The 52,972-nt window shown below is 71.8% G+C and carries 40 protein-coding genes; 25 read left to right on the top strand and 15 right to left on the bottom strand.

Annotation, left to right across the window (positions count from 1 at the left end; all coding sequences use genetic code 11):
- Positions 1 to 155: 155 nt before the first annotated feature.
- From ACZ4Z1_RS25140 to ACZ4Z1_RS25130, 3 genes are read right to left on the bottom strand one after another with little or no spacing between them, the layout of a single operon-like run.
- Positions 156 to 767, bottom strand: coding sequence for a TetR/AcrR family transcriptional regulator (locus ACZ4Z1_RS25140; protein ID WP_468488872.1), 612 nt, complete (start codon positions 765 to 767; stop codon positions 156 to 158).
- Between the two features lie 35 nt (positions 768 to 802).
- The gene (locus ACZ4Z1_RS25135; protein WP_468488871.1) at positions 803 to 3,010 is read right to left on the bottom strand and encodes a YhgE/Pip family protein; all 2,208 of its coding nucleotides are present in this window, start codon (positions 3,008 to 3,010) and stop codon (positions 803 to 805) included.
- A complete protein-coding gene (locus tag ACZ4Z1_RS25130) occupies positions 2,982 to 3,809 on the bottom strand; it encodes an ATP-binding cassette domain-containing protein (RefSeq protein WP_468488870.1) in 828 nt (275 codons plus the stop codon). Before ACZ4Z1_RS25130 ends, ACZ4Z1_RS25135 begins: the two co-directional genes overlap by 29 nt.
- 236 nt (positions 3,810 to 4,045) lie before the next feature.
- Here ACZ4Z1_RS25130 and ACZ4Z1_RS25125 point away from each other — a divergent pair, with 236 nt between their 5' ends.
- From ACZ4Z1_RS25125 to ACZ4Z1_RS25115, 3 genes are all read left to right on the top strand, one after another.
- Positions 4,046 to 4,531 (top strand): SAV_6107 family HEPN domain-containing protein, encoded by a 486-nt coding sequence (locus ACZ4Z1_RS25125; protein WP_468488869.1) that lies wholly within the window; start codon positions 4,046 to 4,048, stop codon positions 4,529 to 4,531.
- A 174-nt stretch (positions 4,532 to 4,705) separates the two neighbouring features.
- Positions 4,706 to 5,461, top strand: a complete 756-nt coding sequence (locus ACZ4Z1_RS25120) for a methyltransferase (RefSeq protein WP_468488868.1) — start codon at positions 4,706 to 4,708, stop codon at positions 5,459 to 5,461.
- Between the two features lie 257 nt (positions 5,462 to 5,718).
- Positions 5,719 to 6,132 carry a DUF3040 domain-containing protein gene (locus ACZ4Z1_RS25115; protein ID WP_468488867.1) on the top strand — a complete coding sequence of 138 codons (414 nt, stop codon included), beginning with the start codon at positions 5,719 to 5,721 and terminating at the stop codon, positions 6,130 to 6,132.
- A gap of 420 nt (positions 6,133 to 6,552) precedes the next feature.
- On the opposite strand, the gene ACZ4Z1_RS25110 is transcribed toward ACZ4Z1_RS25115, so the two are convergent.
- The 4 genes from ACZ4Z1_RS25110 to ACZ4Z1_RS25095 all read right to left on the bottom strand — a co-directional run bounded on the left by ACZ4Z1_RS25110 (position 6,553) and on the right by ACZ4Z1_RS25095 (position 12,408).
- A complete protein-coding gene (locus ACZ4Z1_RS25110) occupies positions 6,553 to 9,087 on the bottom strand; it encodes a transglutaminase TgpA family protein (RefSeq protein ID WP_468488866.1) in 2,535 nt (844 codons plus the stop codon).
- The gene (locus ACZ4Z1_RS25105; protein WP_468488865.1) at positions 9,084 to 10,520 is read right to left on the bottom strand and encodes a DUF58 domain-containing protein; all 1,437 of its coding nucleotides are present in this window, start codon (positions 10,518 to 10,520) and stop codon (positions 9,084 to 9,086) included. Before ACZ4Z1_RS25105 ends, ACZ4Z1_RS25110 begins: the two co-directional genes overlap by 4 nt.
- Entirely contained in the window at positions 10,520 to 11,578 is a 1,059-nt protein-coding gene (locus tag ACZ4Z1_RS25100) for an AAA family ATPase (protein WP_468488864.1), read from the bottom strand. Before ACZ4Z1_RS25100 ends, ACZ4Z1_RS25105 begins: the two co-directional genes overlap by 1 nt.
- Positions 11,579 to 11,850: 272 nt before the next feature.
- Entirely contained in the window at positions 11,851 to 12,408 is a 558-nt protein-coding gene (locus ACZ4Z1_RS25095) for a beta-class carbonic anhydrase (protein WP_468488863.1), read from the bottom strand.
- Between the two features lie 493 nt (positions 12,409 to 12,901).
- On the opposite strand from ACZ4Z1_RS25095, the gene rsmH reads away from it, so the two are divergent.
- The 16 genes from rsmH (at position 12,902) to ACZ4Z1_RS25015 (ending at position 31,519) form a co-directional block, all read left to right on the top strand.
- Positions 12,902 to 13,861 carry a 16S rRNA (cytosine(1402)-N(4))-methyltransferase RsmH gene (rsmH, locus tag ACZ4Z1_RS25090; RefSeq protein ID WP_468488862.1) on the top strand — a complete coding sequence of 320 codons (960 nt, stop codon included), beginning with the start codon at positions 12,902 to 12,904 and terminating at the stop codon, positions 13,859 to 13,861.
- Positions 13,862 to 13,959: 98 nt separating this feature from the next.
- Entirely contained in the window at positions 13,960 to 14,535 is a 576-nt protein-coding gene (gene ftsL / locus ACZ4Z1_RS25085; protein ID WP_468488861.1) for a cell division protein FtsL, read from the top strand.
- A 136-nt stretch (positions 14,536 to 14,671) separates the two neighbouring features.
- On the top strand, positions 14,672 to 17,035 hold the full coding sequence (locus tag ACZ4Z1_RS25080) for a peptidoglycan D,D-transpeptidase FtsI family protein (protein WP_468488860.1): 2,364 nt from the start codon (positions 14,672 to 14,674) through the stop codon (positions 17,033 to 17,035).
- 18 nt (positions 17,036 to 17,053) lie between these two features.
- Complete coding sequence (locus ACZ4Z1_RS25075) at positions 17,054 to 18,817, top strand: Mur ligase family protein (protein ID WP_468488859.1); 1,764 nt, start codon at positions 17,054 to 17,056, stop codon at positions 18,815 to 18,817.
- Positions 18,818 to 18,879: 62 nt separating this feature from the next.
- Complete coding sequence (locus ACZ4Z1_RS25070) at positions 18,880 to 20,313, top strand: UDP-N-acetylmuramoyl-tripeptide--D-alanyl-D-alanine ligase (protein WP_468488858.1); 1,434 nt, start codon at positions 18,880 to 18,882, stop codon at positions 20,311 to 20,313.
- Positions 20,310 to 21,374, top strand: a complete 1,065-nt coding sequence (mraY, locus tag ACZ4Z1_RS25065) for a phospho-N-acetylmuramoyl-pentapeptide-transferase (RefSeq protein WP_030024670.1) — start codon at positions 20,310 to 20,312, stop codon at positions 21,372 to 21,374. Before ACZ4Z1_RS25070 ends, mraY begins: the two co-directional genes overlap by 4 nt.
- On the top strand, positions 21,371 to 22,789 hold the full coding sequence (murD, locus tag ACZ4Z1_RS25060) for a UDP-N-acetylmuramoyl-L-alanine--D-glutamate ligase (RefSeq protein ID WP_468488857.1): 1,419 nt from the start codon (positions 21,371 to 21,373) through the stop codon (positions 22,787 to 22,789). The genes mraY and murD overlap by 4 nt, the downstream gene beginning before the upstream one ends.
- Positions 22,790 to 22,850: 61 nt before the next feature.
- Positions 22,851 to 24,191 (top strand): putative lipid II flippase FtsW, encoded by a 1,341-nt coding sequence (ftsW, locus tag ACZ4Z1_RS25055; RefSeq protein ID WP_468488856.1) that lies wholly within the window; start codon positions 22,851 to 22,853, stop codon positions 24,189 to 24,191.
- Between the two features lie 6 nt (positions 24,192 to 24,197).
- A complete protein-coding gene (murG, locus tag ACZ4Z1_RS25050) occupies positions 24,198 to 25,283 on the top strand; it encodes an undecaprenyldiphospho-muramoylpentapeptide beta-N-acetylglucosaminyltransferase (protein WP_468488855.1) in 1,086 nt (361 codons plus the stop codon).
- Between the two features lie 63 nt (positions 25,284 to 25,346).
- A complete protein-coding gene (locus tag ACZ4Z1_RS25045; protein ID WP_468488854.1) occupies positions 25,347 to 26,231 on the top strand; it encodes a cell division protein FtsQ/DivIB in 885 nt (294 codons plus the stop codon).
- 274 nt (positions 26,232 to 26,505) lie between these two features.
- On the top strand, positions 26,506 to 27,735 hold the full coding sequence (ftsZ, locus tag ACZ4Z1_RS25040) for a cell division protein FtsZ (protein WP_398345109.1): 1,230 nt from the start codon (positions 26,506 to 26,508) through the stop codon (positions 27,733 to 27,735).
- Positions 27,736 to 27,748: 13 nt separating this feature from the next.
- On the top strand, positions 27,749 to 28,498 hold the full coding sequence (pgeF, locus tag ACZ4Z1_RS25035; RefSeq protein WP_468488853.1) for a peptidoglycan editing factor PgeF: 750 nt from the start codon (positions 27,749 to 27,751) through the stop codon (positions 28,496 to 28,498).
- Positions 28,499 to 28,501: 3 nt separating this feature from the next.
- Entirely contained in the window at positions 28,502 to 29,233 is a 732-nt protein-coding gene (locus ACZ4Z1_RS25030) for a YggS family pyridoxal phosphate-dependent enzyme (protein ID WP_468488852.1), read from the top strand.
- 124 nt (positions 29,234 to 29,357) lie between these two features.
- Entirely contained in the window at positions 29,358 to 29,978 is a 621-nt protein-coding gene (locus ACZ4Z1_RS25025; protein WP_468488851.1) for a cell division protein SepF, read from the top strand.
- 70 nt (positions 29,979 to 30,048) lie between these two features.
- Positions 30,049 to 30,342: a YggT family protein gene (locus ACZ4Z1_RS25020; RefSeq protein WP_030676138.1), complete on the top strand. Its 294-nt coding sequence runs from the start codon at positions 30,049 to 30,051 to the stop codon at positions 30,340 to 30,342.
- Positions 30,343 to 30,391: 49 nt separating this feature from the next.
- Positions 30,392 to 31,519 carry a DivIVA domain-containing protein gene (locus tag ACZ4Z1_RS25015; RefSeq protein WP_468488850.1) on the top strand — a complete coding sequence of 376 codons (1,128 nt, stop codon included), beginning with the start codon at positions 30,392 to 30,394 and terminating at the stop codon, positions 31,517 to 31,519.
- A gap of 347 nt (positions 31,520 to 31,866) precedes the next feature.
- Here the strand turns inward: ACZ4Z1_RS25015 and ileS are convergent, their stop codons facing one another.
- Positions 31,867 to 35,007, bottom strand: coding sequence for an isoleucine--tRNA ligase (gene ileS, locus ACZ4Z1_RS25010; protein ID WP_468488849.1), 3,141 nt, complete (start codon positions 35,005 to 35,007; stop codon positions 31,867 to 31,869).
- 615 nt (positions 35,008 to 35,622) lie between these two features.
- Between ileS and ACZ4Z1_RS25005 the strand changes: the two genes are divergently transcribed.
- The 4 genes from ACZ4Z1_RS25005 to ACZ4Z1_RS24990 all read left to right on the top strand — a co-directional run bounded on the left by ACZ4Z1_RS25005 (position 35,623) and on the right by ACZ4Z1_RS24990 (position 40,341).
- On the top strand, positions 35,623 to 36,459 hold the full coding sequence (locus ACZ4Z1_RS25005; RefSeq protein WP_468488848.1) for a TraR/DksA family transcriptional regulator: 837 nt from the start codon (positions 35,623 to 35,625) through the stop codon (positions 36,457 to 36,459).
- 404 nt (positions 36,460 to 36,863) lie between these two features.
- Positions 36,864 to 37,553: a signal peptidase II gene (gene lspA / locus ACZ4Z1_RS25000; RefSeq protein ID WP_468488847.1), complete on the top strand. Its 690-nt coding sequence runs from the start codon at positions 36,864 to 36,866 to the stop codon at positions 37,551 to 37,553.
- 95 nt (positions 37,554 to 37,648) lie between these two features.
- Entirely contained in the window at positions 37,649 to 38,590 is a 942-nt protein-coding gene (locus ACZ4Z1_RS24995; RefSeq protein WP_468488846.1) for an RluA family pseudouridine synthase, read from the top strand.
- 149 nt (positions 38,591 to 38,739) lie between these two features.
- Entirely contained in the window at positions 38,740 to 40,341 is a 1,602-nt protein-coding gene (locus tag ACZ4Z1_RS24990; RefSeq protein ID WP_468488845.1) for a Na+/H+ antiporter, read from the top strand.
- 101 nt (positions 40,342 to 40,442) lie between these two features.
- Here the strand turns inward: ACZ4Z1_RS24990 and ACZ4Z1_RS24985 are convergent, their stop codons facing one another.
- A complete protein-coding gene (locus tag ACZ4Z1_RS24985; protein WP_468488844.1) occupies positions 40,443 to 41,564 on the bottom strand; it encodes a mechanosensitive ion channel family protein in 1,122 nt (373 codons plus the stop codon).
- A 105-nt stretch (positions 41,565 to 41,669) separates the two neighbouring features.
- Between ACZ4Z1_RS24985 and ACZ4Z1_RS24980 the strand changes: the two genes are divergently transcribed.
- Positions 41,670 to 42,284, top strand: a complete 615-nt coding sequence (locus ACZ4Z1_RS24980; RefSeq protein WP_468488843.1) for a dienelactone hydrolase family protein — start codon at positions 41,670 to 41,672, stop codon at positions 42,282 to 42,284.
- 16 nt (positions 42,285 to 42,300) lie between these two features.
- Here the strand turns inward: ACZ4Z1_RS24980 and ACZ4Z1_RS24975 are convergent, their stop codons facing one another.
- From ACZ4Z1_RS24975 to ACZ4Z1_RS24950, 6 genes are all read right to left on the bottom strand, one after another.
- Positions 42,301 to 43,944 (bottom strand): alkaline phosphatase D family protein, encoded by a 1,644-nt coding sequence (locus tag ACZ4Z1_RS24975; RefSeq protein WP_468488842.1) that lies wholly within the window; start codon positions 43,942 to 43,944, stop codon positions 42,301 to 42,303.
- 104 nt (positions 43,945 to 44,048) lie between these two features.
- Positions 44,049 to 44,894: a thioredoxin domain-containing protein gene (locus tag ACZ4Z1_RS24970; RefSeq protein ID WP_468488841.1), complete on the bottom strand. Its 846-nt coding sequence runs from the start codon at positions 44,892 to 44,894 to the stop codon at positions 44,049 to 44,051.
- Between the two features lie 128 nt (positions 44,895 to 45,022).
- Complete coding sequence (locus ACZ4Z1_RS24965; protein WP_468488840.1) at positions 45,023 to 45,766, bottom strand: hypothetical protein; 744 nt, start codon at positions 45,764 to 45,766, stop codon at positions 45,023 to 45,025.
- Positions 45,767 to 45,887: 121 nt separating this feature from the next.
- Positions 45,888 to 46,715 carry a thioredoxin domain-containing protein gene (locus ACZ4Z1_RS24960; RefSeq protein ID WP_468488839.1) on the bottom strand — a complete coding sequence of 276 codons (828 nt, stop codon included), beginning with the start codon at positions 46,713 to 46,715 and terminating at the stop codon, positions 45,888 to 45,890.
- 61 nt (positions 46,716 to 46,776) lie between these two features.
- Positions 46,777 to 47,436 (bottom strand): hypothetical protein, encoded by a 660-nt coding sequence (locus ACZ4Z1_RS24955; RefSeq protein WP_468488838.1) that lies wholly within the window; start codon positions 47,434 to 47,436, stop codon positions 46,777 to 46,779.
- Between the two features lie 90 nt (positions 47,437 to 47,526).
- Positions 47,527 to 48,870 (bottom strand): DUF2252 domain-containing protein, encoded by a 1,344-nt coding sequence (locus ACZ4Z1_RS24950; RefSeq protein WP_468488837.1) that lies wholly within the window; start codon positions 48,868 to 48,870, stop codon positions 47,527 to 47,529.
- 416 nt (positions 48,871 to 49,286) lie between these two features.
- On the opposite strand from ACZ4Z1_RS24950, the gene dnaE reads away from it, so the two are divergent.
- On the top strand, positions 49,287 to 52,829 hold the full coding sequence (gene dnaE, locus ACZ4Z1_RS24945) for a DNA polymerase III subunit alpha (protein ID WP_468488836.1): 3,543 nt from the start codon (positions 49,287 to 49,289) through the stop codon (positions 52,827 to 52,829).
- Positions 52,830 to 52,972 lie beyond the last annotated feature (143 nt).

Here is a 52,972-nt window from a genome sequence, read left to right as displayed (position 1 = left end):
TCCCCCGCCCCCCGCTTCTCCTCCCCCCCCCTCCCTCCGTCCCCCCCCCCCCCCCCCCCCCCCCCCCCCCCCCCCCCCCCCCCCCCCCCCCCCCCCCCCCCCTCTCCCCGCGCCCCGGGGCGCACGTACGGGCACGCGCGGGGTGGCGGGCCCCTCTACGGGTGCCCGCTCACCCGGCCCTGAAGGAGCCGCGACAGGGACGCGTGCACGTCGTCGATCGACCGGTGCGGCTGGTAAGACTGCCAGTCCAACGCCGCCACCAGCACCATCCCGAACAGCGCGGACGCCGTCAGCGGGATGTCGATGTCCTCGCTCAGCTCGCCGTTCGCCACCGCCTCCCGCAGCACGCCTTCCACGACCGTGATCGCCCGTTCCCGCACCACCATCAGCGTCGACTGCCAGGCCCGGTTCGTGCGCCACAGCTCGGCGACGTACAGCTGGGTCAGCGCCGGATAGCGGGCGATGAAGTCCAGTCCGGCCCGGATCATCGCGTCCAGCGCGTCCACCCGGGTGCCGCCGCGGTCCGCCGAGGCGTCAGCGGCCTCCTGGAGGGAGGTGGCCAGCAGTTCGATGCCGTGCCGCAGCAACTCCTCGAAGAGTTCGTTCTTGCTCGCGAAGTTGTAGTACACGGTGCCCTTCGCGACACCCGCGCGCTCGGCGATCTCATCCACCGTCGTCGAGGAGAAGCCCTGTTCGGCGATGAGCGTGACGGCGGCCTCGAAGAGCTTGCGCCGGGTGGTCTGCCGGCGCGTGCTGGAGCTGTCCATGGGGGAGATTGTGCCGCCCCCGGCGGCCCGCGCGCTCACAGGCTCAGCTCCGGGTGGAGGTCCTTCATCCGGAGGACCTGCTTCCCGCGCGCCGCCCACGTGGTCAGCGCGAGCGCGGCCGCGGTGAAGGCGAGCAGGACGGCACCGCCCTGCCATACGGGTGCGAGGTCGCCGCCCGTGATGAGCCGCCGCAGCCCCTCGACGATGTAACTCATCGGCAGGTACGGGTGGATGGCGTTGAAGAAGCCGGGACTGGTCTGCACCGGGTACGTACCGCCCGCCGACGTCAGCTGGAGCATCAGCAGCGCCAGCACCAGGATGCGTCCCGCCGGTCCGAAGCGGGCGTTCAGCCACTGCACGATCGCCGCGAAGCAGGCCGTGGCCAGCAGCAGGAACCCGATCGTGCCGGCCGGCCGCTCCATCCGGAGGCCGAGCCCGTAGTGCAGGACGGACATCAGCGCCGCCGTCTGGAGCATTCCGAGGGCGAACACCGGCAGCCACCCGGAGACCGCGATCCGCCAGGCGGCCGCGCCCATGGCGAGCGCGCGCCGGTTGAGCGGCGGGATCAGCATGTAGGCGACCATCGCGCCGACCCACAGGGAGAGCGGGATGAAGTACGGGGCGAAGCCGGTGCCGTAGTTGGGCGCGCGGTGCGCCGCGTGAGAGGCGAGCTGTACCGGATCGGACATCACCCGTGTACGGGCGTCCCGGTCCTCCTTGCCGTAATCGGGGATCTGCCGCACGCCGTCGTGCAGCCCGCCCGCCAGCTTCTGGGAACCGTCGGAGAGCTTGAACATGCCGCCGTACAGGGTCTGCGCACCGTCCTTCAGTTCACCGACACCCTGGTCCAGGTCGTCCGCTCCGGACGCGGCGCGGCCGGCGCCCTCGTGCAGCTCGCGGGCCCCGTCGGCCGCCTGTCCCGCACCGTCCGCCAGCTTCCCGGTCCCGGCGGCCAGCTTGCCGGCGCCCGCGGAGACCTGGTGGGCGCCCGCGTTGAGCTGGTTGATCTTCGCGACCGCGGCGTCCATGTCGGCCCCGAGGGTCGGGCCACGCCGCGCCAGGTCGCCCGCGAGCCGGTGCAGCGTGCCGAGGTCGCGGCCGAGCTGGTCGAGGTTCTTCTGGTCGTGCACGTAGCCGCTGATCTCCTCGGCCTTGGCCGCGGCGGCGGCCGCCTGCTCCGTGAGCTGCTTCAGTTCGGCGCAGGAGGCGTCGGGCCGCGCGGTGTTCCCGCACCGCTGCCGGTAGAACGCCGTGAGGTGATCGGACATGCCCCGGGAGAGCCGGGCGCCCGCGTCGGCCGCGCGCGGCAGCTTGTCCAGGTTGTCGCGTACGGCCTGGGAGCCGTCGGCGACCACCTGGGCGACCCGGCCGATCTCCTTGCCGTGCGCCCGCACGAAGGGCCCGACCTCGGCCACCACGCCGTTGACCTTGTCGGCCAGCTGCTGGGTGCCCTGGGCGACCTGGCCGGCCCCGGAGGCCAGCCGGTCCGCGCCGCGGGACGCGGCGGACGCGCCCTTGGAGAGGTCGGCGGTGCCCGCGGAGAGCCGGCCGGCGCCGGCGTCGAGGTCCTTCAGGCCGGCGGCCAGTGTGCCGCTGCCGTTCTTCGCCGTACCCAGCCCGTCCTTGAGCCTGCCGGTGCCGTCCTGGGCCTGTCCGATGCCGTCCTTGAGCTTGCCGGCACCGTCCGCGGCCTCCTGCGTCTTGTCGTGCAGGGTGGAGAAGGAGACGAAGATGTTGTCGTAGAAGCTGCGGGAGGACTTCACCGAGGCCGCCGAGCGCACCTCGGAGAAGACCGTGCGGGAGATCTGCCCGACGATGTAGTTGTTGGCGTCGTTCGTGCGGACCCGGAGGGCGCCGGTCTCCGGGTGGTCGCCCGCACTGGACGCGATCCGCTTGCTGAAGTCCTTCGGGACGGTCAGCGACAGGTAGTACGTGCCGTCCTCGACGCCCCGGCCGGCCTCCTGGGCACTCACCTCGTGCCAGTCGAAGGTGTGGCTGTCGCGCAGGCCGTCGACGATGCTGTCCCCGGCCGTGATCTTCTTGCCCTTGGCCTCGGCGCCCGCGTCCTCGTTGACGAGTGCGACGGGGATCTTGTCCAGGCGCCCGTACGGGTCCCAGAAGGAGAACAGGTACAGCGCGCCGTACAGGAGCGGCAGCAGGAGCAGGGCGATCAGCGCCGCCATCGGCAGCTTGCCCCTCCCGAACCGCTTCAGCTCAAGCGCGGCCAGCCTCGGCGAGCGCATCCGCCGCCCCCTTCCCGTCGTCGCGGGTGCCCGTGCCGTCGCTGCCGCGGGCGGCTTCCGCGCTCCTCGCGCTCGGGCGCGGGGCGGTACGCACCACGACCGCGCCGTCCGGCGCCTGGCTGCACACCGCGAGTACGGTCGTCCCGGCCTCCGTCAGGGCGCGCAGCGTCGCCCAGACGCCCGCGCGTCCGGCGTCGGAGAGCTTCATGTCGGTGTCGTCGACGGCGAGCAGGCGGGGCCGCCCGATCAGCGCCAGGGCGATCGACAGGCGCAGCACCTCCGCCCGCTCCAGGTCGCGTACGGATGTCCGGTCGCCCTTGGGCAGGGTGTCCAGGTCCAGACCGGCCGCCTCCAGGGCCGCGTCGATACGGGCGCGGGCCGCTGCGGTACGCTCCCGGCGCGGCCGCAGCAGCGCGCTGGGGGTGCCTCCCAGAGGGAGCCGGGGGAGGGGCGCGAACCGGCGCTCCAGCAGGGTACGTTCACGCAGGTGCTCGGCCACGGTCAGCGCGGGTTCGAGGTCGGTGACACCGGGTACGTGCGCAAGAGCGGTGACCGCTCGTACCGCCGCCTTCTTCTTCGGCAGCGGCAGGCCCGCGACCTCGGCCGTACCGGCGGTGGTCGCCATCCGGCCGGTGAGCGCGAGCAGCAGGCAGGTACGTCCGGAGCCGGACGGCCCTTCCACGGCGATCAGCGAACCCGGCCGCGCCGCGAGGCCGACGTCCCGGAAGGCCCAGCCGCGCGGGCCCTGGAGGCCGTATCCCGTGGCGGTGACGGCCGCGCCGTGCGGGGTGTCGTGCACGATCCCCTCCTTTGAACTGACCAGTCAGTTCAAAAAAGTATGCGCAGCCTTGTCATGCCTCCGCAAGGGGGTCCGGAGGGTCCGCCCGCTTTCCGGCGAAAGAAAGGATCTCTGCGGATCTCCTCGCATTGCCACCGACTCCTGGGGAAAGAGCTGGTCAGAGCCGATTGTCAGTGGTGTGCCGCACGATGGCCCCATACGGTCCCGAACCGTCATGCGACGACAGGAGGTTCGTCATGGCAGCCAGTTCGGCCGCGGGCAGCTCCGCGGCGTACGGCCCTCCGGGCGATGTCCACCCCGTCCTGCGCCGGGCGGCCGCGCCGCCCGCCGCCCTCGACCTGCTCACCCAGGCACAGCGCGGCATCGACGAGGCCCGCGGCCTGGAGACCCCCAACGAGCGCTACGCCACCGCCCACCTCGCCGCGCTGCGTACGGCGGCCGCCGTCCTCGCCGTGCGCGGCCGCCCGGAGACCAGCCTCCGCCGCAGGCAGCGCATCCGCAGCGCCTGGGAGGTGCTGCCCGAAGTCGCTCCCGAACTCGCCGAATGGAGCGCCCTGTTCGCCTCCGGTGCCCAGCGCCGCGCCCGCGCCGAGGCCGGCATAGCCGGCGCGGCCGGCCCGCGCGACGCCGACGACCTGATCCGCGACGTGGCGATGTTCCTGCGCCTGGTGGAACGGATGCTCCTCCTCCAGCCGGTACTGCCGTCGCAGCGGGCGGGGTGAGGCGGCGGGGTGGGCGCGGGGCGGTGCGGGTCCTGCCGCACCAGGGGCCGCCCACCCCGCCCGGCCTGCCCTTCTCACCTGCCGGGGCGCGCACGCACCGCGGCGGGGGTACGGCGTGGGACGCAATAGGGTGGTACCCATCAGTTTCATGCCCCCGTCGAGGAGCCACCCGCCGTGTCTGACCCGCTGCGCCCACGCGCATCCCTTCGTACCGCCGTGGTCTGGGAGGTTCTCAAAGACGCCCTGGAGCGCCGGGCCGAAGCCGCCGGGCAGGAAGCCCTGGACATCCTGGACACCGGCGGCGGCACGGGCAACTTCGCCGTGCCGGTCGCCCTCCTGGGCCACCGCGTCACGGTCGTGGACCCCAGCCCCAACGCCCTGTTCGCCCTGGAGCGGCGGGCCGCCGAGGCCGGCGTCGCCGACCGGGTGCGCGCGGTGCAGGGCGACGCCCACGGGCTGTTCGACGTGGTCGAGCCCGGTGGGTACGACGCCGTGCTCTGCCACGGTGTGCTGGAGTACGTGGACGACCCGGCCGAGGGGGTGCGCAACGCGGTGGGCGCGCTGCGCCCGGCCGGCACCCTGAGCCTGCTCGCGGCCGGCCTCGGCGGCGCCGTCCTGGCCCGCGCCCTGGCGGGTCACTTCACCGAGGCCAGGAACGCCCTGGCGGACCCGGCGGGCCGCTGGGGCGACGGGGACCCGGTGCCCCGGCGCTTCACCGCCGAGCAGCTCACCGGCCTGGTCTCGGACACCGGCCTGAAGGTCGGCGCCGTACACGGCGTACGGATCTTCGCCGACCTGGTGCCCGGCGTGCTCGTGGACACCGAGCCCGGCGCCATGGACGCCCTGCTCAAACTGGAGGCAGCCGCCGCCGAGCAGCCCGCCTTCCACTCGGTCGCCACCCAGCTGCACGTGCTCGCCGAGCGCGGCTGACGCACCGGCCCGCTCTTCCGGCACGTGCAGTCGGCCACAGGCCACCCGATCAGCCGCTTCGCCCCGTATGATCGGGGTACAGCGTCCGGCATGACGGATCGGCGGGTGGGGAATGCAGGCTGCAAGCACCACCGACCGCCGTGGCGGCCCGGACAGTGAATTGGCGTAGAGGGGCGGGTTTCACGGGGGCGATTCCCTGCCTATCCTGAAAGGGTCGCACCCGGTCGCCCCCCGCGACCGACGAGTAGGAGGACTCCGTGCCGCTCTCGGAGCACGAGCAGCGAATGCTCGAGCAAATGGAGCGAGCGCTGTACGCCGAAGATCCCAAGTTCGCGACAGCGCTTGAGGGAAGCGGGCTGCGTACGTACACCCGGCGACGGGTCTACCAAGCGGTCGCGGGCTTCCTGGTAGGTATCGCGCTCCTCATGGCCGGAATGGTCGCACAGCAGATCTGGGTCAGCGTGGTGGGCTTCCTCGTCATGCTGGGCTGCGCGGTGCTCGCGGTCACCGGATGGCGCAAGGCCCCCAAGCCGGGCGAGCAGCAGGCCACGGCAGACGGCCGTGCGGGCTCCGGCGGCACACCCGCCCGCCGTCAGGCCAGGCAGCGCCGCTCGATGATGGACCGGATCGAGAGCCGCTGGCAGCGCCGCCGCGACGAACAGGGCCACTGAGCGGCCAGCGGACCTCCTCCTCGTCCGCGTCCCCACCGCACCGACGCGGCCGTCCGATTCCGGACGGCCGCTTTGCTTATCCGGACCGAGGCGCCAGGGTACGGCCGGCCCCGCCGTTCGCCTTCACTCTTTGCGGCTGCGAGAGCGAAACCGGACATTCTCTCCGCCGTTCTGCGGTGCTCCCGCTCTGCTCTGCTCCGCTACCGGCCTGCCCCCGTTGTGTTCGGTCCTGCCGCGTCCTGCCCTGCCGCGTCCGGCGCCCTGGGGCCTGACGGGCCCGACGGAGCCCGACAGGGCGTGTTCCGGCGTCGGTGACTCAGGCCCCGGCACATCCGGCAACTCCGGGCCGCCGAGCCCCCGACCCGTCCGCCCGCGTCACGCCAGCCGTCCGCCCGCAGCGCGGCGGCGGGGCCGGCGGCTCTACGTCCTCTCGCGCGACAACCGCAGCACCCCGGCCACGCGGCGTACCGCGGCGGCCGGTCGGCCGGCCGTGCAGCGGGTCACGAAGGCTGACCAGCGGGACGAGAGAGTCCACAGGGCCCGGGCGGCCGAGCGCGGGGCCAGGAGCGCGCGCAGGCGCAGACGCCGGGACGCGGCGCTCCGCAGGCCGGTACGGACGCGGCGCACCTCGTCGGCGAGGCCCGGTGCCGGGCGCGGGTCCGGTGCGTAGAGAACCTGTTCCACCGAGGCCGCGACGCGGTGGGCCGCGTCCGCCGCCGCGCCGTGCAGCTCACCTATGCGTACGATGCGCTCCGCCGCCTTGCGCGGGGTCAGCGAGTCGTCCGGCAGGATGCCGTAGTCCCAGCCGGAGTCGATCAGCTCCCGCCAGGCCGCGAGCGTACGCGCGGTGCCGTACGGCCCGGGAGGCGCGCTGCCCGGCGGCGCCGCCGGCCCGCTGGAGCCCCGGGCGGAGCCGGGCGCCTCCGGGTGGGCGGTGAGCGGGTGCGCCGGGCCGTCCCGGCCCGGGCGGCTGCCGCGCAGACGCCGGGAGCGGGCCCGCAGCCGCCACAGCAGCGGCAGCACCGGCACCAGGAGCAGGACCAGCACACCGACGGTGGCGGCCGTGACGGCCCAGGGCGAGGGGCTGTCGTCGGCCGGGCCGCTCGCCGACTGCGCGGACGGCGTCCAGCAGGGGCCGACGCGCCGCTCGGCGGGGGCGCAGCTCTGCGAGGGCGACGGCCCCACGGGCGCAGCCGCCGAACGTGACGGCTGCGGCGCCGGGGCGTTCGTCCCGCCGGTGGACGGGGTGTCGGCGAGGGTGTAGTCGGGCGGCGTGCCACGGCTCGGTGTCGGCTCGAAGCGCGTCCAGCCCGTGCCCTCGAAGTACAGCTCGGGCCAGGCGTGGGCGTCCTTGAGGCCCACCGAGGTCGAGCCGTCGCTCTGCCGGGTGCCGGGGGTGAAGCCGACCGCGACCCGGGCCGGTATGCCCAGCGTGCGTGCCATCGCCGCCATCGAGAAGGCGAAGTGCACGCAGAAGCCCTCCTTCTGCTCCAGGAACCGGGCGATGGCTTCGGCGCCGCTGCCGGCCTGTACCTCCGTGTTGTAGGTGAAGCCGCCGTCGAGCGAGAACCAGTCCTGGAGGCGGACCGCCTTGTCGTACGCCGACCTGGCGTCCCGCGTCACCTGCCGCGCGGTCTCGCGCACCACCGGGGGCAGCGAGTCCGGCACCTTGGTGTACTCCCGGGCCAGTTCGGCGGGCGGCGCGGGCGACGCGTCGAGCTGCCGGGCGGTGGGCCGCACCAGCAGGCTCTCGACCTGGTACTGCACGCCGCGGGTGTTCTGCCCGCGGTCACCGACCAGCGTGCGGCCCTCCGGTTCGAAGCGCCAGCGCCCGCCGATGTCCACGCGGGAGGCGGGGTAGGGCAGCGGCAGCCAGTTCTGGGCGTACCAAGGAGCGGTGGAGATGGAGGTGTTGACGGTGGTGACGTCCACCTTGGGGCTCAGGCCCGCGGGGTCGGGCAGCCGGTCGGGCACGTCCTTGACGGCGCGCTCGGACGGCTTCCACGCCGTACCGTCGAACTGGTCGAGCGCGACGATCCGCAGATACAGGTCGCGGGTGTCCGAAGCGGTGGTGCGGTAGTTGAGGACCTGCCGGTCCTCCGGCTGGTTCAGGCTGTTCTGCAGGGACACCAGCGGATTCACCGCGGAGATCGTGCCGCCGCCCGGCCCGCGGCCGGCCACGGCCGGGCCGAGCAGCCCGCCGCCGAGGGAGGGCAGCACCGCGGGCACCACCAGGGCGACCCCCAGCACCAGCGCGCCGATCCGGCGGCCCGTACGGACCGGGGCGTACGCCGGTCCGCCCGCGGCGGAGGCGTAACTCTGCCCCTTGGCGACCCGGGGCCGCCCGGCACCGGAAGGCCGGCCGCCGAACACCCGGCCCCACTGCGCGAGCCGGTCCCGGCCCTCGGCCAGGAGCAGCAGCAGATAGCCGGCTCCCGCGAGCAGGAACCACAGCCAGCCCGCGCCGCCCTGGGAGAGACCCGCCGCCACCGAATACAGCGCGAGCAGCGGCAGTCCGGCGGGCGCCGCGCTGCGGTACGTCACGGCCAGCGCGTCCACCACGAGGCCGACCACCAGCACCCCGCCGACCAGGAGCAGGCGGATGCCCGCCGTCACCGGCGCCGGTATGGCATAGCGGCTGACGTCGGCGACGCCCTCCTGCGTCAGCTCGCCGAGCTCCCGGAACACGTCGGGGCCCGGCAGCACCCCGGCGATCGCCTCGTCGTGCGCGAAGAGCACGGTGAGCAGCAGCAGCGCCACCACGGCCTGCGCCACGACGGTCAGCGGCCGGGCCAGCGGCACCCGGCGGGCCAGCGCGCCCGCCGCGGACACGATCACCAGCAGGACGACCGCCTGCATCATCCAGCCGACCGGCTCCACCAGTGGCAGCAGCGCGCTGGACGCGCACAACGTCGCCACCGCCGCGCACACCGTCAGCCGCGCCCGTCCGCTCATGTCACCGCTCCGCTTCCCGGTGCCGCCACCGGCCCGGCAGCCCCGAAACCCGGGGAAGCCTCACCTGCCGCGGCGGAACCACCGTCGGCCGAGGGGCCTTGCCGTACTCCGGCCGCCCGGTCCGCCTGCCGCCACAGCGCCGCCAGCGAATCGCCCGGCGACACCGGCAGCGCCTTCCAACCCGCCTCACGGAGCATCCGCAGGCGCTCGCCGAGCCGCGACCCTGCCGCGCCGCCCCCGGCACGCGGCCCGTCGGCACCCCGCGACCACGCGTCGCTGTCCAGGACGAACGCGACCGCCGTCCCGCTGCGCTGCCGCATCCGCCCGGCCACCGCGGCCTGTTCTTCGTCCAGGTCGCCGAAGAAGGCGACCAGCAATCCCTCGTTGCCGCGGCGCAGCACGTCGTACGCCCGGGCCAGGCCCGGTTCGGCGGAGTGCTCCACCACGGCGAGGGTGTCCAGCAGCAGCCCGGCGGTGTCGGCGGACTCGGCGCCGCCCGCCCAGCCACCGGCCCCGTCAGGACCCGGTACGGACGTGCCCGTGTCGGTCAGGAAGCGCACCGAGAAGCCGCGCTCCAGCAGGTGGACCGCCGCCGACGCGACGCCCGACACCGCCCATTCGAACGCCGAGTCGGGGCCGGAGCCCTGGTGGGCCGAGCGCCGCGTGTCCAGGAGGACCGTGCAGCGCGCCTTCTGCGGCTGCTCCTCCCGGCGGACCATCAGCTCGCCGTAGCGCGCGGTGGAGCGCCAGTGGACGCGGCGCAGGTCGTCGCCGTGGCGGTAGCCGCGGGGGATGACGTCGTCCTCGCCGGCCAGCGCGAGCGCGCGCCGGCGCCCGTCGCCGTGCCCGGAAGCCTCGCCCGCGAGCCGCGCCGGCGGCAGCGGCTCGACCCGCGGCACCACCGTCAGGGTGTCCTGGTCGCTGAAGGAACGGGTCAGCTCGCACATGCCGAACGGGTCGGACAGCCGCAGTTGCAACGGACCCAGCGGATACCGTCCGCGCAGGTCGGAACGGACCCGGTAGGACACCTCACGGCGGCCGCCCGCCTCCACCCGGTCCAGCACGAACCGCGGCCGCGGCCCGAGCACGTACGGCACCCGGTCCTGGAGCATCAGCACACCGGTGGGCAGCCGGGAGACGTTCTCCACCCGCAGCAGCACCCGTGACTCGGCGGTGGCCGGCACCCGGGCGGGGGAGAGGGTCCGGCTGCCCGCGACCCGGTAGCGGGTGCGGTGCAGCACGACCGCGCACACCAGGGGCAGCGCGGCCAGCAGCAGCCCGACCCGGAGCAGGTCCGTCTGCCCGAGGGCGTACGCGCACACGGCGGCCGCCACGCCCGCTGCCAGGAAGGACCGGCCGCGCGTCGTCAGCCCCGCGAATGCGGCCCGCAGCCCGCCACGCTCCGGCGGCTCCTCGATCCCCCCGGCCGTCATCAGTACCCCCGGACGCCGGGCGGCTGCTGCGCGTGCGGACGGGGCCACTGCGGCGCCGAGGGGTCGGGCACCGGCGTGCGGCGCAGGATCTCGACGACGACCTGCTCGGCCGTGCGGCGGTTCAACTGGGCCTGAGCGGTCGGCAGCAGCCGGTGCGCCAGCACCGCCACCGCGAGCGTCTGCACGTCGTCGGGGAGGGCGTATTCCCGGCCGGCCAGCGCGGCCGCGGCCTTCGCCGCGCGCAGCAGATGCAGCGTGGCCCGCGGCGAGGCGCCCAGCCGCAGGTCGGGGTGGTTACGGGTGGCGGCCACCAGGTCCACCGCGTATCTGCGGACCGGTTCGGCGACGTGCACCGCGCGCACCGCGTCGATCAGCTTCAGTATCTCGTCGGCGTGCGCGACCGGCTGTAGCTCCTCCAGAGGCGAGGCGGCGCCGTGCACGTCCAGCATCTGCAGCTCGGCGTCCGGGCTCGGATACCCGATCGAGACCCGCGCCATGAAGCGGTCCCGCTGCGCCTCCGGGAGGGGGTAGGTGCCCTCCATCTCGATCGGGTTCTGGGTGGCGACGACCATGAAGGGCGCGGGCAGCTCGTAGGTCTGCCCGTCCATCGTGACCTGGCGCTCCTCCATCGACTCCAGCAGCGCGGACTGGGTCTTGGGCGAGGCACGGTTGATCTCGTCACCGATCACGATCTGGGCGAAGACCGCGCCGGGCTTGAACTCGAAGTCCCGCCGCTGCTGGTCGTAGACGCTCACGCCCGTGATGTCCGACGGCAGCAGGTCGGGGGTGAACTGGATACGCCGCACCGAGCAGTCGATGGACCGGGCCAGCGCCTTGGCGAGCATCGTCTTGCCCACGCCCGGCACGTCCTCGATGAGCAGGTGGCCCTCCGCGAGCAGCACGGTCAGCGAGAGCCGCACGACCTCCGGCTTGCCCTCGATCACACCCTCCACCGACCTGCGGACCCGCTCCGCCGTGGCGGTCAGGTCCCGCCCCGCGCCCGGCTCCGCCCGCACGGGGTGACCCCCAAGGCTCGCCTGCTCGTCATAGGTCGTCACCCGGCCCTCCTCGGCCCTTTCCCCGCGCTCCGGGGAGCACGGGATACCCCATTGCGGGCGCACGTCCTCCGTACGGACCGGCCCTCCCCGCCATGTGCCGGCACGGCCGCACGGCCGTGACGACGTCACTCACGCATTCTCGCCGCCCACGCCGCTTCGCGTCATGGCCTGTGGATAACTCGCCCGCAGGGCCGCGCCACGCGGCCGCGTGACAGGACCGCGCGGCCGCGGAGCCCTGCCCCGCGGCCGCGGACCCTCCCGTGTCCCGGCGCCTACCGCGGGTCGATCTCCCGCAGCAGACCCGTCGTCACATCGAAGACGAAGCCCCGCACATCGTCCGTGTGCAGCAGGAACGGCGAGGTCCGTACCCGCTGCATGGACTGCCGGACGTCCTCGTCGAGGTCCTTGAACGCCTCGACCGCCCAGTTGGGCCGCTGTCCGACCTCGGCCGCCAGCTCGTGGCGGAAGTCCTCGGTCAGGCTCAGCAGTCCGCAGCCCGTGTGGTGGATGAGCACGACCGAGCGGGTGCCGAGCGCCCGCTGGCTGATGGTCAGGGAGCGGATGATGTCGTCGGTGACGACGCCGCCCGCGTTGCGGATGGTGTGGCAGTCGCCCAGCTCCAGGCCCAGCGCGTCGTGGAGGTCCAGGCGCGCGTCCATGCACGCCACGACGGCGACCTTGAGGACGGGCCGGGCGTCCATGCCCGGGTCGGTGAAGGCGGCGGCGTACTTCTTGTTGGCCTCTACGAGGCGGTCGGTGACCGTGCCGCCCGTGGGGGCCACGGCGCTGTCGACGGACGGGGGCAGCGGCTGCGAGGCAGGTATCGACATGGCAACACGGTAAGGGGCACCGGCCGGTAAGGCGGCACGTCGGGACGGGCATAGGGGGGCACTGGGGTGTCTTGTGAGGTTTTCCACACGCCCCCGCCGGCTGCCGCCGATCGGGTGAAAGCGGCCTTTTCGCCCGTGCCGCGGGCCCGGCCCGCCCCGTCCCACGGCTCTCCGGAGCCATTCGAGAACGCGCCGAAAACACCCGGACGGCCGGTGCGGGACGCGCGGAACCGGTTGATTGACCCCGCGCGGCAGTGGACTAAAGTGGCGCGAAGTGGGAGGCGTGACGCTCTCCTTGGATCCCGAATCTTTCACGTGCGATCTGCACGTACGGCTCGGCCTCCTCCCGCTCCAGCCGGTCCGCCGACGGCACTTCCCCGTCGTCGGAGGGCCACTTCCCCTTCAGAGCGGGCGGGGACCAAGCGGTACGTGCGGCATTCCCCCAGCCAGCGGCCGGGGGGACCCACCTGCCGCCCACCCCATCGGAAGGCGCATGAGCAGCAACGATCGCCACGTACCCGTCATGCTCCAGCGGTGTCTGGACATGCTCGCCCCCGCGCTCGCCGAGCCCGGCGCGGTCGTCGTCGACTGCACCCTCGGCCTCGGAGGGCACAGCGAGGCGCTGCTCGCCACGTTCCCGGCAGCGCGTCTGATCGCCCTCGACCGCGACCCGGCCGCGCTGAAGCTGGCGGGGGAGCGCCTGGCGCCCTACGGGGACCGCGCCACCCTCGTGCACGCCGTGTACGACGAGCTGCCGCAGGTCCTGGACCGCCTCGGCGTCCCGCGCGTCCAGGGCGTCCTGTTCGACCTCGGCGTCTCCTCGATGCAGCTCGACGAGGCCGACCGCGGCTTCGCGTACGCCCAGGACGCGCCGCTGGACATGCGCATGGACCAGACGACCGGCATCAGCGCCGCCGAGGTCCTCAACACCTACCCGCCCGGCGAACTGGTCCGCATCCTGCGCGCGTACGGCGAGGAGAAGCAGGCCAAGCGGATCGTCGAGGCGGTCGTACGGGAACGCGCCAAGGAGCCCTTCACGCACAGCGCGCGCCTGGTGGACCTGATCCGCGACGCCTTGCCGCAGGCCGCCAAGCGCACCGGCGGCAACCCCGCCAAGCGCACGTTCCAGGCGCTGCGCATCGAGGTCAACGCCGAACTGGCCGCCGTGGAGAGCGCCGTACCGGCCGCCGTACGGGCCCTCGCGGTCGGCGGCCGGATCGCCGTGCTGTCGTACCAGTCGCTGGAGGACCGGATCGTCAAGCAGGTCTTCGCGGCGGGCGCGGCCAACACCGCGCCGCCCGGCCTGCCGGTCGTCCCCGAGCAGTACCAGCCGCGCCTGAAGCTGCTCACCCGCGGCGCCGAGCTGCCGACCGAGGAGGAGATCGCCGAGAACCGGCGCGCGGCCCCCGCCCGGCTGCGCGGCGTCGAGCGCATCCGCGAGGACATCGCGTGAACCGGCCGGGGCGGACGCGTTCGGGGCCGGGACGGCTCTCGGGCCTCTTCGCCCCCGGAACGGGGGGTACGCCGGCGCGTACGCCGTTCGTGCTCCTCGTGGTGGTTCTGCTCGGCTCCGGCCTGATCACGCTGCTGCTGCTCAATTCCGCGCTCAACCAGGGCTCCTTCGAACTGAGCAAGCTGGAGAAGCGGACCAACGAGCTGACGGACGAGCAGCAGGCGCTCCAGCAGGAGGTGGACGCCTACTCGGCGCCGGGCGCGCTGGACAGGCGCGCCCGCGAGCTGGGCATGGTCCCGGGCGGCAGTCCGGCGTTCCTGGAGCCGGACGGCACGGTACGCGGCAAGCCGAGCGCGGCCCCGGGCGGCGCGGGGCCGATGAGCGCGCGCACCCCGGCGCGGATCACCCTGCCGGGTCCCCGGCCGGCGCCGGGCCACGCCGCCGGACCGGCCACCGGCCCCCGGCCGTCCGCCGGGCCGAAGCCGCAGGCCGCGCCCGTCGTGCCCACCGTCCCGGACCCGCGGCTGCCCGGCCGCCCGCTGCCCGACCACCCGATGCCCGCGCTCTCCGCACCCGGCCGCCCCCTGCCGGGCGCACCGCGCGCCGGCGGCCGGACGACGGCCGGGCCCGCGCGCCCGGCCCCCGGCTCCGCTCCGACGACTTCCGGCAGGTGACCGTGCCGTACGAGACCACCGAAGCCCTGTCAGGGGCCGCTTCCGGGCCCGTGACGGCATCCGTCGGCCCCGCGTCCGCGGCTGCCTCCGGGCGGGAACCCCTCACCCGTACGACCGCACCGGAGGAGGACGCCGCATGAGCGACCCCAAGGGTCCGCGGTCCGGCAGCGGCTCCGGATCCGGCCCGAAGACTCCGGCCTCGAAGAGCCCTGGAGCGAAGAGCCCGGCCTCGAAGGGCACGCCCTCGAAGGGCACGCCCTCGAAGGGCACGCCCTCGAAGGGCTCAGCCTCGAAGAGCGCGGCCTCCAAGGCCACGGGAGCCAAGAGCCCGGCCCCGAAGAACCCCGGCCCGAACGGCCCGAACGGCTCGAAAGGCTCAGGAGCGCAGGGTTCCGGACCGGCCGGCTCCGGCACCACCAGTTCCAGAAGCCCCAGCAGCCCCGGCTCCAAGCCGTCCGCCACCAAGGCGCCCGCAGCCAAGGCATCCACCGCCAAGCCGTCCACCGCCAAGACGCCCGGCTCCGCCGACCCCCGCCGCCGCGTCCCCCGCCCCACCCCGGCCGGCGGCCGCACCGGCACCGGCCGGCCCCGTGGCGGCCCGGCCCAGAGCCGCCCCGCCGCCGCGCGCCCCGGCACCACCAAGCGCGCCCCCGGCCGCCGCACGCCGACCCTGCGCCTCGGCAGCCCGCGCCCCCGGCTGCGCCTGGTCTCCCTCGGCCTGGCCCTGATCCTGCTGGTCTTCGTCGTCCGGCTGTTCCAGGTGCAGGCCGTGGACGCCGGCGCGTACGCGGCCAAGGCCAACGTCAACCGGTACGTCCCGGTCAAGCTGGCCGCAGAGCGCGGCGCGATCACCGACCGGGACGGCGTGGACCTGGCGACCACGGTCGACGCGTACGACATCACCGCCGACCCCAGCCTGCTCGCGCCCGACAAGATCAAGATCCAGGACGCGCCGCAGCGGGCCGCCGCCCTGCTCGCGCCGATCCTCCACGAGGACCGGGCCGCGCTGGCCAAGAAGCTGGCCACACCCGGCTCGCGCTACGTACGGCTGTCCCGGCAGCAGACCCCCCAGGTCTGGAAGCAGATCAAGGACCTGCGCAAGGACCTGGACGCCAAGGCGGCCAAGCAGCCCAGGAACGAGCGCCGCCCCAACGTCCTGGTCGGAGTCTTCGCGGACAAGCACAGCAAGCGCGTCTACCCGAACAAGGACCTCGCCTCCGGGGTGCTCGGCTTCGTCAACAGCGAGGGCCGGGGCGGCGGCGGCCTGGAGGCCCGGCTGGACAAACAGCTGGCGGGCAAGGACGGCAAGCTGGTCTACGCCCAGTCCGGCGGACGGCGGGTGCCCACCGCGGGCACCCAGGAGCACCCGGCCGTCCCGGGCACCGATGTCGAGCTGACCCTGGACCGCGACATCCAGTGGATGGCCCAGCAGGCCATCACCCAGCAGGTCGCCGCCTCCCAGGCCGACCGGGGCTACGTCGTCGTGCAGGACACGAAGACCGGCGAGATCCTGGCCCTGGCCAACGCCCCCGGCTTCGACCCCAACGACATCTCGAAGGCCGACCCGGACGCGCTGGGCAACGCCGCCCTCACCGACGCCTTCGAACCCGGCTCCACCAGCAAACTCATGTCGATGGCCGCCGTCCTGGAGGAGGGCGTGGCGACCCCGGCCACCCGCGTCACCGTCCCCAACCGGCTGCACCGCGGCGACCGGCTCTTCTCGGACGACATCGACCACCCCACCTGGCACCTGACCCTCAACGGGGTGCTGGCCAAGTCGAGCAACATCGGCACCATCCTGGCCACCGAGCAGCTCGGCAAGACCCGCCGGGAGGCCAACCAGGTGCTCTACTCCTACCTGCGCAAGTTCGGGCTCGGACAGCCCACCGGACTCGGCTTCCCCGGCGAGACCCCGGGCCTGCTGGCCCCGCCGCAGAAGTGGAGCACCTCGCAGCAGTACACGATCCCCTTCGGGCAGGGCCTGTCGCTCAACGCCGTGCAGGCCGCCTCGGTCTACTCGGCCATCGCCAACGGCGGCGAGCGCATCGCCCCCACGCTCATAAGGGGCACCACCGGCCCGGACGGCCACTACCAGCCCGCACCGCCGCCGCGCAAGAGCCGGGTCGTGAGCGAGAAGACCGCCAGGACGCTGGCCACCATGCTCGAATCGGTGGTCGACGACAAGGAGGGCACCGGTGCCAAGGCGAAGATCGACGGGTACCGGGTCGGCGGCAAGACCGGCACGTCCAACCGGGTGGACCCGAAAACCGGCCGGTACCACGGCTACACCGCCTCCTTCGCCGGGTTCGCGCCCGCCGACCAGCCCCGTATCACCGTCTACTGCGCCGTCCAGAACCCGACCAGAGGGAGCTACTTCGGCGGCCAGGTGTGCGGCCCGATCTACCAGCAGGTCATGGAGTTCGCGCTCAAGACGCTCCAGGTCCCGCCGAGCGGCGCCCAGCCCCCGCGCCTGCCCGTCACCTTCAAGCCAGGCGAATGAAAACGAGGCAGCACCGCCGTGACGACCATCACCCCCGACCCCGGGAACCGTTCCAGCACGCGGCCCTCGCTTCGCCCCGAGGCCGCCGCGCCCGGTACGCTCACCGCCGTGTCACACGCTGATCAGTCCCACCACGCCCAGAAGGACGCCCCCGGGAAATTTCCGGGAGCGCCCCGCCCAGAGCGGGTCCGTCCCACCCCCCTCGCGGACCTCGCCGAGCAGTTGGGCACCTCGGTGCCGGCCGCGGCGGACGCCGCCGACACTGCCGTCACCGGCATCACCCACGACTCCCGGGCCGTGCGCCCCGGTGACGTCTACGCCGCGCTGCCCGGCGCCCGCTTCCACGGCGCCGACTTCGCCAACCAGGCCGCCGACCTCGGCGCCGCCGCGGTCCTGACCGACCCGGCGGGCCGCGAGCGCGCCGCGGCGACCGGCCTGCCCGTGCTGGTCGTGGACGAGCCGCGGGCCCGGATGGGGGCGCTCGCCGTCTCGATCTACGGGGACCCGGGCAAGGACCTCCTCCAGATCGGCATCACCGGCACCTCCGGCAAGACCACCACCGCGTACCTGATCGACGGCGGCCTGCGTGCCGCGGCCGACAAGGCGGCTCAGGAGGAGCTGCGCGAAGCGCATCCGCTGAAGGGCGATGGCGGGCGACGGGCGGGGCTCACCGGCCTGATCGGCACGGTCGAGTCCCGGATCGGCGACGAGCGCCTGAAGTCCGAGCGCACCACGCCCGAGGCCACCGACCTCCAGGCGCTGTTCGCCGTCATGCGCGAGCGCGACGTGCGGGCGGTGACGATGGAGGTCTCCAGCCACGCGCTGGTCCTCGGCCGTGTCGACGGCTGCGTCTTCGACGTCGCGATCTTCAACAACCTCAGCCCGGAGCACATGGAGTTCCACTCCGGGATGGAGGACTACTTCCAGGCCAAGGCGCAGCTGTTCACCAAGGCGCGCAGCAAGGCCGGCGTGGTCAACCTCGACGACGAGTACGGCAAGCGGCTGGCCGCGGGCGAGTCCGAGGTGCCGGTCACCACGTTCTCCGCCGAGGGTCACCCGGACGCCGACTGGCGCGCCGCTGACGTCGAGGTCGGCACCCTCGGCTCCACCTTCACCGTGCTGGGCCCCGACGGCGTGTCCGTACGGGCCGCCGCGCCCATCCCTGGCCCCTTCAACGTCGCCAACGCGCTGGCGGCGATCACGGCGCTGGTCGTGGCCGGTGTGGACCCGCAGACCGCCGCCGACGGCGTCGCCGCGGTGCCCGGCGTCCCCGGCCGCCTGGAGCGCGTCGACGCGGGCCAGGACTACCTCGCGGTCGTGGACTACGCCCACAAGACCGACGCGGTCGAATCGGTCCTGCGCGCCCTGCGCAAGGTCACCGAGGGCCGGATCCACGCGGTGCTGGGCTGCGGCGGCGACCGCGACCCGCACAAGCGCAAGCCGATGGGCGCGGCCGTCGCCCGCCTCGCCGACACCGCCGTACTGACCTCCGACAACCCCCGCGGCGAGGATCCCCTCGCGATCCTCGCCACCATGCTCGCGGGCGCCGCCGAGGTGCCCGTCCACGAGCGCGGCACCGTAGTGGTCGAAGAGGAGCGGCGCGCCGCCATCGCGGCCGCCGTCGCCCGCGCCGAGCCCGGCGACACCGTGATCGTCGCGGGCAAGGGCCACGAGCAGGGCCAGGACATCGCCGGAGTGGTCCGCTCCTTCGACGACCGTCAGGTGCTGCGCGAGGCCATCGAGGCTTCGTTGAACTCGCAGCAGCCGAACCACCAGGGATGACACACCGCCATGCGCGCAAAACCCTTCGAACGGCACGACCTGCCCACGGCCGGGGGTGAGAAGTGATCTCCCTGTCCCTCGCCGAGATCGCCGCCATCGTCGGCGGGCAGCAGCACGACATACCGGACCCGCAGGTCCAGGTCACCGGCCCGGTCGTGTTCGACTCCCGTGAGGTACGCCCCGGCAGCCTCTTCGCGGCCTTCGCCGGCGAACGCGTGGACGGCCACGACTACGCCGCGGGCGCCGTCGAGGCGGGCGCGGCGGCGGTCCTCGCCGCCCGCCCCGTCGGCGTCCCCGCGATCGTCGTGGACGACGTGGTCGCCGCTCTCGGGGCGCTGGCCCGCGCCGTCGTCGGCCGGCTGGGCGCCTGCGTCGTCGGGCTCACCGGCTCGGCCGGCAAGACCAGCACCAAGGACCTGATCGGCCAGCTCCTGGAGCGCCGGGGACCGACCGTGTGCCCGGTGGGCAATCTCAACAACGAGATCGGGCTGCCGGTGACCGCGCTGCGCGCGGACGACGGCACCAAGTTCCTCGTCCTGGAGATGGGCGCCCGCGGCATCGGCCACATCCGCTACCTCGCGGAGCTGGTCCCGCCGCGGATCGGCGTGGTCCTCAACGTCGGCTCCGCGCACATCGGCGAGTTCGGCGGCCGCGAGCAGATCGCGCAGGCCAAGGGCGAACTGGTCGAGGCGCTGCCGGCCGCGGACGAGGGCGGCGTCGCCGTGCTCAACGCGGACGACCCGTACGTCCGCGCCATGGCCTCCCGTACGAAGGCCCGTACGATCTTCTTCGGCGAGTCCGCGGAAGCCGACGTACGTGCCGAGAATGTCCGGCTCACGGCGCTCGGACAGCCCTCCTTCACGCTTCACACACCCTCCGGGTGCAGCGACGTGACCATGCGGCTGTACGGTGAGCACCACGTGTCGAACGCGCTTGCCGCGGCCGCCGTCGCCCATGAGTTGGGCATGTCCGTGGACGAGATCGCCGTCGCGCTCTCCGAAGCCGGCACGCTCTCCCGCTGGCGGATGGAGGTCACCGAGCGCGCGGACGGTGTGACGGTCGTCAACGACGCCTACAACGCGAACCCGGAATCCACGCGGGCGGCGCTCCGCGCGCTCGTGGCGATGGGTGAAGCCTCCAAGGACAAGGGAGGCCGTACGTGGGCGGTGCTCGGTGAGATGGCCGAGCTCGGCGGGGAGTCACTCGCCGAACACGACGCGGTCGGACGCCTGGTCGTCCGGCTCAACGTCAGCAAGCTCGTGGCGGTCGGCGGCAGGGAAGCGGCCTGGCTCGACATGGGCGCCAAGAACGAGGGTTCGTGGGGTGAGGAGTCGGTGCACGTGTCCGACGCGCAGGCGGCGGTCGACCTGTTGCGCAGCGAGCTGCGGCCGGGTGACGTCGTGCTGGTGAAGGCGTCCAGGTCGGTCGGCCTGGAGCGGGTCGCCGCGGCATTGCTGAGCGACGACGGTGTCGAGGGCGGGGCCGCCACCCGATGAAGCAGATCCTCTTCTCCGGAATGATCGGTCTCTTCCTGACGCTGATCGGCACCCCGCTGCTGATCAAGCTGCTGGCCAGGAAGGGCTACGGGCAGTTCATCCGTGACGACGGCCCGCGCGACCACCACAGCAAGCGCGGTACGCCCACCATGGGTGGCATCGCCTTCATCCTGGCCACGCTCATCGCGTACGCGCTGACCAAGGTCATCACCAGCAGCAACCCGAGCTTCTCCGGTGTGCTGGTGCTGTTCCTGATGGCCGGCATGGGCCTGGTGGGCTTCCTGGACGACTACATCAAGATCGTCAAGCAGCGGTCGCTGGGCCTGCGGGCCAAGGCCAAGATGGCCGGCCAGCTGATCGTCGGCATCGCCTTCGCGGTGCTCTCGCTGCAGTTCGCCGACCTGCGCGGCCAGACCCCGGCCTCCGACCGGCTGTCCTTCACCCAGGACTTCGGCTGGCAGATCGGCCCGGTGCTCTTCGTCATCTGGGCGCTGTTCATGATCCTGGCGATGTCCAACGGCGTGAACCTCACCGATGGCCTCGACGGCCTGGCCACCGGCGCCTCGGTGATGGTCTTCGGCGCGTACACCTTCATCGGCATCTGGCAGTACCAGGAGTCCTGCGCCAACGCGATCAGCGCCGGACCCGCCTGTTACGAGGTCCGCGACCCGCTCGACCTGGCGGTCGTCGCCTCCGCCCTGATGGGCGCCTGTTTCGGCTTCCTGTGGTGGAACACCTCGCCCGCGAAGATCTTCATGGGCGACACCGGCTCGCTGGCCCTGGGCGGCGCGCTGGCCGGTCTGGCCATCTGCTCCCGTACGGAGCTGCTGATGGCCGTCCTCGGCGGCCTCTTCGTCCTGATCACCATGTCCGTGGTCATCCAGGTCGGCTCCTTCCGGCTCACCGGCAAGCGGGTCTTCCGGATGGCGCCACTCCAGCACCACTTCGAACTCAAGGGGTGGTCCGAAGTCCTTGTCGTGGTCCGGTTCTGGATCATCCAGGGCATGTGCGTGATCGTCGGCCTGGGCCTCTTCTACGGCGGCTGGCAGGCCGCCAAGTGACCGCGCTGAACCTCGCCGGACAGCACGTGACCGTGGCCGGCCTCGGCGTGAGCGGCGTACCCGCCGCCCGCGCCCTGGCCGGCCTCGGCGCCGTCGTCACCGTCGTCAACGGCAGCGACGGCGAACGCGAGCGCGCCCAGGCCACCCCCCTCCAGGAGCTGGGGGTCACCGTCCGCCTCGGCGACGGCGACACCCTCCCCGAGGGTACCGAGCTCGTCGTCACCACCCCCGGCTGGAAGCCCACCAGCCCGCTCTTCCAGGCCGCCGAGGCGGCCGGTGTCCCGGTGTGGGGCGATGTGGAACTGGCCTGGCGCATGCGCGGCCCGGACTCGCCGCCCTGGCTCGCGGTCACCGGCACCAACGGCAAGACCACGACCGTACGGATGCTGGCTGCCATCCTGGAGGCCGAGGGGCTGCGCACCGCGGCCGTCGGCAACATCGGCGTACCCCTGGTGGACGTGGTGCTCTCCGACGAGCCGTATGACGTCCTCGCCGTCGAGCTCTCCAGTTACCAGCTGCACTGGGCGCCCTCCGTACGCGCCCACTCCGCTGCGGTCCTCAACCTCGCGCCGGACCACCTCGACTGGCACGGCTCCATGGAGGCGTACGCCGCCGACAAGGGCCGGATCTACGAGGGCAACACCGTCGCCTGCGTCTACAACGTCGCCGACCGGGTGACCGAGGACCTGGTGCGCGAGGCCGACGTCGAGGAGGGCTGCCGCGCCATCGGCTTCACCCTCGGCACCCCCGGCCCCTCGCAGCTCGGCGTCGTCGAGGGCATCCTCGTCGACCGCGCCTTCGTCGAGAACCGGCACCAGCAGGCGCAGGAACTCGCCGAGGTCTCGGACGTGACGCCCGCGGCCCCGCACAACATCGCCAACGCGCTCGCCGCGGCGGCCCTGGCCCGCGCCTTCGGCGTGGGCCCCAAGGCCGTACGCGACGGCCTGCGCGCCTTCCACCCGGACGCGCACCGCATCGAGCACGTCGCGGACGTCGCCGGGGTCGCGTACGTCGACGACTCCAAGGCCACCAACACCCACGCCACCGAGGCGTCGTTGGCGGCGTACGAGCACATCGTCTGGATCGCCGGCGGCCTGGCCAAGGGCGCCACCTTCGACGACCTCGTGCGCAGGTCCGCCGGCCGGCTGCGCGGCGCGGTCCTCATCGGCGCCGACCGGGCGCTCATTCGGGAGGCCCTGGCGCGACACGCCCCGGATGTCCCGGTGGTCGACCTCGACCGGACCGACACTGAGGCGATGTCCGAAGCCGTACGGGAAGCAGCGCGTCTGGCCCGGCCGGGCGATACGGTCCTGCTGGCCCCGGCCTGCGCCTCGATGGACATGTACCTGAACTACAACAAGCGGGGCGAAGCCTTCGCCGACGCGGTCCGCACGCTGGCCGCACAGGAACGGTAGTCCGTACGTCCCCGCCGCCGTCGAGGACGCACGGCGCAGCGCACCCGTGGAGGGGACGAGGATGACGGCCCGATCGGCGAAGGCCGCGCCGCCGCGCCCGGCACGGCGCACCGGCCTCGGCCCGCGCCTGCCGCGCGGCGGCGCCCCCCGTAACCCGCGGGGCCTGTACACCCAGGTCCGCCGGGCCTGGGACCGGCCGCTGACCGCCTACTACCTGGTGGTCGGCGGCAGCCTGCTGATCACTGTGCTCGGCCTGGTGATGGTCTACTCGGCCTCCCAGATCAAGGCGCTCCAGCTCGGCCTGGCGCCGACGTACTTCTTCCGCAAGCAGCTGCTCGCGGCGGTGCTCGGCGGCGTCCTGATGCTGGTGGCGGCCCGGATGACGGTACGGCTGCACCGCACGCTGGCCTATCCGCTGCTGGCCGTCTCGGTCTTCCTGATGACCCTGGTGCAGATCCCCGGGATAGGGGTCGCGGTCAACGGCAACCAGAACTGGATCAACCTGGGCGGCCCCTTCCAGATGCAGCCCAGCGAGTTCGGCAAGCTGGCGCTGGTCCTGTGGGGCGCCGACCTGCTGGCACGCAAACAGGACAAGAAGCTCCTCGCGCAGTGGAAGCACCTGCTGGTGCCGCTGATCCCGGTGGCCTTCCTGCTGCTCGGTCTGATCATGCTGGGCGGTGACATGGGCACCGCGATCATCCTCACCGCGATCCTGTTCGGCCTGCTGTGGCTGGCCGGTGCCCCCACCCGGCTCTTCGTGGGCGTACTCGGCGCGGCCACCGTCATAGGAGCGCTGCTGATCAAGACCAGCGCCAACCGGATGGCCCGGCTCGCCTGCATCGGCGCGACCGACCCCGGGCCGCAGGACCAGTGCTGGCAGGCCGTGCACGGCATCTACGCGCTGGCCTCCGGCGGCTTCTTCGGTTCGGGGCTCGGCGCGAGTATGGAAAAATGGGGTGAACTCCCTGAACCGCACACCGACTTCATCTTCGCCATCACCGGGGAGGAACTGGGGCTTGCGGGGACGCTGTCGGTGCTCGCCCTCTTCGCGGCTCTAGGCTATGCGGGTATCCGCGTGGCCGGACGCACGGAGGATCCCTTCGTGAGGTACGCAGCGGGAGGCGTGACCACCTGGATCACGGCCCAGGCCGTGATCAACATCGGGGCGGTGCTCGGTCTGTTGCCGATCGCCGGGGTCCCGCTGCCGCTGTTCTCCTTCGGGGGCTCCGCCCTGCTGCCGACGATGTTCGCCATCGGTCTGCTGATCGCCTTCGCGCGTGACGAGCCCGCTGCACGGGCGGCACTGGCCATGCGGCAGCCTGTTTTCGGCAGGAAACTGGCTGGGGTGAGACGGAAGACGATGAGACGGCGCGTCAAGAAGCGACCGTCCGGAGAGCGGTGAATTTCGGTGCATGTCGTACTCGCCGGTGGGGGGACCGCCGGCCACATCGAGCCCGCGCTCGCCCTCGCGGACGCCCTGCGCAGGCAGGACCCGACCGTGGGGATCACGGCACTCGGCACGGAGAAGGGGCTGGAGACCCGGCTGGTGCCGGAGCGGGGCTATGAGCTGGGGCTGATTCCGGCCGTACCACTGCCGCGCAAGCCCACGCCCGAACTGATCACCGTCCCCGGGCGGCTGCGCGGCACGATCAAGGCCGCCGAGCAGATCCTGGAACGCACGAAGGCGGACTGCGTCGTCGGCTTCGGCGGCTATGTCGCGCTGCCCGGCTACCTGGCCGCCAAGCGGCGCGGGGTGCCGATCATCGTGCACGAGGCCAACGCCCGCCCCGGGCTGGCCAACAAGATCGGCTCGCGCTACGCCAGGTTCGTCGCGGTCAGCACCCCGGACAGCAAGCTGCGGGACGCCCGGTACGTCGGCATCCCGCTGCGCCGTACGATCGCGACCCTCGACCGGGCGGCGGTCCGCCCCGAGGCGCGGGCCGCCTTCGGGCTGGACCCCAACCTGCCGACGCTGCTGGTCTCCGGTGGCTCGCAGGGTGCCCGGCGGCTCAACGAGGTCATCCAGGCCGCGGTGCCGGCGCTCCAGCGCTCCGGCATCCAGGTGCTGCACGCGGTCGGCCCGAAGAACGAAATGCCGCATGTGGACAACATGCCCGGGATGCCCCCGTATGTACCGGTACCGTACGTGGACCGGATGGACCTCGCGTACGCCGCGGCCGACATGATGCTCTGCCGCGCGGGCGCGATGACCGTCGCCGAACTGTCCGCCGTCGGACTGCCGGCCGCCTACGTCCCGCTGCCCATCGGCAACGGCGAACAGCGGCTGAACGCCCAGCCGGTGGTCAACGCCGGCGGCGGACTGCTGGTCGACGACGCGCAGCTGACGCCGGAGTGGGTCCAGAACCAGGTGCTCCCGGTGCTCGCCGACCCGCACCGGCTGTACGAGATGTCCCGCGCGGCGTCCGAGTTCGGCCGCCGGGACGCGGACGAGCTGCTGGTCGGCATGGTGTACGAGGCGGTCGCTGGCCGCTGACGGACGGTACGGCCGTACCGCCCCGGGGCGCACCCCGGGGCGGCGGCCGGAAGGAGAGGGAGCGTGGCCGGACCGACGACCGCCCGGCGCGGCGAGAAGAGATCCGCGCGCTCCGGCCCGCCCTCTTCCGGAAAGCCTGGAAAGTCCGGGAAGTCCGGCAGCGGGGGCGGATCCGAGAAGCCTGCGAAGCGGGGCGGATCCGGCTCCCGGGACGGCCGGCCCGGTCTGCGGGGCCGCTTCAAGGTGCCGCCCCGCCGCACTGTGATCATCGCACTGGCCGGTGCCGTCCTGCTGGCCGGCTTCGGCGCGTGGTCCCTGTACGGGTCCACCTGGCTGCGTACGGAACACGTGAAGGTGAGCGGTACCGGTGTTCTGACGGTCGATGAGGTCGTGCGGGCCGCCGCGGTGCCGATGGACACCCCGCTGGTCTCCGTGGACAAGCGGGCCGTCACCGAACGGCTGCGCGCGAAACTTCCCCGTATCAAGTCCGTTGAGGTCAGGCGGTCCTGGCCGCACACGGTCAGCCTGAAAGTGACCGAAAGGCAGCCGGAACTCGTTATTCAAACGGGCGGAAAGTTCGTCGAAGTGGACGCCGAAGGGACGCGTTTCGCCACGGTCGCCGCCGCCCCGAAGGGCGTCCCGCTTCTGGAAATGGCCGTACGTGACAGCCCGGGGCTGCGGCGGTTCGGCGCCGACCGGCTCCGGCGCGCGGCCGGCACCGTCGTCACCGCCCTCCCGAAGGCGCTCCACCAGGACGTTCGCGCCGTCGAAGTGCGCTCCTTCGACTCCATCACCCTGAAGCTGACGGGTGGCCGTACCGTCGTTTGGGGGAGTGACGAACGCAGTACGGCGAAGGCCAAGGTGCTCGCCGCGGCGCTGAAAGCGGCGCGTGACGCGCGCCACTTCGACGTGAGTGTCCCCACCGCACCCGCGGTGTCGGGGAGTTGACGTGTGTACCCGCAGGCCAGCACCCTGGATGGCTACCACTATGGGTGATCACATAGGGTGAAAAGAAAAACGGGAGGTTCGGCGTGTTCGTTGAACGTGCGCCACTTGTCGACTTAGTGTCTCGTTCCAAAGAGTCCCAGGAACACAGGCACTGGTAACCCTAAACTTCAGCGTTAGGGTTCGGGTCGGCACTACGAACCGTCCCATCGGCATCAGTCGGCGTCCGCACCCCGGTGCGGCGGCGACACGTAACTCGAGGCGAGAGGCCTTCGACGTGGCAGCACCGCAGAACTACCTCGCAGTCATCAAGGTCGTCGGCATCGGCGGCGGTGGCGTGAACGCCATCAACCGGATGATCGAGGTCGGGCTCAAGGGCGTCGAGTTCATCGCGATCAACACCGATGCACAGGCCCTGCTGATGAGCGACGCCGACGTCAAGCTGGACGTCGGCCGGGAACTCACCCGTGGTCTGGGCGCCGGCGCCAACCCGGATGTCGGCCGCAAGGCGGCCGAGGACCACCGCGAGGAGATCGAGGAGGTCCTCAAGGGGGCCGACATGGTCTTCGTGACCGCGGGCGAGGGCGGCGGCACCGGCACCGGCGGCGCCCCCGTCGTCGCCAACATCGCCCGCTCGCTGGGCGCCCTGACGATCGGTGTGGTCACCCGCCCGTTCACCTTCGAGGGCCGCCGCCGCGCCAACCAGGCCGAGGACGGCATCGCCGGCCTGCGCGACGAGGTCGACACCCTCATCGTGATCCCCAACGACCGACTGCTGTCCATCTCGGACCGCCAGGTGAGCGTGCTCGACGCGTTCAAGTCCGCGGACCAGGTACTGCTGTCGGGTGTCCAGGGCATCACCGACCTGATCACCACCCCCGGCCTGATCAACCTCGACTTCGCCGACGTCAAGTCCGTGATGTCCGAGGCCGGCTCGGCCCTCATGGGCATCGGCTCGGCGCGCGGCGACGACCGCGCGGTGGCCGCCGCGGAGATGGCGATCTCCTCGCCGCTCCTGGAGGCGTCCATCGACGGCGCCCGCGGCGTGCTGCTCTCCATCTCCGGCGGCTCCGACCTCGGTCTCTTCGAGATCAACGAGGCCGCGCAGCTGGTCAGCGAGGCGGCCCACCCCGAGGCGAACATCATCTTCGGCGCGGTCATCGACGATGCGCTCGGCGACGAGGTCCGGGTGACCGTCATCGCCGCGGGCTTCGACGGCGGCCAGCCGCCGGCCCGTCAGCAGACCGTGCTCGGCAGCCAGAACAACGGCAAGCGCGAGGAACCGGCCCCGGCCCCCAGCCGCCCGGCCCCGCAGGCCGAGCCCCGGCCGTCGTCCTTCGGCAGCCTGGGTTCGGTGCCCGTACGGGACGAGGAGCCGGCCCCGGCCGACCCGTCCCCGCTCGGCGAGGTGCCGCCGCCCCCGACCGCCTCGCCGCAGGTTCCGCCGGCCCGTCCGTACTCGGACACCGCGGCCGAGGAACTGGACGTCCCCGACTTCCTGAAGTGACCGAAGTCCCGACGTGATAGGGCAACAGCACCCGGTGCTGACGAACGACACGAGCGGCGCGCACTTCGCCTCCACCGACCGGTGGGGCGGGGTGAGCGCCGCTCCGTATGCCGAGCTCAACCTCGGGGGAGCGGTCGGCGACGACCCCGGCGCGGTACGGACCAACCGTGAACTGGCGGCCAAGGCGCTGGGCCTGGACCCGGCCGCGGTCGTGTGGATGAACCAGGTGCACGGCCGGGACGTCGCCGTGGTCGACGGGCCGTGGCGCGACGACGCCGAGGTCCCCTGCGTGGACGCGCTGGTGACGGCCCGCCGGGGCCTGGCCCTCGCCGTCCTGACCGCCGACTGCACCCCGGTGCTCCTGGCCGACCCGGTCGCCGGGGTCACCGGCGCCGCGCACGCGGGGCGTCCTGGCCTGGTGGCCGGGGTGGTCCCGGCGACCGTCGAGGCGATGACCGCGCTCGGCGCCGACCCGGCCCGCATCATCGCCCGTACCGGACCCGCGGTCTGCGGACGCTGCTACGAGGTGCCCGAGGCGATGCGCGCCGAGGTCGCCGCGGTGGTGCCCGAGGCGTGGGCCACCACCTCGTGGGGCACGCCCGCGGTGGACATGGCCGCCGGTGTCCGCGCCCAACTCGCCGCGTACGGCGTGCAGATGCGTGAACATTCCCACATCTGCACGCTGGAGTCGGCGGACCACTTCTCCTACCGGCGCGACCGCACCACCGGGCGGCTCGCGAGCTATGTATGGCTGGGATGCTGAGCTGTGACGGATCGTAGGACCGAACTGGCGGACAACCTGGCGCGTGTGGAGGAACGAATCTCCACCGCGTGTGACAAGGCCGGTCGCAAGCGTGAGGACGTGACCCTCATCGTGGTCACGAAGACCTACCCGGCGAGCGACGTGCGGCTGCTCGCGGAACTCGGCGTCCGCCAGGTGGCGGAGAACCGCGACCAGGACGCGGCACCGAAGGCCGCTGCCTGCTCGGATCTGTCCCTTACCTGGCACTTCGTCGGTCAGTTGCAGACCAACAAGGTGCGGTCTGTGGTCAATTACGCCGATATCGTGCAGTCGGTCGACCGCGCGAAGCTGGTCACCGCGCTGTCCAAGGAAGCGGTACGGGCCGGCCGCGAGCTGGGCTGCCTGCTCCAGGTGGCGCTCGACGCCGAGTCGGGCGACACCCGGGGAGAGACGGGGGAGCGCGGCGGGGTGGCCCCGGCCGGGGTCGCGGCGCTCGCCGACACGATCGCGGACGCCGAAGGTCTGCGCCTGGCCGGTCTGATGACGGTGGCTCCGCTGACCGGCCCGTATGCCGGACGCCCGGGTGCCGCTTTCGAGCGTTTGATGGAAATCTCATCCGGCCTGCGCGTGAACCATCCTGCTGCGAACATGGTGTCCGCAGGGATGAGCGCGGACCTCGATGAAGCCGTGGCTGCCGGGGCGACACATGTGCGCGTCGGCACTGCGGTACTCGGAGTCCGACCACGGCTCGGGTAACGTCGCCAAGCAAGTCGGACCACAGCACAAAATATGGTCATTGCCCCCAAAAGGAGGGCAGACCGCGTGGATTCAAGGCACCCGGTGACGGAGCCGATCCACCACAGAGCGGAGGACGCAGAGAATGGCCGGCGCGATGCGCAAGATGGCGGTCTACCTCGGCCTCGTGGAGGACGATGGGTACGACGGCCGGGGGTTCGACCCCGACGACGAGTTCGAGCCCGAGCTTGACCCGGAGCCCGAACGGGGGCGGCGACAGCAGACCCAAGTACCCACCGAGCCGCACCCGGAACGGGACGAACCCGTCCGAGTCGCCCAGCCACCCGCTCAGCGTGAGTCCGCGTCCCTGGCCGCCGAAAGCGGACGACCCGCCCGAATCGCCCCCGTGGCGTCCATCACACCCGACCGCCCGAATCTGGAGAAGAACGCACCGGTGATCATGCCCAAGGTTGTGTCCGAGCGGGAGCCGTACCGCATCACCACGCTGCACCCCCGGACCTACAACGAAGCCCGTACCATCGGGGAACACTTCCGTGAGGGCACTCCGGTGATCATGAATCTCACGGAGATGGACGACACGGACGCGAAGCGACTTGTCGACTTTGCGGCCGGTCTCGTCTTCGGCCTGCACGGCAGCATCGAGCGGGTGACGCAGAAGGTGTTCCTGTTGTCGCCTGCTAACGTCGATGTCACGGCGGAGGACAAGGCCCGCATCGCAGAGGGCGGGTTCTTCAACCAGAGCTGAGACGCAACACCGGGCACACCGGGCGGAAACGCCCAACACGACAGCATGGCAAGGGGAGAGGACACCGCGGATGAGCATCGCTGGACAGGTGATCTACATCGCGTTGTACTGCTTCCTCATCGTGTTGATCTTCCGGCTGGTGATGGACTACGTCTTCCAGTTCGCCCGTTCATGGCAACCCGGCAAGCCAATGGTGGTCGTTCTGGAGGCCACCTACACTGTCACTGATCCGCCACTCAAGCTCTTGCGGCGGGTCATTCCGCCGCTGCGTCTCGGGGGCGTGGCGCTCGACCTGTCCTTCTTCGTATTGATGATCATCGTCTACATCCTGATCACCGTCGTGAGATCGGTGTTGTTGGTGTGAACGATACGGTCTTGCCGATTGCCGACGACTACGTTGAGGTGAAGTAGAGATGCCGTTGACCCCCGAGGACGTGCGGAACAAGCAGTTCACGACCGTCCGCCTCCGAGAAGGCTATGACGAGGACGAGGTCGATGCCTTCCTCGATGAGGTCGAAGCCGAACTGACCCGACTGCTGCGGGAGAACGAGGACCTGCGCGCCAAGCTGGCCGCCGCGACGCGAGCCGCTGCGCAGAACCAGCAGCAGAACATGCGCAAGCAGCAGGACCAGCAGCAGCAGGACCAGCAGCAGCACCAGCAGGGCAGGCCCGGCGCCCCCGTGCCCGCCGCCATATCCGGACCGCAGCCGGTGCCGCCGCAGCAACAGCAGCAACAGCAGCAGTTGGGCGGCCCGCCGCAGCTGACCGGAGGAGCCCCGCAGCTCCCGGCCGGGCCCGGTGGCCACGGCCCCGGCCCCCAGGGCCCGCACGGCCCCGGCCCGATGGGCCCCGGCGGTCCGCTGGGCGGCCCGATGGGCGGTCCCGGTGGGCACGGCGGCCCGCAGCTGCCGCAGCCTGGACAGGGGCCCGGCGGTGACAGCGCCGCCCGCGTGCTGTCGCTCGCGCAGCAGACCGCCGACCAGGCGATCGCGGAGGCCCGTTCCGAGGCCAACAAGATCGTGGGCGAGGCGCGCTCGCGTGCGGAGGGGCTGGAGCGGGACGCCCGTGCCAAGGCGGACGCGCTGGAGCGGGACGCGCAGGAGAAGCACCGCGTCGCGATGGGGTCGCTGGAGTCGGCCCGCGCCACGCTGGAGCGCAAGGTCGAGGACCTGCGCGGCTTCGAGCGCGAGTACCGTACGCGGCTGAAGTCCTACCTGGAGAGCCAGCTGCGCCAGCTGGAGAACCAGGCCGACGACTCGCTGGCGCCGCCGCGGACGCCGGCGACCGCCTCGCTGCCGCCGTCGCCGTCGATGGCGTCGGCGGGTGCCGGATCCATGGGGGGCAACCACGCCATGGGTGGCGGGCAGTCGATGGGCGGTCACGGTGGTGGCTCGGGCAGCGGTCCGTCGTACGGCGGGCAGCAGCAGATGTCGCCGGCGATGACGCAGCCGATGGCTCCGGTGCGGCCGCAGGGGCAGCAGCCGATGCAGCAGGCGCCGTCGCCGATGCGGGGGTTTCTGATCGACGAGGACGACAACTGACGTAGGCGCGCGTTGCGCGTGGTCGGCAATCAGGGCCGGGTCCCCGGGGATTTCCCCGGGGACCCGGCTCTTTTGCGTGGTCCGGTGCGGGTGCGCGCTTGCGCCTAAGGTCCGGTGGGTGGGGGCTTAGGGCCCGCGGGGGTCACTCCTCGGCGCCGTGGAGTCATCCTTGTGGTTGCTCGTAGCCGGGGCATCGGGCGTCCTGCGGGGAGACCCCTACGTGGCCCCGAGCCCGGCCGGTGGGTGGCTTTCCGTGCGTTTTGGGCCGGTGTGTCACAGGGAAGGCGTGCTGTACGACAACGGCCCCCGACGCGCTGTGCGTCGGGGGCCGTTCTTGGTTTCGGGGGTTACGCCTCCGTCTTCCTCAGCCGGAACGTCAGGCCCAGGCTCTCGTCCTCGAACGCCGGGCCGTACGTGTCGTCAGCGTCGCCGCCGGCGAAGTCGGTGGCCAGGACTTCCTCGCTGATGAGGGCCTGGTGTTCGTCCAGCGCGGTGCGGACGTCCTCGTCGGTGGACTGCCAGCGCAGGGCGATCCGGTCGGCCACGTCCAGGCCGCTGTTCTTGCGGGCCTCCTGGATGAGGCGGATGGCGTCGCGGGCCAGGCCGGCCCGGCGGAGGTCGGGGGTGATCTCCAGGTCGAGGGCTACGGTGGCGCCCGCGTCGGAGGCCACCGACCAGCCCTCGCGCGGGGTCTCGGTGATGATGACCTCGTCGGGGGAGAGGGTGACCGTCTCGTCGTCGACGGTGACGGTTGCCGTGCCTTCGCGCAGGGCCAGGGAGAGGGCCGCGGCGTCGGTGGAGGCGATGGCCTTGGCCACTGCCTGGACGCCCTTGCCGAAGCGCTTGCCCAGGGCCCGGAAGTTGGCCTTGGCCGTGGTGTCGACCAGGGAGCCGCCCACCTCGGAGAGGGAGGCGAGGGCGGAGACGTTGAGCTCTTCGGTGATCTGGGTGCGCAGCTCGGGGGAGAGGGCTTCGAAGCCGGCTGCAGCGACCAGGGCGCGGGAGAGGGGCTGGCGGGTCTTGACGCCGGATTCCGCGCGGGTGGCGCGGCCCAGTTCGACCAGGCGCCGTACCAGGACCATCTGCTTCGACAGCTCCGGGTCGATCGCGGACCGGTCCGCCTCGGGCCAGGTGGAGAGGTGGACCGAGTCGGGGGCGTCGGGGGTGACGGGCACGACCAGGTCCTGCCACACGCGTTCGGTGATGAACGGGGTGATGGGGGCCATCAGGCGGGTGACGGTCTCGACGACCTCGTGGAGGGTGCGCAGCGCGGCGGCGTCGCCCTGCCAGAAGCGGCGGCGGGAGCGGCGTACGTACCAGTTGGAGAGGTCGTCGACGAAGGAGGAGAGGAGCTTGCCGGCGCGCTGGGTGTCGTAGGTTTCGAGGGCGTCGGTCACGCCTTCGGTCAGGGTGTGCAGTTCGCTGAGCAGCCAGCGGTCGAGGACCGGGCGGTCGGCCGGGGCGGGGTCGGTGGCGCTGGGGGCCCAGTTGGAGGTGCGGGCGTACAGGGCCTGGAAGGCGACCGTGTTCCAGTAGGTGAGCAGGGTCTTGCGGACGACTTCCTGGATGGTGCCGTGGCCTACGCGGCGGGCTGCCCAGGGGGAGCCGCCGGCCGCCATGAACCAGCGGACCGCGTCGGCGCCGTGCTGGTCCATCAGCGGGATGGGGTCGAGGGTGTTGCCCAGGTGCTTGGACATCTTGCGGCCGTCCTCGGCGAGGATGTGGCCCAGGCAGACGACGTTCTCGTAGGAGGACTTGTCGAAGACGAGGGTGCCGACGGCCATCAGGGTGTAGAACCAGCCGCGGGTCTGGTCGATGGCCTCGGAGATGAACTGTGCGGGGTAGCGCTTCTCGAACAGTTCCTTGTTCTTGTAGGGGTATCCCCACTGGGCGAACGGCATGGAGCCCGAGTCGTACCAGGCGTCGATGACCTCGGGGACGCGCGTCGCGGTGCCCTGGCAGGTGGGGCAGGGGAAGGTGACGGCGTCGATGTACGGGCGGTGCGGGTCGAGGCCGGACTGGTCGGTGCCGGTGAGTTCGGTCAGCTCGGCGAGAGAGCCGACGCAGGTCAGGTGGTCCTCGGCGCAGCGCCAGATCGGCAGCGGGGTGCCCCAGTAGCGGTTGCGGGACAGGGCCCAGTCGATGTTGTTGTTCAGCCAGTCGCCGAAGCGGCCGTGCTTGACCGACTCGGGGAACCAGTTGGTGCCCTCGTTCTCGCGCAGCAGGGCGTCCTTGACCGCGGTGGTGCGGATGTACCAGGACGGCTGGGCGTAGTAGAGCAGGGCGGTGTGGCAGCGCCAGCAGTGCGGATAGCTGTGCTCGTAGGCGACGTGCTTGAAGAGCAGGCCGCGGGCGTCGAGGTCGGCTACGAGGTGTTCGTCGGCCTTCTTGAAGAACTGGCCGCCGACGAGGGCGAGGCCCTCCTCGAAGGTGCCGTCGGGGCGCACCGGGTTGACGACCGGCAGGCCGTAGCCGCGGCAGGTCTTGAGGTCGTCCTCACCGAAGGCCGGGGCCTGGTGGACCAGGCCCGTACCGTCGTCGGTGGTGACGTACTCGGCGTTGACGACGAAGTTGGCGCCTTCCAGCTCGACCAGGTCGAAGGGGCGGCGGTAGGCCCAGCGCTCCATCTCGCGGCCGGTGAAGGTCCGGCCGGTCGCGGTCCAGCCTTCGCCGAGGGCCTTTTCGAGCAGGGGTTCGGCTACGACGAGCTGTTCCGTACCGTCGGTGGCCACGACGTAGGTGACGTCGGGGTGGGCGGCCACGGCGGTGTTGGAGACCAGGGTCCAGGGGGTGGTCGTCCAGATGAGGAGGGCGGCCTCGCCGGCCAGCGGGCCGGAGGTCAGGGGGAGGCGGACGAAGACGGAGGGGTCCACGACGGTCTCGTAGCCCTGGGCCAGCTCGTGGTCGGACAGGCCGGTGCCGCAGCGGGGGCACCAGGGGGCGACGCGGTGGTCCTGTGCCAGCAGGCCCTTGTCGAAGATCTGCTTGAGCGACCACCAGACCGACTGGATGTAGTCGGGGTCCATGGTGCGGTACGGGTCGTCCAGGTCCGTCCAGTAGCCCATCCGGGTGGTCAGGGCGGTGAAGGCGTCGGTGTGGCGGGTCACCGACTCGCGGCACTTGGCGTTGAACTCGGCGATGCCGTACGCCTCGATGTCCTTCTTGCCGTTGAAGCCCAGTTCCTTCTCGACGGCCAGCTCGACCGGCAGGCCGTGGCAGTCCCAGCCGGCCTTGCGGCCGACGTGGTAGCCGCGCATGGTGCGGAAGCGGGGGAAGACGTCCTTGAAGACGCGGGCCTCGATGTGGTGGGCGCCGGGCATGCCGTTGGCGGTGGGCGGGCCCTCGTAGAAGACCCATTCGGGCCGTCCCTCGGACTGCTGGAGGGTACGGGCGAAGACCTTCTGCTCGCGCCAGAAGTCGAGCACGGCGTGCTCAAGGGCGGGCAGGTCTACCTGGGCGGGTACCTGGCGGTACTGAGGCTGTGACATCGGGGCGTTCCTCCGGCGGACACCAGCTGCGTTCTCCGTCCGGAGGGACGAGAGCCTGGGCTCCCGCGGTACCACCCTCCTTGGCGGTGAACGATCCACCGCCCCCTCATTGGGGTCGCGAGGCCGGTTCTACTGACCCGCGGGCCGGCTGCTGGCCGCCTGTGGGCGTTCTTCCGGCGGCTCCGGGCTGATCTTCACGTCGCGCACGCCTCCGGGCTCGCACCGTCCCCGGATCGCTCATGACTGCGTACGACGCTACTCGTCCCATCCGCGCCTTTCGCTGAGCCCAGTGTACGGGGCAGCGACGGTGCGGACCGACCGGTTTCACGGGCTGCGCCGAGTGAGGTAGCGGGCGCCGAGGGCGTGACCCGAATGGCGATACGCAGGGCGCGGGAGTCGGCGCCCGCGCGGCGGGCGGCCGGTGCCGGGGGCCGCGCGGGCCGTGGGCTGGCGGATTACCGCGCGGACAGGGGGGCACAACGGATGCAGACCCGGCTGCCGTGGGGGAGACCGGGCGGGAAAGGGCGGTGCGTCCCGTTGCCGCGTGCCTTGAGGCGATTTATCGTTCCGGTCACGATTCGCGAGCATGATCACATACGTGAAGGGGTCGCGGCCATGGTGGCGAAGAAGACCGCCGCGAAGCAGAGCACGGCGGATGCCGGGAAGGCCGCGGCCGACAAGCCAGGGCGCGCGGCGAAGAAACGGGCGTCCGCCGCCGCGGCGATGAGCGCGGAGGCCGTCCCGGACGGTCCGGCGCAGGAGCCGGAGCACCCGCCCGCGGCCGGGAAGGCGGCGAAGAAGACACCGACGAAGAAGACGCCGGGGAAGAAGGCCGCGGCGAAGAAGGAGGCCGGAGGGTCTTCCCCGGACAGCGGGCCCGCCACCCGCAAGGCAGCGCCGAAGAAGGCGGCCAAGACCGCACCTGCCGAGAAGGCGGTGCCCGCGAAGAAGACAGGAGCCAAGACGGTGGTGGAGAAGCAGACTCCGGGTGGGGCACCGGCCGCCGAGGCGGAACAGGACGGGACGGCGGGCGCGGTGCCCAAGGCGCGCGCCGCGGCCCCCGGCGAGCTGGCCGTACGGCCCGGCGAGGAGCCCTGGACGCCGGCGGAGGTCGCCGAGGCCCGCTCCGAACTGCACGACGAGGCGGGGCGGCTGCGTACGGAGATCATGGCGTCCGAGGACGCGCTCGCCGGACTGATGCGGGACACCGGCGAGGGCACCGGCGACGAGGCCGACACCGGAACCAAGAACATCACCCGCGAACACGAGATGGCGCTGGCCTCCAACGCGCGCGAGATGCTCCTGCAGACCGAGCGCGCGCTGGAACGGCTCGACGCGGGCACGTACGGCCTGTGCGAGAACTGCGGCAAGCCCATCGGCAAGGCCCGGATGCAGGCGTTCCCCCGGGCGACGCTGTGTGTGGAATGCAAGCAGAAGCAGGAGCGGAGGTAGGGACCGCCACGGCCCGGTGGGCGGATCAGGGGTGGCCGGGGCGGGCGGCGGAATCGTCCGTGGGGGCGCATGACGGCGACGGCTCTCCGCTTCGTGGCCAGGAGCCAGGAGCCAGGAGCCAGGCGTCAGGAGCCGCGATGGTGCACCGCGAAGTGCGCCGGATGCCGCGGGGCTCGCGTTCCGCCGGGACACGGCGGAACGCCGGCGCTGGGAACCGGGGCCGCTCGCGGCCCGGCGGGTGGCCCCGAACCGGCCGCGCTGGTCAAGGGGCGGGTGGTCGGTGGGCGAATCGCCTGTGTCCGGGCGCACCCGTACCGGCGGTGTCCGTACGTCTGTGCCGTACCCTCGTGCTCAGCCGGGGGCGGCCTGGCGTGCGGGACTCGACGGGCTGAGGGGCTCACAACGTGGCAGAGGCGGAGCGCATCACCGGTACGCCGAAGACCGGGCCGGATTCCGAGCCGGGGACGGCGGCGGTACCGGTGTCCGGGGGAAGCGCCGAAGGAACGGCGTCGCGGGAGCGGCAGCCGGACGAGGGCCGGGACGAGGGCCGGGACGAGGACGTGGCCGGCGGCGCGGCCGGTGCCACCGCGGGGAAGGCCAAGGGCCGGGGCAAGCGGCGGATCGGCACACTGTTCCTGGTCGCGGCCGTCGTCTACCTTCTCGACCTGGGCAGCAAGGCGCTGGTGGTCGCGAAGCTGGAGCACCACGCCCCCATCGAGGTGATCGGGTCGCTGCTGCGCCTGGAGGTGATCCGCAACCGCGGTGCCGCCTTCAGTATCGGCGAGGCGTTGACGATCTTCCTCACCATCATCGCGGCGATCGTGATCGTGGTGATCATCCGGATCGCCCGCAAGCTCTACAGCCTGCCGTGGGGCATCGCGCTCGGCCTGCTGCTGGGCGGCGCCTTCGGCAACCTCACCGACCGGATCTTCCGTACGCCGGGCGTGTTCGAGGGCGCGGTGGTGGATTTCATCGCCCCCGCCCACTTCGCGGTCTTCAACCTCGCGGACTCGGCGATCGTCTGCGGCGGCATCCTGATCGTGATCCTGTCCTTCCGCGGCCTGGACCCGGACGGCACGGTGCACAAGGACTGACGGCGGCCCGGTGGCGGGCAAGGTGCCGTACGGTACGGGGGTCCGGGCGACCGGGGCCGGTCGGAGTGTCACAGCGGGCTGACATACTCGGTCGTGTGAGCACGATTCCCGAGATCCGCACCCTGCCCGTACCGGACGGCCTGGAGGGCGAGCGCGTCGACGCCGCGCTGGCCCGCATGTTCGGCTTTTCCCGTACGAAGGCCGCCGAGCTGGCGGCCGGCGGGAAGGTCCGGGTGGACGGCGCCGAAGTCATGAAGTCCGAGCGGGTGCACGGCGGCGCCTGGCTCGAAGTGGAGATGCCGCAGGCCGCGCCGCCGGTGGAGATCGTCGCCGAGCCCGTCGAGGGCATGGAGATCGTCCATGACGACGACGACATCGTGGTGATCGTCAAGCCGGTCGGCGTCGCCGCGCACCCGAGCCCTGGCTGGACGGGCACCACCGTCATCGGCGGGCTGGCCGCCGCGGGCTTCCGCATCTCGACCTCCGGCGCCGCCGAGCGCCAGGGCATCGTGCACCGCCTCGACGTCGGCACCTCCGGCCTGATGGTGGTGGCGAAGTCCGAGCGCGCGTACACCCTGCTCAAGCAGCAGTTCCGGGAGCGGACGGTCGACAAGCGCTACCACGCGCTGGTGCAGGGCCACCCGGACCCGCTCAGCGGCACGATCGACGCGCCCATCGGCCGGCATCCGCAGCACGACTACAAGTGGGCGGTGACGGCCGACGGCAAGCCGTCGGTCACCCACTACGACCTCATCGAGGCGTTCCGGGCGGCCAGCCTGCTGGACATCAAGCTGGAGACGGGCCGTACGCACCAGATCCGGGTCCACATGTCCGCGCACCGCCACCCGTGCGTCGGCGATCTGACCTACGGCGCCGACCCGACGCTCGCCAAGAGGCTGGGCATCACCCGGCAGTGGCTGCACGCGATGCGGCTGGGCTTCGAGCACCCGGCGGACGGGCAGTGGGTGGAGTTCGAGAGCGCCTATCCGGAAGACCTCCAGCGGGCCCTGGACCGGGTGCGGGCCGAGAGCGCCTGAGCGGCGGGCTCCGTGGGAGCGGTGCGGACGCCCTGAGCGGGTAGACCGGACGGTCGAGCGGCCGGACCACTCGTCCGAGCGGCTTTTGTGCGCTTCATGGCAGGCTTGGGTCGGAACGTGATCGATTTCGACCCCGGAGCGCAGCCACCGTGGATCAGCTGGCCCTGATGTTCGTCCTACTTCTCGGGGCCGTGGTCATGGTCCCGGTCGGTGACCGGCTGGGCCTGCCGTCGCCGGTCCTGATGACGCTCGCGGGCGCGGTGCTGGCGCTGCTGCCGTTCGTACCGAACGTGGAGATCCCGCCGGAATTCATCCTCCCGCTGGTGCTGCCACCGCTGCTCTACGCCGCCGTGCAGCGCACCTCCTGGCGGCAGTTCACGGCCAACATCCGGCCCATCTTCCTGCTGGCGGTGGCCCTGGTCTTCGCGACCACGGCCGCCGTCGCCGCCGTGGCGCACGCCGTCGTCCCCGGTATGCCGATCGCCGCGGCGGTGGTGCTCGGCGCGCTCGTCGCACCGCCCGACCCGGTCGCCGCGACCGCCGTGGCGGGCAAGCTGGGGCTGCCCCGCCGTATGGTCTCCATCCTGGAGGGCGAGGGGCTGTTCAACGACGTCACCGCCATCGTGCTGTACCACGTGGCGCTCGCCGCCGCCGTCAGCGGCTCCTTCTCGGTGCCCTCCGCGGTCGGCTCGCTGGTGCTGTCCGCGGTGGTCGCGATAGCGGTCGGGCTGGTGCTGGGCTGGGTCGCCAACAAGCTGATGAGCCTGCTGGGCGACCCGACGCTGCAGATCGGCCTGACCCTGTTGGTGCCGTTCGTCGCGTACGTCCTCGCCGAGGAGTTCGAGGGCTCCGGGGTGCTGGCGGTGCTGACCACCGCGCTGTTCCTGGCCGAGTACGCGGTGGACGCCGACGACGTGATGGGCCGGCTGGCCGGCTACACGTTCTGGGAGATCGTCGACACCCTCGTCACCGGAGTCGCCTTCGGGCTGATCGGCCTGGAGCTGCACAACGTCATCAAGGTGGCCTCCGGCCGCTGGGGCGAGATGCTCGGCGTGGGCGCGGCCGTCGTGGTGGTCGTGGTGGGCGTCCGGCTGCTGTGGCTGCTGCCTGCCGCCTGGCTGGCCAAGCGGATGCACAAGCGCCGGGACTTCGACGAGGACATCCCGCTGAGCTGGCGGGAGACCGTGATCATGTGGTGGTCCGGGATGCGCGGCGTGGCGTCGGTCGCGCTGGCGCTGGCCATCCCGTACGGGATCGACGGCGGCGGGGACTTCCCGGCGCGCGACGAGATCCTGTTCATCGCCTTCGCGGTGGTGCTCTCCACCTTGGTCATCCAGGGCCTGTCGCTGCCGACCCTGGTCAAGAAGCTGCGGGTACGGGCCGACTCGGAGACCGAGGAGCGGCTGGAACGGGAGCTGGCGCTGCGGGTGATCAAGGCGTCCAAGCGGCGCCTGAAGGAGATCCTGGAGGTCGAGGAGCTGCCGGAGGAGATCAGCGAGCAGCTCACCCGGCGCGCCTACGACATGGGTGCGCGCATCGCGCCGGACATCGTGGACGACGACCGGCGGGAGAACTTCGAAAAGCGCGTCACCCGGATGAAGAAGGTGCAGCGCATCCAGAGCGAGATGCTCTCGGCCGCCCGCCACGAGGTGCTCTCGGCACGCAGCGAGCCGGGCGCCGACCCGGAGATCGTGGACCGGGTCCTGCGCCAGCTGGACATGCGCAGCCTGCGGGGCGCGCCGCTGCCGTAGGGGGAGCGGGCCGGTGTACGGCCGGGGCGCGTCGCCGTGGTGCCCGTCCGCGAAGAGCTCTACGGGCGCGACGCCGCGCCCCGGTCCCGCGGCCGGCGTCGTCAGCCGTCCAGGCCCGGCCCCTTGTCCAGCGTCCCCGGGTGCCGGTGCCCTGCGGTCTCCGCCCGCCGGGCGGTGTCCTCCCCGCTGTCGGGGGCGGCGGCGGTGACCACCCGAGGCAGCGCGTACGGGTGCTCCGCGCGCAGCCAGTCGATCATCCGCTCGCGGACCTCGCAGCGCACCGACCAGATGGCGTCCGAGTCCCGGGCGGTGACCAGGGCGCGTATCTGGATCGTGGTGGGGGTGGTGTCGGTGACCACCAGGCTCCAGCCGCGGCCGTCCCAGTCGGCGCTGTTCTGCAGGATGTCGTGGAGTTTGTCGCGCATCTTCTCCACCGGCGCGGCGTGGTCGAGGTGGAAGAAGACCGTGCCGGTCATCTGCGCGCCGCCGCGTGACCAGTTCTCGAACGGCTTGCTGGTGAAGTACGACACGGGCATGGTGATCCGCCGCTCGTCCCAGGTGCGTACGGTCAGGAAGGTCAGGGTGATCTCCTCGACCGTGCCCCACTCCTTGTCCACGACCACCGTGTCACCGATGCGGACCATGTCGCCGAAGGCGATCTGCAGGCCGGCGAAGAGGTTGCCGAGGGTGGACTGCGCGGCGACACCGGCCACGATGCCGAGCAGCCCGGCTGAGGCCAGCATGGACTGGCCGACCGTGTGCATCTTGGGGAACGTCAGCAGCATCGAGGCCGCGGCGACGACGATGACGATCGCCGTGACCACCCGCTGGATCAGGGTGACCTGCGTACGGACCCGCCGGACCCGGGCGGCGTCCCGCGCGCCCGCGGCGTACCGGGAGTACGAGGACTCCACGATGGCCGCGGCGGCCCGGATGGCGAGCCAGGCGGTGGCCGCGATCAGGACCAGGGAGAGGACCTGGCCGAGGCCCGCCTCGTGGTCCTCGATGAACTTCAGGCCGGTTCTGTCGTACAGGCCGCGCAGCAGCGCGGTCACCAGCACCACCTGGAGGGGGACGCGGCAGCGCCGCAGCAGGCCCCACAGTGGCGTGTCCGGGCGGGCCGTGTCGGCCCGGCGCAGTGCCCGGTCGGCCAGCCAGCCCAGGATGAGCGTCACGACTATGGAGCCGCCTACGACGATGAGCGGACGAAGCACGTCCTCCATGGACACTTCCGGTCCTCCTAGGTGTGGTCAGCTTCGTGCCGGTACCTACTGACCGTAACTGGCACGATGGTGGAAGTGCGATCCAATGACAGGGAAGTGAATTCAGTGGCCTCTTCGTCCGCCTCGCCGTCCGCGCCGTCCGCCAAACCCTCGACGGTTGTCCTGTTCCATTCGGTGTGCGGTCTGCGGCCCGCGGTGCACGCCGCCGCCGACCGGCTGCGCGGGGCCGGCCACGAGGTCGTCGTACCGGATCTCTTCGACGGGCGGACCGCCGGCACCGTCGAGGACGGTGTGGTGATCAAGGACGAGATCGGCAAGGACGAGCTGCTGCGGCGCGCGGTGGCCGCCGCCGCGCCGTACTCCGACCGGGGTGTGGTCTACGCGGGCTTCTCCTTCGGCGGCGCGGTCGCGCAGAACCTCGCGCTGGCGGACGACAAGGCGCGCGGCCTGCTGCTGTTGCACGGCACCTCGGACATCGCCGACGACGCGGCGGTCGACGAGCTGCCCGTACAGCTGCACGTCGCCGACCCGGATCCGTTCGAGCCGCACGACTGGCTGAACGCCTGGTACCTGCGGATGGGGCGGGCCGGCGCGGACGTGGAGGTCTACCGCTACCCGGGCGCCGGGCACCTGTTCACCGACCCTGACCTGCCGGATTACGACGCGGAGGCCGCCGAGAGTGCCTGGAAGGTCGCTCTCGGCTTCCTCGGCTCGCTGTGAACGGGCGTCGGCGGGATCAGCCCACCGGCCGGCGGACGCGCTCCAGCCGCTGGGTCCCCGAGAGGGTCCGGTAGGAGCGCGCCAGGGCGGTGGTGGCGTGCGGGTCGGTCCGGTCGGAGACGGTGAAGTAGTCCATCTGGGTGCGCTCGGCGCTGACGTCCAGGACGCCGTAGCCGTGCGAGTCCATGTCCAGCCACTTCACATGGCGGTTGGCGGCCCGGATCGCGGCGACGCCGACCAGGGAGACGGTGTGCGGGGCGACGTGCAGGAAGTCGTCCACGTTGTCGGAGGTGACCGAGGTGACCACGAACTCGGTGGCGACCGGCGGCGTGGCCGGGTAGGTCGCGGCTTTCACCGGCACCTCGTTGGCCCAGGCCATGTGGATGTCGCCGGTCAGGAAGACGGTGTTGTCGATGCCGCGGTCGCGCAGGTGCGTCAGCAGTTCGCGGCGGTCGTCGGTGTAGCCGTCCCACTGGTCGGTGTTGACCGCCAGGCCCTCTTTGGGCAGGCCGAGGAGCTCGGCGAGCGGCTCCAGCAGGTGGGCGGGTACGGACCCGAAGGCGACCTGGGAGATCATCACGGAGGTGCCGACAAGCCGCCAGGCGGTGTCCGAGCGCTCCAGCCCGGCCTTGAGCCAGTCCAGCTGGGCGCGCCCGGTGATCGATCGCCCCGGGTCGTCCACCTTCCCGCTGCCCGGCTCGGCCTGTTCGTCGCGGAAGCTCCGCAGGTCGAGCAGGTGCAGGTCGGCGAGCTTGCCGAAGCGCAGCCGGCGGTAGGTGGTGCCGGCCGTGGAGGTCCGTACGGGCATCCACTCGAAGTAGGCGCGCTTGGCGGCGGCCATCCGCGCCGCCCAGTCGCCCTCGGCGCCGGGGGTGTGGTTCACGGCGCCGCCGGACCAGGCGTTGTCCGCGAACTCGTGGTCGTCCCAGATCGCGACGACCGGGTGCGCGGCGTGCAGGGCCTGGAGGTCGGGGTCGGTCTTGTGGACGCCGTGCCGGGTGCGGTAGTCGGCGAGGGTGATGATCTCGTGGGTGGGGGAGTGCTGCCGTACGACCTTTCCCGAGGAGGGGAAGCCGCCGGTCGCGTACTCGTAGATGTAGTCGCCGAGGTGCAGCACCGCGTCCAGGTCGCGGCGGGCCGCCAGGTGCCGGTACGGGGAGAAGTAGCCCGCCTCCCAGTTGGCGCAGGAGACCACGCCGAAGCGGATGCTGGGGGCTCTGGCGTCGTGCGCGGGGGCGGTGCGGGTGCGGCCCACGGGTGAGCGGGTGCCGCCGGTGGTGAAGCGGTAGTAGTAGGCGGTGGCGGGTGTCAGGCCGCGTACGTCGGCCTTTACGGTGTGGTCGGCCGCGGCCGTGGTGGTCGCGGTTCCCCGCGCGACCACCGAGCCGAAGTCCTGATCGGTTGCCACTTCCCAGCTCACCGTGGTGTCCGGGCCGCGTCCTGAGCCGGGCACCGCTCCGGGTTCGGGCGTGACGCGGGTCCACAGCAGGATGCCGTCGGGGAGCGGGTCGCCGGAGGCCACACCGTGCTGGAAGAGCTGCGGGTCCGTACGGGGCTGGGCGGCGCGGGCGGGGCCGGCGGTGGCGAAGGGCAGCAGGGCGGCGGAGGCGGCTGCGGCCGTAACGGCGGTGCGACGTGATATCTGGTCATGATCGGTCACGGCCGATCACCATACTGTCGGGTAGGGCACTACGGGAGGGCTCGCGCGCGAAGTTCGCCCTCCCGTAAACAGCTGTCCGCCGGGCCGGTGCCCCGGCTCCCGCGCTACTTCTTCGCGGCGCCGAACTCGTCGTCGATCATCTTGTTGAAGTTGGCCGTGGCCAGCTCGTAGTACTGCTCCTTGGTCATCTGCTTCTGCGGGACCTGCGGCAGCTTCAGCTTCTTGTCGCCGTGCAGGAACGCCGGCGTCCCGGTGACGCCCTTACGGCCGAAGAGCGCGGTCATCTCCATCGTCCACCGGTCGTACGTACCGTTCTTGACCGCCGCCTGGAACTTCTTGTTGTTCTTCAGCTCGGGCACCTGGTCGGCGACCTCGATCAGCTTCGCGTCCTTGGCGTAGGCGTCGTCGGCCTCCTCGGGGTGGTTCTTCTCGGCGTACAGCGCGGTCTTGTACTTGAGGAACGCCTCCGGGCCGACGTTCAGGGCCGCGCCGAGTGCGCTGAGCGCGTTCTTGGAGCCCTCGCCGCCCTGCCCGCCGTCGATGAACGTGTACATGGTGAAGCGGATCTTGTAGCGGCCGTCCTCCATGCCCTTCAGGAGGGCCGGGCCCGCGCTCTGCTCGAAGCCCGCGCAGGCCGGACAGCGGATGTCCTCGAAGACCTCCAGGGTCTCCTTCGCCTCCGGCTTGCCGATGACGATCTCGGTACCGTTCTTGCCGCTGGTGTGCGCGGGTTTGACCAGGTCGGCCTCCTTGGCCGCCTCCCAGCCGGTGGGTTCGTTCGCCTTCATGATCCCGAAGCCGACGCCGCCGGCTATGACGAGGACACCGATCACCGAGCCCGCCACCACGAGCTGCCGGCGGATCTTCTCCTTCTTCTTCTGCCGCTCGCGCTCGGCACGGATCCGCTCGCGGGCCGCCTGCTTGCTTGCCTGGCTGTTGCGGTCGCTCATGGTGCTTACCGACTCCCTGTCCCGATTGCCGTGGTACGTGCCGTGATGAACCCCCGCTGTACGGGCGCCGCACACCCTGACGCCAGGGGCCCGGCTGCCGCGGTACCGACTCCCCGCGCGCCGCGCCCTCAGTACGCGGCGGTGGGGGCGGGCAGGGGCGGACCGCGCCGCACGACGCAGTGCCCGAGCCGGGGCAGCGGCCGGGGAAGGGGAACGGGGCCTACGGGCCGTACCCGGCGGTGCGGCGGGAAAGAACCGGCGGCGTCCGCGGCGGCCGCCAGCCGCAGCGGCCGGAACGCGAACGCCGGCACGGCCCGCAGCAGCCGCTCCAGCGCGGCGTCACCGCGCCACAGCCAGACCGCGGCCAGCAGCCCGACGGCGACATGCGCGGCGAGCAGCAGCCAGGGGACCGCCGCCGGACCGGCCGGCAGCACCGGCAGCCCAGGGTGGGCCTCCCCCATGGCCCGAAGGGCATGGGAGGTGCCTCCACCCCGGGCGAGCGGCGTGCCCAGTCCGCCGCCGCTGCACAGCAGGTCCACGCCGACCGAGCGCAGCGGCCCGGTGACCGGGCCGCCGGCCTGTCCGTAACAGGTGTGCTGGCCGGTGGTGAAGACGGTGTCGGCGGTCAGTTCCACCGGGATGAGGAGCCCGGCGATGCGCCGGAAGCCGAGCTCGCGGTCCGCCAGGACGTACGCGAGGGCGAACACCGCCGCGCCGACCGGGACGAGCGTGGACAGTGCCACCGGGGTACGGCTGAGCAGCACGTGGGAAGCGGCGGACAGCGTCACGCACAGCGCGGTGAACACCGCGGCGCGTACCGCGCGCAGGGGGACGCCCGCGGCTGTCCACGGCCGTGCTCCGGTCCGCTCCATGCCCGGAGTCTGCCATGAGCACGGCGAACCGCCGGGTCAAGATTTGGCATCGCCGTACGACGGAGCCCCGGACCGAGGCTCCGGGCAGAGCTTCGGGCCGGGGCTCCGGGGAGAGCTCGGGTCAGCCCTTCATCGCCTTGTCGACGTCCGCGTTGAACGCGTCCGGCGTGGACGGGGCGACCTTGCCGTTGGCGGAGTCGGTGCCCAGTACCGTGTCGTCCAGCTTGACCGTCGGCGTGCTCTTGACGTCCTTGAAGCCGTTGAAGGTCTCGGACATCTCCATCGCCCAGCGGTTGTACGTACCGGCCTTCACGGCGTCCTGGAACTTGGCGTTGCCCTTCAGGGCGGGCACCGTGTCGGCGACCTTGATCAGGTAGTCGTTGTCGGCGAACTTGTCCGGACCGGTCTCCTCCGGGTGGTACTCCTTCGAGAACAGCGCCTCCTTGAACTTCAGGAACGCGTCCGGGCCCACGTTCAGCGCGGCGCCCATCGCGCTGAGCGCGTTCTTGGAGCCGGTGCCCTGGAGGTTGTTGTCCAGGAAGGTGCCCAGGTGGACGGAGGCCTTGTACTTGCCGTCCTTCAGGTCCTTCTGGATCGTCTCGCCGATGTTCTGCTCGAAGCTCGCGCAGCCGGGGCAGCGGGCGTCCTCGAAGAGGGACAGCGTGTGCTTGGCGTCCTTCTTGCCGAGGATGATCTCCGTGCCGTTCTTGCCGGAGGTGTTGGCCGGCTGGACCAGCTTGGCGCTCCCCGCCTCGGCCCACTTGTCGGAGCCGCCGCCCGACTTGGCCACGGCGACACCGATGCCGCCCGCGACGGCCAGCACGGCGACGATCGCACCGCCGACGGTCAGCTGCCGGCGGACCTTCTCCTTCTTCTTCTGCCGCTCGCGCTCGATGCGCAGTCGCTCGCGGGCTGCCTGCTTGTTGGCCTGGCTGTTGCGGTTGCTCATGACTGTCCTGCTCCTGGGAACGGTGTGAACGGGTGCCTGTCCATGAGCCGCGGCCCGAAGGCTACGCGGCGAGGGAGCAGGGCGGTCCACGCCGTACGACGCAGTGCACGAGCAGCGGTACGGCCCGCGGGGCCGGCTCGCCGCGCGCGGGCCGGGAGGCCGGGCGGGACGGTACGGGCAGCGACCGGACGACCGCCACCGCCAGCAGCAGCGGCCGGAACGCGAACGCCGTCACCGCCCCCAGCAACTGGGCCAGCGCCGCCTCGCCGCGCCGCAGCCAGGCCGCCGCGAGCAGCCCCACGGCGACGTGCACGGCGAGCAGCAGCAGCCAGGTCGCCGCGGGCGCACGGTCGTCCGCCGACAGGTGCGCCAAAGGAGTGCCGACCTCGCCGCCGCCGCACAGCAGGTCCACGCCCAGGGACCGCAGCGGCCCGGTGACCGGGCCGCCGGCCCGCCCGTAACAGGTGTGCTGACCGGCGCTGAAGACCGTGTCGGCGGCCAGCTCCAGCGGTACGAGCAGCGCGGCGATGCGCCAGTAGCCGCGCTCCCGGCCGGCCAGCGCGTACGCGACGGCGAAGACGGCGGCCGACAGGACGGCGACGGTGGTCAGCGGCAGCGGCATCCGGGACAGCAGCACATGGCCCGCGGCGGACAGCGTCACGCACAGCGCCGTGAAGAGCGCTGCGCGCAGTGCCCGCAGGTGTGCCGCCGAGATGTCCATTGCAGCGAGTCTGCCACGGCCCGGTGTAAGTGTGGACTAAGAGGCGCGAATACGTCGTACCTCCGTTCCCCCTTCACTTTGTGGCCCGGCTCACAGACCGGGAATCCGGCCGTTGCGGAAGAGGTCCACGAACGTCTGGTGGTCGGCGCGGGCCCGGGCCCCGTACGCGTGCGCGAAGTCCACCAGCAGCCGGCCGAAACCGTCCTCGTCGGCGGCGATGGCCGCGTCGATGGCGCGCTCGGTGGAGAACGGCACCAGGGAGTGGCCGCTCTCGTCGTCCGCGGCGGCGTGCATCGTCGCCGTCGCCCGGCCCAGGTCCGCGACGACCGCCGCGATCTCGGCCGGGTCGTCGATGTCCGACCAGTCCAGATCCACCGCGTACGGCGAGATCTCGGCCACGAGCTGGCCGGCGCCGTCCAGCTCGGTCCAGCCCAGCCACGGGTCGGCGTGGTCCTGGAGGGCGCGCTGCGAGATCACCGTGCGGTGGCCCTCGTGCTGGAAGTAGCCGCGCACCCGCGGGTCGGTGATGTGCCGGGAGACCGCCGGGGTCTGCGCCTGCTTCATGTAGATGACGACGTCGTTCTCCAGGGCGTCGCTGTTGCCCTCCAGCAGGATGTTGTACGAGGGCAGGCCCGCCGAGCCGATGCCGATGCCGCGGCGCCCCACCACGTCCTTGACGCGGTAGGAGTCCGGGCGGGTCAGGCTGGACTCGGGCAGCGTCTCCAGATAGCCGTCGAAGGCCGCCAGGACCTTGTAGCGGGTCGCGGCGTCCAGCTCGACCGTGCCGCTGCCCGTGGCGAAGCGGCGCTCGAAGTCGCGGATCTCGGTCATCGAGTCCAGCAGGCCGAAGCGGGTCAGCGAGCGGGCCATGCGCAGCGCGCCCAGCAGCGGGCCCTCCGCGGTGTCCAGGGTGAAGGGCGGCACGTCGTCGTCCTTGGCGCCGGTGGCCAGGGCGTGGATGCGCTCGCGGTAGGCGGCGGCGTAGATCCTCACCAGCTCGCTGATCTGCTCGTCGCTCAGCGCCTTGGCGTAACCGAGCAGGGCCACGGAGGCGGCGAAGCGCTTCAGGTCCCAGGTGAAGGGGCCGACGTACGCCTCGTCGAAGTCGTTGACGTTGAAGATCAGCCGGCCGGTGGCGTCCATGTAGGTGCCGAAGTTCTCGGCGTGCAGATCACCGTGGATCCACACCTGGCCCGTGCGCTCGTCCTCGTACGGACCGCCGCCCGGGCCGCCGTCCTGCGCCTGGAGGTCGTGGTAGAAGAGGCAGGCCGTGCCCCGGTAGAAGGCGAAGGCGGAGGCGGCCATCTTCCGGAACTTGACGCGGAAGGCCGCCGGGTCGGCGGCGAGCAGCTCTCCGAAGGCGGTGTCGAAGACGGCGAGGATCTCCTCGCCGCGCTGAGCGGCATCCGGCGCCGGGACGAGCTGGGACGACATCGCGGGGTGCCTCCTGAGGCGGGTGATTCAGACGGGTGTGCCGCCTCTTCCAACGGCCGAGGCTACTCATCGGTGCCCGCCCGGCTCGCATCCGGACCCGTGCGCCGCTCCCCGACCGCCCCACACCCGGACCGAGCGCCGCCCGCCCGTCGCCCGGCCACCGCCCCCTGACCGAGGCGCTGCGCGCCGCCCGCCCGTCGCCCGGCCGCCACCCCCTAACCGAGGCGCTGCGCGCCGCCCGCCCGTCGCCCGGCCGCCACCCCCTAACCGAGGCGCTGCGCGCCGCCCCTCTTTTGTTGTCGGTGGAGGGTCGTAGACTTCGAGACCGTCCACACCCCTCGCCCACCGTCGCCCGGCCGTCTTTCCCGGCCGGCGCGCAGCGCGGCGCCGCAACGCTCATCCGGAGGTCTCCCGCCGTGGCCAAGCCGCCCTTCACGCATCTGCACGTGCACACCCAGTACTCGCTGCTGGACGGTGCCGCGCGGCTGAAGGACATGTTCGAAGCGTGCAAGGAGATGGGGATGACGCACATCGCCATGTCCGACCACGGCAACCTCCACGGCGCCTACGACTTCTTCCACTCCGCCCAGAAGGCCGGCGTCACGCCGATCATCGGCATCGAGGCGTACGTGGCGCCCGAGTCGCGGCGCACCAAGCGCAAGATCCAGTGGGGCCAGCCGCACCAGAAGCGCGACGACGTCTCCGGTTCCGGTGGTTACACCCACAAGACGATCTGGGCGGCGAACAAGACCGGGCTGCACAACCTCTTCAAGCTCTCCTCGGACGCGTACAAGGAAGGCTGGCTGCAGAAGTGGCCCCGGATGGACAAGGAGACGATCTCCCAGTGGTCCGAGGGCCTGATCGCCTCCACCGGCTGCCCCTCCGGTGAGCTGCAGACCCGGCTGCGCCTGGGCCAGTTCGACGAGGCCCTGAAGTCCGCCTCCGAGTACCAGGACATCTTCGGCAAGGACCGCTACTTCCTGGAGCTGATGGACCACGGCATCGAGATCGAGCGCCGGGTCCGCGACGGCCTGCTGGAGATCGGCAAGAAGCTCGGCATCCCGCCGCTGGTCACCAACGACTCGCACTACACCTACGCGCACGAGGCGACCGCCCACGACGCGCTGCTGTGCATCCAGACCGGCAAGAACCTCTCCGACCCGGACCGCTTCAAGTTCGACGGCACCGGCTACTACCTGAAGTCCACGGACGAGATGTACGCCATCGACTCTTCGGACGCCTGGCAGGAGGGCTGCCGCAACACCCTCCTGGTCGCCGAGCAGATCGACACCACCGGGATGTTCGAGAAGCGCGACCTGATGCCGAAGTTCGACATCCCCGAGGGGTTCACCGAGGTCACCTGGTTCCAGGAGGAGGTGCGGCGCGGCATGGAGCGCCGTTACCCCGGCGGCGTTCCGGAGGACCGGCAGAAACAGGCCGAGTACGAGATGGACGTCATCATCCAGATGGGGTTCCCGGGCTACTTCCTCGTGGTCGCCGACTTCATCATGTGGGCCAAGCGCAACGGCATCGCGGTGGGCCCTGGCCGTGGTTCGGCGGCGGGTTCGATCGTCGCGTACGCGATGGGCATCACCGACCTCGACCCGGTCACGCACGGTCTGATCTTCGAGCGGTTCCTCAACCCCGAGCGCGTCTCGATGCCCGATGTCGACATCGACTTCGACGAGCGCAGGCGCGTCGAAGTGATCCGGTACGTGACCGAGAAGTACGGCGAGGACAAGGTCGCCATGATCGGCACGTACGGCAAGATCAAGGCCAAGAACGCGATCAAGGACTCCGCGCGCGTGCTGGGCTACCCGTACGCGATGGGTGACCGCATCACCAAGGCCATGCCCGCCGACGTCCTCGGCAAGGGCATCGACCTGGACGGCATCACCAACCCGCAGCACCCCCGCTACTCCGAGGCGGGCGAGGTGCGCGGGATGTACGAGAACGAACCGGACGTGAAGAAGGTCATCGACACCGCCAAGGGCGTCGAGGGCCTGGTCCGGCAGATGGGTGTGCACGCGGCCGGCGTGATCATGTCCAGTGAGCCGATCATCGACCACGCCCCGGTCTGGGTGCGGCACACCGACGGCGTCACCATCACGCAGTGGGACTACCCGCAGTGCGAGTCGCTCGGCCTGCTGAAGATGGACTTCCTGGGCCTGCGCAACCTCACCATCATGGACGACGCCCTGAAGATGGTGAAGGCCAACAAGGGCGTCGACCTGGAGCTGCTGGAAGTCCCGCTGGACGACCCCAAGACCTATGAGCTGCTCTGCCGGGGTGACACCCTCGGCGTCTTCCAGTTCGACGGCGGTCCGATGCGTTCGCTGCTGCGCCAGATGCAGCCCGACAACTTCGAGGACATTTCCGCCGTATCGGCCCTGTACCGCCCGGGCCCGATGGGCATGAACTCCCACATCAACTACGCGGAGCGCAAGAACGGCCGCCAGGAGATCACGCCGATCCACCCGGAGCTGGAGGAGCCGCTCAAGGAGGTCCTGGGCCTGACCTACGGCCTGATCGTCTACCAGGAGCAGGTCCAGAAGGCCGCCCAGATCGTCGCCGGGTACAGCCTCGGCGAGGCGGACGTCCTGCGCCGCGTGATGGGCAAGAAGAAGCCCGAGGAGCTGGAGAAGAACTTCGTCCTCTTCCAGGCCGGTGCCCGCAAGAACGGCTTCAGCGACCAGGCGATCCAGGCCCTGTGGGACGTGCTGGTCCCCTTCGCCGGCTACGCGTTCAACAAGGCGCACTCCTCCGCGTACGGACTGGTCACGTACTGGACCGCCTACCTGAAGGCGAACTACCCGGCGGAGTACATGTCCGCGCTGCTCACCTCGGTGCGCGACGACAAGGACAAGTCGGCGGTCTACCTGAACGAGTGCCGCCGCATGGGCATCAAGGTGCTCCCGCCGAACGTCAACGAGTCGCTGGCGAACTTCGCCGCCCAGGGCGACGACGTGATCCTCTTCGGCCTCACCGCCGTCCGCAACGTCGGCCAGAACGTCGTCGACTCGATCATCCGCTGCCGCAAGGCCAAGGGGAAGTACAGCTCCTTCCCGGACTACCTCGACAAGGTCGACGCGGTCGTGTGCAACAAGCGCACCACCGAATCGCTGATCAAGGCGGGTGCGTTCGACGAGATGGGGCACACCCGCAAGGGCCTGACCGCGCACTACGAAGCCATGATCGACAATGTGGTGCAGGTCAAGCGCAAGGAGGCCGAGGGCCAGTTCGACCTCTTCGGCGGCATGGGCGACGACAGCGCCGACGACGGCCCCGGCTTCGGTCTGGACGTGGAGTTCTCCGACATCGAGTGGGACAAGACCTACCTGCTCGCCCAGGAGCGCGAGATGCTCGGTCTGTACGTCTCCGACCACCCGCTGTTCGGGCTGGAGCATGTGCTGTCCGACAAGGCGGACGCGGCGATCTCCCAGCTCACCGGCGGTGACTACGCCGACGGCTCGATCGTCACCATCGGCGGCATCATCTCCGGCCTCCAGCGCAAGATGACCAAGCAGGGCAACGCCTGGGCGATCGCCACGGTCGAAGACCTGGCCGGTTCCATCGAGTGCATGTTCTTCCCGGCCACCTACCAGCTGGTCTCCACCCAACTCGTCGAGGACACCGTCGTCTTCGTCAAGGGGCGCCTGGACAAGCGGGAGGACGTCCCGCGGCTGGTCGCCATGGAGATGATGGTCCCCGACCTCTCTGAGGCCGGCGCCAACGCTCCCGTGACGATCACGATCCCCACGGTCAAGGTCACGCCGCCGCTGGTCGAGAAGCTGGGCGAGGTGCTGACCAGCCACCGCGGCGCGACCGAGGTGCGGATCAAGCTCCAGGGGACGCGCAAGACGACGGTGCTCCGGCTGGACCGGCACCGGGTGACCCCGGATCCGTCACTCTTCGGCGACCTGAAGGTGCTGCTGGGGCCGTCCTGCCTGGCGGGCTGAGCCGGTGAGACGGTGCCGGGGGGGGGGGGGGGGCCCCCCCCCGCCCCCCTGCGTTTCCGCCCCCCCCCGTCCGTTGCGCTCCCTCCCCAAAAACGCCCGATTTGCTCCAACCCTAAACCCCCGTTTCCAAACGTGGGGGAGTC

The sequence above is a fragment of the Streptomyces sp. NPDC030165 genome (assembly GCF_055573595.1).
The sequence above is the reverse complement of the archived record's forward strand: the minus strand, read 5'-3'. Positions and strand labels throughout refer to the sequence as shown.

What these genes read in the sequence shown, in the direction of transcription:
- ACZ4Z1_RS25140 (WP_468488872.1), bottom strand. Translation starts at nt 767, where the DNA reads ATGGACAGCTCCAGCACGCGCCGGCAGACCACCCGGCGCAAGCTCTTC.
- ACZ4Z1_RS25135 (WP_468488871.1), bottom strand. Translation starts at nt 3,010, where the DNA reads ATGCGCTCGCCGAGGCTGGCCGCGCTTGAGCTGAAGCGGTTCGGGAGG.
- ACZ4Z1_RS25125 (WP_468488869.1), top strand. Translation starts at nt 4,046, where the DNA reads ATGGCAGCCAGTTCGGCCGCGGGCAGCTCCGCGGCGTACGGCCCTCCG.
- ACZ4Z1_RS25110 (WP_468488866.1), bottom strand. Translation starts at nt 9,087, where the DNA reads ATGAGCGGACGGGCGCGGCTGACGGTGTGCGCGGCGGTGGCGACGTTG.
- ACZ4Z1_RS25105 (WP_468488865.1), bottom strand. Translation starts at nt 10,520, where the DNA reads ATGACGGCCGGGGGGATCGAGGAGCCGCCGGAGCGTGGCGGGCTGCGG.
- ACZ4Z1_RS25095 (WP_468488863.1), bottom strand. Translation starts at nt 12,408, where the DNA reads ATGTCGATACCTGCCTCGCAGCCGCTGCCCCCGTCCGTCGACAGCGCC.
- rsmH (WP_468488862.1), top strand. Translation starts at nt 12,902, where the DNA reads ATGAGCAGCAACGATCGCCACGTACCCGTCATGCTCCAGCGGTGTCTG.
- ACZ4Z1_RS25080 (WP_468488860.1), top strand. Translation starts at nt 14,672, where the DNA reads ATGAGCGACCCCAAGGGTCCGCGGTCCGGCAGCGGCTCCGGATCCGGC.
- mraY (WP_030024670.1), top strand. Translation starts at nt 20,310, where the DNA reads ATGAAGCAGATCCTCTTCTCCGGAATGATCGGTCTCTTCCTGACGCTG.
- ftsW (WP_468488856.1), top strand. Translation starts at nt 22,851, where the DNA reads ATGACGGCCCGATCGGCGAAGGCCGCGCCGCCGCGCCCGGCACGGCGC.
- ACZ4Z1_RS25025 (WP_468488851.1), top strand. Translation starts at nt 29,358, where the DNA reads ATGGCCGGCGCGATGCGCAAGATGGCGGTCTACCTCGGCCTCGTGGAG.
- ACZ4Z1_RS25020 (WP_030676138.1), top strand. Translation starts at nt 30,049, where the DNA reads ATGAGCATCGCTGGACAGGTGATCTACATCGCGTTGTACTGCTTCCTC.
- ACZ4Z1_RS25015 (WP_468488850.1), top strand. Translation starts at nt 30,392, where the DNA reads ATGCCGTTGACCCCCGAGGACGTGCGGAACAAGCAGTTCACGACCGTC.
- ileS (WP_468488849.1), bottom strand. Translation starts at nt 35,007, where the DNA reads ATGTCACAGCCTCAGTACCGCCAGGTACCCGCCCAGGTAGACCTGCCC.
- ACZ4Z1_RS25005 (WP_468488848.1), top strand. Translation starts at nt 35,623, where the DNA reads ATGGTGGCGAAGAAGACCGCCGCGAAGCAGAGCACGGCGGATGCCGGG.
- ACZ4Z1_RS24985 (WP_468488844.1), bottom strand. Translation starts at nt 41,564, where the DNA reads ATGGAGGACGTGCTTCGTCCGCTCATCGTCGTAGGCGGCTCCATAGTC.
- ACZ4Z1_RS24970 (WP_468488841.1), bottom strand. Translation starts at nt 44,894, where the DNA reads ATGAGCGACCGCAACAGCCAGGCAAGCAAGCAGGCGGCCCGCGAGCGG.
- ACZ4Z1_RS24965 (WP_468488840.1), bottom strand. Translation starts at nt 45,766, where the DNA reads ATGGAGCGGACCGGAGCACGGCCGTGGACAGCCGCGGGCGTCCCCCTG.
- ACZ4Z1_RS24960 (WP_468488839.1), bottom strand. Translation starts at nt 46,715, where the DNA reads ATGAGCAACCGCAACAGCCAGGCCAACAAGCAGGCAGCCCGCGAGCGA.
- ACZ4Z1_RS24955 (WP_468488838.1), bottom strand. Translation starts at nt 47,436, where the DNA reads ATGGACATCTCGGCGGCACACCTGCGGGCACTGCGCGCAGCGCTCTTC.
- ACZ4Z1_RS24950 (WP_468488837.1), bottom strand. Translation starts at nt 48,870, where the DNA reads ATGTCGTCCCAGCTCGTCCCGGCGCCGGATGCCGCTCAGCGCGGCGAG.